A 55,963-nucleotide genomic window follows, 5' to 3' on the forward strand; every position below is an offset into this window, starting at 1 on the left:
GCGACGAGCTGACCACATGCCGGCCATGCGCACTGAACAGGCCGGCAAACGGCGCCGGATTGGCGCGTCGCAGCTGCGCGTACAGCGCCTGCGGACTGACCGCCGTGGCGAACTGCGCGCTCCAGCGCCGCGACAGGTTCACCTGGAACACATCGCCGGCGCGCAGGTACTCGATCACCCGGCGCACGCCATCGGTGAAGCGCTGCGGCTCGTCTTCGCTGACCGATTGCGGCGGTTGCCAGCCCTGCCCGGCCTGCGGCAGTTCGCCGGCCACCAAGGCGACCAGCGTGTCCAGCAGCGCCTGCTCGCCCGCTTCGGCAATGAGGAAGCTGGTGTCGGTCTGGTGGTCATGCAGCACGGCGGCCGGGCAGCGCAGGGCGAGCGCGGTCGGGTGACCGTCATCGCGCGCGCGCGCCGGCAGCACCGGTTCGACCTGGCTGGCCACTTCGTAGTCCAGCATCAGCGCCCAGCCACCCCGGAACGGCAGCGCGTGGCCGCCGTCGTGCGGCAGCCGCTGCGCCTGCCATGCGCGGTCCAGCGCTTGCAGGAAACTGCCGGGCTGCACCGCACCGTGCTGGTCGCGCACCTGGCCATCGGCGTCCAGCTGCAGGGTGTCACCCTGCGCGGCCAGCAGCAGGCTCCAGCGGCCCTGGGCGGTACCCGAGGCGGTGGACTCCATCAGCAGCGGGAAACGCGCCGGGTCGCGCTGCTGCAGGGCCAGCAGGTCGATCGGGTGTGGCAGCGGATGGATCAGCGGGGCGTGGGTCATGGCGGCCAGTTCGGGAGACGGATACACGGAAGCCGCCTTGCGGCGGCCTCGTGGTTGGCGGAGTCGAGCCTGGCTCGACGCTGCCGGTGCGATCAGACGCGCTTGAAGATCAGCGTGCCGTTGGTGCCGCCGAAGCCGAAGCCATTGGACATCACCACGTCGACCTTGGCCTGGCGTGCTTCGTTGGGCACGTAGTCCAGATCGCAGCCTTCGCCCGGCTGCTGCAGGTTGATGGTCGGCGGAATCACGTTGTCGCGCATTGCCAGCACCGAGAAGATCGCTTCCACGCCGCCGGCAGCGCCGAGCAGGTGGCCGGTCATCGACTTGGTGGAGCTGACCATCATCTTGTAGGCGTGGTCGCCGAAGGCGGTCTTCATCGCCATGGTCTCGCCGAGGTCGCCCAGCGGGGTCGAGGTGCCATGTGCGTTGAGGTAGCCGACCTGCTCCGGGGTGACACCCGCATCCTTCATGGCCATGGCCATGCAGCGCGCAGCGCCTTCGCCGTTCTCGCTCGGCGCGGTCATGTGGTACGCGTCGGAGCTGGCGCCGAAACCGGCCAGCTCGCAGTAGATCTTCGCGCCACGGGCCTTGGCGTGCTCGTACTCTTCCAGGATCAGGATGCCGGCGCCGTCGCCCAGCACGAAGCCGTCACGGTCCTTGTCCCACGGGCGCGAGGCCTGTTCCGGGGCGTCGTTGCGGGTGCTCATCGCCTTCATCGCGCAGAAGCCGCCCAGCGCCGTCGGCGAGGAACCGCGTTCGGCACCGCCGGCCACCATCACGTCCGCATCGCCGTACTGGATCATGCGCATGGCGGTGCCGATGGAATGGTTGGAGGTGGCGCACGCCGAGACCGCCGAGAACGACGGGCCCTTCAGGCCGCTGATGATGCTCAGCTGGCCCGGCAGCATGTTGATGATGGTCTTGGGCACGTAGAAGGGAGAGATCTTCTTCCCCTCGTGGAACTCGATGGTCTGCTCTTCGATGCCGAGCAGGCCGCCGATGCCGGCGCCAACGATGGCGCCAATGCGGTCGGCGTTGGCGTCGGTGATCTCCAGGCCCGAATCATGCAGGGCCATGAAGGCGGCACCGAGGCCGTAATGGATGAACGGGTCCATCTTCTTGGCATCCTTGCCGCTGACCCGGTACTTGCCGAACAGTTCGTTGTCGGCGGTGATGTCAAAGCCTTTGACCTCACCTGCGATCTTGGTGGTAAACCGTTCCAGGTAGGCATCAGAAACGTTGGTCAGCGGACCGATGCCCGAACGACCGTGGGTGATGCCTTCCCAGCTGCTGGCCAGATCATTGCCCAACGGCGAGACCATACCCAGGCCGGTTACGACGACGCGACGCTTCATTGCTGATTCTCCTGACCCGAACGTTCTTTGCGGGTAACGCGGTTTACTTCGGTGTGGTACGCAAACACACGGGGCCGCAAACAGCGGCCCCATGGGGTGTCGTGCGCGGCGAGCTCGACGCCCGCGCGCGCACTGACGTCCTGCATCAGGCCTTGACGTGGGCCGTGATGTAGGTGATCGCAGCCTGCACGGTGCTGATCTTCTCGGCTTCTTCGTCCGGGATCTCGCACTCGAATTCTTCTTCCAGCGCCATCACCAGCTCGACGGTGTCCAGCGAGTCAGCGCCCAGGTCATCGACGAACGATGCGCTGTTGGTGACTTCTTCTTCCTTGACGCCAAGCTGTTCGATGACGATTTTCTTGACGCGTTCTTCGATGGTGCTCATGGGATATCGCTCCAGATGGAGTAGTGGTTCAAAAGTGGTCGCCATCAAAGGCGATGGCCGTGGGATAGTGTAGTGGAAACCGGCGTGACCTTGCATTGCAGCAAAAATCCTCGCAGATCAACCACTTGCGGCGCGATCCCTGCGCCCCTTGCTTACGGCATGTACATGCCGCCGTTCACATGGAGAGTTTCGCCGGTGATGTAGCCGGCAGCCGGGCTGGCCAGGAAGGCCACCGCGTGGGCGATGTCCTCCGGAGAACCCAGGCGTTCGAGGGCGATGTCGCCGATCAGCGCGGTACGCGCCTCTTCCGGCAGTGCCTTGGTCATGTCGGTGTCGATGAAGCCCGGCGCGACCACATTGACGGTGACGCCGCGCGAGCCGATTTCCTTGGCCAGCGACTTGGAGAAACCGATGATGCCGGCCTTGGCGGCGGCGTAGTTGGCCTGGCCGGCGTTGCCGGTCACGCCCACCACCGAGGCGATGTTGATGATGCGGCCCTTGCGCGCCTTCATCATGCCGCGCATGACCGCCTTGCTGGTGCGGAACACGCTGGTCAGGTTGGTGTCGATGATCGACGCCCAATCGTCTTCCTTCATGCGCATCAGCAGGTTGTCGCGGGTGATGCCGGCGTTGTTGACCAGGATCGAGATCGGGCCGAATTCCTTGGCGATGCCGTCAAGCACGGCGTCGAGCGCGGCAGCGTCGGTGACGTTCAGCGCACGGCCGTGACCGCCGTGGGCGGCCAGGCGCTCGCCGATCGCGGCGGCGCCGGAATCGGTGGTGGCGGTGCCGATGACGGTGGCGCCCTGGGCGGCCAGCAGATCGGCGATGGCGGCACCAATGCCACGGCTGGCACCGGTAACCAGTGCGATTTCACCCTGCAGGGGCTTGCTCATGATGTTTTCCTCAGGCTGGGGCGGCCGCCGCACCCGTGCCGCTTGCAGCGGCCACCGGCGCGGTCGGCAGGAACAGGGGCAATCAGGCCGACCACGTCTCGCGGGCGGTTTCGAAGTCGCCCGGGGTGGCCAGGGAACGGCCGTCGATGGCCTTGTCGATGCGCTTGACCAGGCCGGTCAGCACCTTGCCCGGACCGCACTCGGCGATCTGGGTGACGCCACGGGCGGCCAGGGCCTGCACGCAGCCGGTCCACTGCACGGGCTGGTACAGCTGCTGCACCAGCGCGGCGCGGATCGCGTCCACGCCGTCGTGCACCTTGGCGTCGACGTTCTGCACCACCGGCAGCTGCGGCAGCTGCCAGGACAGGCCGGCCATCACTTCGGCCAGGCGGTTGGCGGCTTCGCGCATCAGCGGGGTGTGCGAGGGCACGCTGACGGCCAGCTTGACCGCCTTGCGCACGCCCTTCTCGGCCAGCAGCGCCAGCGCACGGTCGACCGCGGCAGCGTCGCCGCCGATCACGATCTGGCCCGGCGAGTTGAAGTTGGCCGGAACCACCACCTGGCTGCCGGCGGCTTCCGCGCAGACGTCCAGCACCAGCTGGTCTTCGGCGCCGAGCACGGCGGCCATGGCGCCGACACCGGCCGGAGCGGCGTCCTGCATCAGCTGGCCGCGCAGGCGCACCAGGTGCGCACCGTCGTGCAGGCTGAGGGCGCCAGCGGCGACCAGGGCGGTGTACTCGCCCAGGCTGTGGCCAGCCAGAACCGACGGACGCGGACCGCCTACGGCGTTCCAGGCGCGCCACGCGCCGATGCTGGCGGCCAGCAGGGCCGGCTGGGTGTATTCGGTACGGTTGAGCATTTCCTCCGGGCCACCCTGGGACAACGCCCACAGGTCGACGCCGGCACCATCGGATGCCTCGGTGAAGGCCTCACGCACCTGCGGGTGCAGTTCGGCCAGCTCGGCCAGCATGCCCACAGACTGCGAGCCCTGACCGGGGAAGACAAAAGCGAGGGTGGATAGGGTCACGCGGTCATCCGCTTGTTGCAATCGAAGCGGGCCATGATAAGGGGGAACATGCCGTGTCGTCTGTACGTGCGCGTATGCACGGCGTATGGATCATGGGCGGGGTTGGCTCCCTTTTCCTGCGGAAAAGGGCTCCGACCCCTGTCCGCAATCAGCAGAGCAGCTGCAGGATGTCCAGCTCGCCGTCGGCAAACCAGTCCATGCACAGGCCGACCACCATCAGCAGGCCCAGCGTGGTGGCGCCGTGGGTGATGAAAATGGAGTGGGCCAGCGCACGCGCCGAGCGCCCCAGCTTCATGCACACCCGCGCCAGGCGCTGCAGGCGGCCACTGACGGCGTGTACGTGCGCACGCACCGGTGCCTGCACCCCGTTCATCGCCTCGGCCATCATCGCCTGCAGGCTTTCGGGGCGGTCGGCGTAGTACTTGGCCACGCCGTAACCGAACATCAGCCAGTCACGCGCCTGTGCCTCGGCCAGGTCCATGACTTCCAGCGGATCTTCTTCGAAGTCGATGAAACCGACGTTCTTGCCATCCCAGGTGAGGTTGCGCGGCAGCGGCTGGCCAAAATAGGCGCCACGCGCGTGCGCTTCGGCAATGGCCTGCATCGCTGCAGCCACGAGGCGATCGCGGCCGGCATCGTCGGCCTCGCGCAGGCAGGTGTTGAACGAGCTGCCGTTGTCGCCGATCACCAGCGCGGCATGGCCACTGCCGATCACCGCGGGAACATTCACCCCCTGCGCCTGCAGTTCGGCCAGCCGGCGGGCTTCGGTTTCGCGCGCGGCGTCGCCACCGCGGTGCGGCGGCGGGCGCAGGGCATCGAGATGGAACCGGCGGGCAACAAAATTGAGCAGGCCCAGGGCCACTGCTCGGCTTCCTTCGCCGTACTGCTTCAGCCAGGCGCGTTGCCCTTCGATGACGATGGGCTCAACCATGACAGTCTCCTTTAACGCATTACGGCCCCAGAGGGGCCGTAACGACGGTTTCACGTTGTCGTAACTCGCACTATCAATAGCGCAGCAGTGCCGAACCCCACGTGAAGCCACCACCGAATGCTTCCAGCAACAGCAGCTGGCCGCGCTCGACCCTGCCGGAACGCACAGCCGCATCCAGCGCCAGCGGCACCGAGGCGGACGAGGTATTGCCGTGCTTGTCGACAGTGACCACGACCTGGTCCATCGACATGTCCAGCCGCTTGGCGGTGGCCTCGATGATGCGCAGGTTGGCCTGGTGCGGGATCAGCCAGTCCAGGTCGGACTTGGTCAGACCGTTGGCGTCCAGGGTTTCGTCCACGACCGAGTCCAGCGCCTTGACGGCGTACTTGAACACGTCGTTGCCCTTCATGTTGATGGTGCCGCCACCGTTGTTGCCTTCACCGAAACCGACCGAGACGCCGACCGGGTTCCACAGCAGCTCTTTCTTGCTGCCATCCGAATGCAGGTGGGTGCTGAGGATGCCGGTTTCTTCGTCGGCCTTGAGCACGACGGCGCCCGCGCCATCACCGAACAGCACGCAGGTGGTGCGGTCTCCCCAGTCGACGATGCGGGTCAGGGTTTCCGCGCCGATCACCAGCACATGGCGGGCATCACCGGAACGGATGAATTTGTCAGCCACGCTGAGCGCGAACACGAAGCCCGAGCAGGCCGCGTTGACGTCGAAAGCGGGGCAGCCGCTCACACCGAGCTTGGCCTGGATCAGGCACGCGGTGGAGGGGAAGATCAGATCAGGAGTGGTCGTGCCGACCACGATCATGTCGAGCTGCGACGCGTCGATACCGGCCGCTTCGATCGCACGCAGCGCGGCCTGGTAGCCGAGATCGCTGGTGGTTTCGCCTTCGGCAGCGATGTGCCGTTCACGGATACCGGTGCGCGTCTGGATCCACTCGTCCGAGGTCTCGACCATTTTTTCCAGGTCGGCGTTGGTCAGGACTTTTTCCGGCAAATAGCTACCGGTGCCCGCGATCCTCGAGTAGATCCGCTTGCTCATCATGTTTCCTGTTGCACGAGCCGCCGTTCACCGGCGTGCCCGGGAAAGAAGGCGAAGGCCGCTGCCCAGCGGGCAGCGACCTTCCGGCACATCAGTCTTCCTGGACAGCGGAAGACTTGGTCTGGATGACCTTCTTGCCGCGGTAGAAACCGTCAGCAGTGATGTGGTGACGCAGATGCACTTCGCCGGTGGTCGGGTCGGTCGACAGCTGCTTGGCGCTCAGGGCGTCATGCGAACGACGCTGGCCACGACGGGACGGGGTAACACGGGATTTCTGGACAGCCATGGGATTGCTCCAAACTCGGTTCGTTTTGCTTCGTCGTTTCGTCGCACAGGACGCCAGCGTCCAGCACACTTTTCACTTTCGCCGCAGCCGCCGACGACAACCGGCTGCTATTGTTTCTTCAATGCCGCCAACGCCGCAAACGGGTTGGCCTTTTCAATTTCTTCTTCGGTCGGTGCCCAGTCCTTGTCGACTGCCTCACCATCCGGCGACAGGGGTACCACCGGTACCGCCAGCACCAGTTCGTCCTCGACCAGGTCCAACGGACGCAGCTGGCCATCTTCCGGCACGAGCAACGCCTCGTATTCCTCCGGCAAGGACGATTCCTCGTCTTCGTCGCGGATCAGGCCAAGCCTCTGGGTCATCTTCACCGGCAGCAGGAAGCGCTGCATGCTGCGCTGACAGGTCAGCGGCAACGCGGTATCGATGCTGAGTTCCACATAGGATACCCGCAAGATCTCGTCGCGACCGAATTCGAGCGAGTAATTACACTCGCCTTCGGTATCTGCGACAAGCCCCTGCAGGCGAGTCAATTCAGCCAGGGAGACCTGACCGTCGAAGCGCCTTCGCGCCACGACCATCCGCCAGGCATCCAGCGTTTCGGGTACGTTCGCGGACATAAGCCGCCGAATATTAAGGATCGGCAGGTCGCGTGTCAAATGACTGCCATGGAAGGCTTGCTGTGGCTGGCTGTGCCGGGCCAGACTGCCGCGCCCCGCTCCCGGAATTCCCGCATGCCTGCCCTGGTCCTGGCCTCCACCTCCCGCTACCGCCGCGACCTGCTGGAACGGCTGGGGTTGCCCTTCGACTGCGCACGCCCGCAGGTGGATGAGACCCCGCACGCCAACGAGGCCCCGCTGGCGCTGGCGGCACGCCTAGCCAGCGCCAAGGCGGCCGAGGTGGCCGTCCGCCATCCCGGCAGCTGGGTGATCGGCTCGGACCAGGTGGCGGACCTGAACGGTCAGCCGCTGGGCAAGCCGGGCACGGTCGAGGCGGCGTGCGCGCAGCTGGCGGCAATGTCCGGGCAGACGGTGCGCTTCCACACGGCCATCAGTCTCACCCGCGACGGAGAATCCTTCACGGCAATGGACTTGACCCAGGTGCGCTTCCGCGCGCTGCAGGCGCCGGAGATCGCCCGCTACGTGGCCATCGAGCAGCCGCTGGACTGCGCCGGCAGCTTCAAGTGCGAAGGCCTGGGCATCAGCCTGTTCGAGGCCATCGACAACCGCGACCCGACGGCGCTGATCGGGCTGCCGTTGATCGCATTGTGCGGATTGCTGCGCCAGGCCGGATTCCCGGTGCCGTAACCCGGCCCGCTACACGAGGCACGATGCCTCAGCGTTTTTCCACCACGAACGGCTGCTCCTGCCACGGCTCCACACTGCCGTCGCGACCATGCAGGCGCAGGCCCAGCCAGTGCTTTCCCGGCGCCAGCGTCGTGGTATCGAGCGTTGCATCGAAGCCGACAGCCGGATGTTGCGGATCGGTGCTGTGCGGCCAGGCATGGCGGATATCGAACACCCGCCCGTAGGTGGCATCGCCGATCGAGCGACCATCCACCAGCACTTCCACCCGCGACAGGCCGACACCTTCCTTGAACGCCCAGCCCTTGATCGCCAGCGTGCCGCTCACCACGTCGCCATTGGAAGGGGCGTCCAGCCAGGCCAGTGCGGGTGCCACGCATGGACCCTGCGCGCGCTGCACCGGCAGGCGGAACAACAGGAAACGCTGGAATCCGTGGTCGTTGCTGACCACGCGCGGTGGCGGCAGCGGCCCGACCTGTTCGCAGATCGCGTGATAGCGGGTGAGCAGATCGCGGAAACGCTGATCACTGGGCGACAGCACCAGCAGCATCGGCACGTCGCGCTCGCCCTCATGCACCAGGTTCCATTGCGCCAGCTGCGCGGTACGGCCGTGTTTGTCATTGAGCGGATGCGGCAGCACGTCGATGTCACCGCGGCCCAGCTGGAAGCCCAGTTCGGCGCCCACCTTGAAGTTGCCGGCCAGCACGCGGCTGCCTTCAGGCATCTGCTGCAGTTCTTCGCGGACCGCAGCCGCCAGCGGCTGCCAGCCGGCGAAGTTGCGCGGGTAGTACTTGTCGCCGGCCAACTGCTCGCGCAGCGATGACGAGGACGCCATCAGGTAATAGCCGAAGGCCAGCACCATGCCCAGCCCGGCCAGCCACCAGCCGGTACGCCGCAACCAGCGCGGCCAGCCGTTGAGGATCACCGGCACCGCCACCAGCAGGGCCAGGTAGCCCGGCAGCGGCCAATGGAAGCTGATGCGCTCGACGTCGGTGAAGAAGCCCAGTGCGAAGATGCCCAGCGTCGACACACCACCGACCAGGCCGAAATAGCGCCACTGCACGCGCGCACCGCCGCCACTGCGGGTACCGGCCAGCGCCACCTTCCACATCGCGATGCACAGGATGGGCGTGACCAGCATCGGCTGGATCACCAGGAACCACAGGCCGCGCCACTCGAACGCCCACGGATGACGCTCGACCACCTGGAACTTCAGACCGGCATCGTGATTGTCGGCATTCCAGGCCAGCAGCGGCAGCCATGCCAGTACGCCAACAGCCAGGGCCACCCAGACGCGCGGATCGGTCAGCATGCGCCGGCCCTGCGGCAGCGCCAGCAGGGCAATGAAGCCGACGCCGATCACACCGATGAAGCGATAGTGGCTGAGCGCGCCGATCAGCAGACCCAACGCCAGTTTCACCGCGGAAGACGCGTCGACGTTGCGCAGCAGGCGTGCGCCTGCGTCCAGGCACAGCACGGCTGCCAGCGCCATCGGCACATCAGGTACGGCCAGCAGGCCCAGCGTTGCCGACAACGGCATCAGCAGCGTCAAGCTGCCGGCCTGCCACCCCGCAACATTGCCGAACCAGCGCGCCGCAATGCGCGATACCAGCAGCGGCAGCACTGCGCCAATGGCCAGGAACGGCAGGCGCAGCGCAAGCACATGCTGGCCGCCAAGCTCCACACCCAACCGGGTCAACCAGGCCGTCAGCCCCGGCAGATCCGAATAGGCTGCAGCCAGATGCTGGCCTTCCTGCCAGTAGAACGCCTCATCGACGAACAACGGCAGGCGTGCGGCCACGACCAGCTTGGCCGCTGTGACGAGCGTCCATAACCAGAGAAAAATCGTACGTGCGCGCTGTTCGCCCTGCATTGCTCTATGGATAGAATCGACCGGTTACCGAACTTGAGACGACCATGACAGCTTCGTCCCCCATGCCCAGCATGCTAACCGATCAACTGCGTCAGTCCCTGCGCAATGCGCAGGACCAGGTCAATGCACTGGTGCTAGGCAAGGTGCAGGAGGTTCGACTGGCGTTTGTGGCCCTGCTGTCTGGCGGTCACCTGCTGATCGAAGACCTGCCCGGCCTCGGCAAGACCACGCTGGCCCATGCCCTGGCCAGCAGCCTGGGGCTGAGCTTCCAGCGCGTGCAGTTCACCTCCGACCTGCTGCCGGCCGACGTACTCGGCGTATCGGTGTATGACGCCGGCAGCCGCCAGTTCCAGTTCCATCCCGGGCCGGTCTTCACCCACGTGCTGCTGGCCGACGAGATCAACCGGGCGCCGCCGCGCACGCAGAGCGCGCTGCTGGAAGCGATGGCCGAGCAGCAGGTCACCCTCGACGGTCAAACTCATGTCCTGCCTGATCCGTTCTTCGTGATCGCCACGCAGAACCCGGTGGATCTGTCGGGCACGTTCCCACTGCCCGATTCGCAGCTGGATCGTTTCCTGCTGCGGCTGGCGATGGGCTATCCCAGCGCACAGGCGGAACGTGAGCTGCTGCGCGGCAGTGATCGCCGCGACCTGATCGCCCGCGCGCTGCCGCAGCTGGATGACACCCAGGTACGTGCACTGCGTGAGGCGGTCGGCCAGGTGCATGTCAGCGACGCGCTGGTGGACTACGTGCAGGCCCTGCTGACCCGCAGCCGCCAGCATGCCGGCGTACGCGTGGGATTGTCGCCGCGCGCCGGCCTGGCTCTGCTGCGCGCGGCCAAGGCACATGCGCTGCTGCTCGGCCGTGGCCACGTGGTACCCGAAGACGTGCAGACGCTGTTCGTAGCGGTGGCTGGCCATCGCCTGGTGGGTGAAGCCGAGTCGAGCTCGGGGCCGACGCTGGCACGCGCGATCCTGCAGACCGTCGCGGTCGATTGAAGATGGCATCGCATGTCCGGCGACTGTTGCAGCTGGCACGCCCGCGCATGCCGGAGTCGTTGCCGCAACGGCTGGACCGACGGCGCATCTACGTGCTGCCGACCCGCTTCGGCCTGTTTGTGGCCTGCCTGCTGGTGGCGATGCTGCTGGGCGCGCTGAACTACAACAACAACCCTGCGCTGTTGCTGGCGCTGCTGTTGGCAGCGGCCGCGATCGCCAGCGCCATCGCCGCGCACCTGCAGTTGTCGGGCGTGCAGATCGACGCGATCTCCGCCGAACCGCTGCCGGCCGGGCAACCGCTGCGCCTGCGCGTGGACCTGTCGCTGCGCGACCCGCGAGCGCGCCATGGGCTGCACCTGCAACTGGGCGACAGCGAGGCGTGGCTCGACCTGGCCGCACACGGCCGCGGTGAAGCCGAGCTGGAAGTGCCCAGCGAACGCCGTGGCTGGCTGGAACTGCCGCGCATCCGCCTGTCCACCACCCAACCGCTGGGCCTGGTCAGGGCGTGGTCATGGGTGTGGCCGGAAGAACCCCTGCTGGTCTACCCGCTGGCCGAAGCGAAGGCGCCGCCGTTGCCGCAGCAGGGCAGCGATCCCCTGCACACCCGCGCCCATGCCAATGGCGAGGAACTGCATCAGCTGCGTCCGTATCGCGCGGGAGATCCACCGCGCAGCATTGCCTGGAAACACTCCGCGCGCCGCGACACGCTGCTGGTACGCGAATACGAGAAGCCGATAGGCATCGAAGTGGTGCTGGACTGGCGCGCGCTGGCCCCCTTGGGCCAGGAGGCCCGCATCGCGCGGCTGGCACGCTGGGTGGACAGCGCCGAGCGCGAAGGCCGTCGCTACACGCTGCTGCTGCCGATGCAGCCGCCGATCGGCCCCGGCCAGGGCGCCAGCCACCACCATCTGTGCCTGCGCGCGCTGGCGTTGCTTCCCCATGACTGAGCCTGCCCTGCTGCTGGACCGCAACACCCGCACGTGGACGCTGGCCAGCGCCGCACTGGCCCTGTTGCCACTGCTGCTGCAGCTGCCCACCACATTGGCCGCGTTGATCGCCATGGCAGCGGTCGGCACTGCAGCACTGTCGCAGCGCGGCGTGCTGCCGATGCCGGTGCGCGTGCTGCTGGTGCTGGGCATGCTGGCCGCCATCGTCTGGCAGATGGGAGCGGTGCGCCCGGGCCGGGATACCGGCTGCGCGTTGTTGGCGGCGATGCTGGCGATCAAGTCCAGCGAGCTGCGCACCCTGCGCGATGCACGCAGCCTGCTCGGCTTTGCCCTGTTTTCACCGTTTGCGGCCTTCCTGCTCGACCAGGGGCCGCTGACCACCGTGCTCGCCATGCTCGCCGGCGTCAGCGCCCTGATTGCGCTGCAGCGGCTGGCGCAGGGTGAAGGCCGCAGTACGCCACCGCCGCTGTCCGCGCAGTTGCGTGGCGTCGGTCGCCTGCTGCTGATCGGCCTGCCGCTGGCGTTGGCCAGCTTCTGGCTGTTCCCACGATTGGCCACGCCGCTGTGGGGCATACCCGAACGCGCCGTCGGTACGCCGGGGCTGTCGGACACTATGCAGCCGGACCAGTGGCTGGATCTGATGGCCGACGACACCCCGGCTCTGCGGGCGCAGTTCTTCGGCGCGGTTCCAGCGCCGGCGCAGCGCTACTGGCGCGGGCCGGTACTGACGCAGTTCGACGGGCATGTCTGGCGACGCGACCGCCGTACCGACCGTTTGCCACCTGCCGTCGTGGAACACGGCACGGAGGGCTGGGACTACCAGATCGATTACGAGCCCACCGACCGTCGCCAGCTGGTCGCGCTGGATCTGCCCAGCGCCGCACCGGAAGGCAGCCGGCTTGATGCCGACCTGAGCCTGAGCAGCGACCGCCCGTTGTCCGCGTTGAGCCGCTGGCGCCTGCACTCGGCCCCACCGCAGCGCTTCGATGCCACGCTGTCGACGTACCAGCGCCGCGCTGCGCTGCAGCTGCCGGAAGGCTTCAACCCGCGCACGGCAACCCTGGCCCGCCAGTGGCGGCAGGACGCGGGAAGCGATGATGCAGCAGTGGTCCGTCGCGCCCTGGCGTGGATCACCGCGGATTTTTCGTACACGCTGGCGACACCGGCTCCCGGGCGTGATCCTGTCGATGCCTTCCTGTTCGACTACAAGGCCGGCTACTGCCAGCATTTCAGCTCTGCCTTCGTGGTGCTGATGCGCAATGCCGGCATTCCGGCGCGGGTGGTCACCGGGTTCGCCGGCGGCACGCGCAACCGGATCGGCGACTACTGGGTGCTGCGGCGGATGGACGCCCACGCCTGGGCCGAAGTGTGGCTGCCGCAACGCGGCTGGGTGCGCATCGACCCGACAGCGGCCGTGGCACCCGAGCGCATCCTGGACACGCTCGACGACCGCCTGCAGGCCGGCGCCGATACCGGGCTGCAGCAGCGCTGGCTGCAGCTGGGCCAGGTCGGCGACTGGATGCGCAGGGGCTGGAACGAACTGGTGCTGTCCTTCGACGCGCGCCGCCAGCAGCAGCTGCTGCAACCATTCGGGCTGGACGACCTGCAGCCGGGACAGCTGCTGGCCGGCTTCGTGATGGCGGTGTCGCTGGCGCTGGGGTGGATGGCGTGGCTGCTGGCCCGTGGCGAACGCGAGCGCGATCCGCTGCTGCGCGCCTGGCACCGGCTGGGGCAGCGCTATGCGCGGCTGGGGCTGGGCCGCGAACCGCACGAGCCCGCCCTGCACTGGGCGCGGCGGGTCCACGCGCAGCGCCCCGACCCGGCCCTCATCACACTCAGCCAGCGTTTCGCTGATGCACGCTACGCTGGCACTTGTACCGAGCTCGCCCCATTATTGCGGGACCTGCGCAGGCATCGCCCGACTTCCGGAGCCTCCCCATGAATACCAAGTTCCTCCTCACCGCCGTGGCCGCCCTGGCCCTGTCGGCCTGCGCCACGGCCCCCAAGCCGCTGCAGGGACAATTCAGCCTGGTTTCCCCGCGCGACTCGGTTGCCACCCAGCAGGTCGGCACGCCGGTGCGCTGGGGTGGCCGCATCATCGAAACCAAGCCCGGCCAGGGCGAGACCTGCTTCCAGATCATCTCGCGCCCGCTCAACGGCAGTGGCCGCCCGAACACCACCTCCTCCGATGCCAGTGACGGCCGCTTCATCGCCTGCCGCGCCGGCTTCTACGACCCGGCCGTGTTCGAAGCCGGCCGCGACGTGACCTTCATCGGCAAGATCGATGGCTACGCCAACACCCGCATCGGTGATTACGACTACCGCCTGCCGAAGCTGGCGGCCGACGTGATCTACCTGTGGCCGGAGCAGCGCCAGGTCGATGTGGTGCCCTACCCTTATGGACCGTGGGGCCCGGGTCCCTATGGCCCGTACTGGGGCGGTTACCGCGGCTGGGGCTGGTGGTAGTCCAGGCCCGCTACGCATGATGCAGAAGGCCGCCCCATGGGGCGGCCTTTTTTCATCCATGCATGGTGCGGGTCTGCTCGGGGCGATGTTGCATTGCGACGATTTTTATCCACGCATGGCGTGGATCTACTTTATCCACGCCATGCGTGGACGGCTGCGTCAACGCCCCGGTGCGCCGAAGTGACCCAGCGGCGCGCCCGCCAGCAGATGCATGTGGATATGGAACACGGTCTGCCCGGCATCTTCGCGGCAGTTCATCACGATGCGGTAGCCGTCCTGCGCGAAGCCTTCCTGCCGCGCGTACTCGGCGGCGGCCAGGGCCAGCTTGCCGATCAGGTGCGCCTGCGACGGCTGCAGGTCATCCAGGGTCGGGATGATCTCGTTCTTCGGAATGAACAGCACGTGCACCGGCGCCTGCGGTGCGATGTCCTTGAACGCCAGCACGTCCTCGTCTTCATAGACGATGGTGGCCGGGATCTCGCGACGGATGATCTTGCTGAAGAGGGTTTCGCTGCTCATGGTCGGCCTCGGCGGGGGTTTTTCCGCATTGTAGGCCGGTAACGCCGGGGCATGCCCGGCATCGACTCAATCGCGCACTTCGCTGCGGGTACCGAACGCGTGCGACAGCGTGCCGCGATCGACGTACTCCAGCTCACCACCGAGAGGCAGGCCCTGGGCCAGTCGACTCGGCCGCACCTGGCGGGCGCGCGCCAGCTGCGCGAGGTAGTGCGCGGTGGCTTCGCCTTCGACGGTGGCGCTGGTGGCGATGATCAGCTCCTGCACTTCCGCTTCGGCCAGACGCTGTTCCAGCTGCTCCAGACCCAGCTCGCGCGGCCCGATGCCATCCAGCGGCGACAGCCGCCCCTGCAGCACGAAGTAGACGCCGCGATAGCCGGTGGCGTTCTCGATCGCCAAGCGGTCAGCCGGCGATTCCACCACGCACAACTGGCTGCGCTCGCGGCTGCCGTTGGCGCAGGTCGGGCACAGCTCGGTTTCGCTGAAGTCGCGGCACTGCGCACAGTGACCGATGCGTTCGACCGCCTCTGCCAGCGTCTCGGCAAGGCGTTTGCCACCTTCGCGCTCGCGTTCGAGCAGGTGGTAGGCCATGCGTTGTGCCGTCTTCTGGCCTACGCCAGGCAGCACCCGCAGTGCATCGATCAGTTGTTCAAGCAGCGGTGCGGACACGGCGGTGTGTTCTGTAGAGCCGAGCGCGCTCGACTGGAAATTGCGGACAGTCGAGCACGCTCGACGCTGCACGGTGGGTGGCACCCGGCGGTGCGGGTGCCACGCAGGACATCAGAACGGCATCTTCATGCCCGGCGGCAGCTGCATGCCGGCGGTGGCCGAACCCATCTTCGACTTCGACTCGGCGTCGATCTTGTTGGACGCATCGTTGAAGGCGGCGGCGATCAGGTCTTCCAGCATTTCCGGATCGCTGGCCAGCGACGGATCGATGCGCACCTTGCGGCACTCCTTGGCACCGGTCAGGGTGACGCTGACCATGCCGCCACCGGCGCTGCCGGTCACTTCGATCTTGGCGATTTCTTCCTGGGCCTTCTGCAGGTTTTCCTGCATCTTCTGGGCCTGCTGCATCAGTTGGGCGATATTGCCGCGCATGTCGTCTTACTCGTCAAAAGAACGGATGGAATCGGAAACAACCCGGGCGCCGTGCTGCTGGATCAGCAGCTGGACTTCCGGATCGTCCATGAAAATGGCCTCGGCAGCCTGCTGCCGCTCGCCACGCTGGCGGTCGGCGCGCTGGTGCAGGGTCTCGGCCGGGACCTGCTCGGTTTCCACGGTTTCGACCACGATCTTCAACGCGTGGCCGAGGGACCTTTCCAGCACCTCGCCCAGCGCTGCCAGCGCGCGCTCGGAACGCAGGTACTCAAATCCGGGCGAAAGGCCCAGTTTCAAGACCCCCTGCTGGCAACTGATGAAGGCCGCATTGGCTGCAAGCTGTCGCGATGGACCGCTCAGGCCACTGTTGGCAACCAGGTCGAGCCAGTCCTCGGCACAGGCAAGCTCGCTGATGCTGCCCGCCGCAGCGCGGTCGGAAGCGACAACCTCGACGGCCGGGGCGATCGGGATGCCTTCGGCACGGAACGGACGCTCCGGCACGGCAGCAGCCTCTGCAACCGGCTGCGGCGCCGGCACTGGCGGCTCGTGCCACGGGGCGACCATGGCCGCGTCGGGCGTCGCCATCTCGGCCGCCAGCGCTTCATCGCGCGCGCCAGCCTCGTCGGTCGCCCACGGCGGCAGGTCGTCCGCCTCGGCGGGTGCCTTGGGCGTGGCCGCCTCTGGAGCCGGCTGCGTCTTCATCGGCAGGGGTGACCCGGGTTCTTCGACCGGAACCGGTTCAGGTTCAGGAGTCGGATCCGGCTCCGGGGTCGGCTCGGGTTCCGGCTCGGGTTCGCGCTGTGGTGCCGGGGTCGGCGTCTGTGCGATGGCCTCTGCCAGCACCGGTGCCGAGGCCTGGGCGACGGCTGCGGCTTCTGGCGCCGCAGCAGCCGCCGTGGCAGCGCCTTCGTGGCTGCCAGCAACGCTGCCCCCGGTCTGGCCCGTACCGGTCGGTGCGCTGCCACCGGAGGATTCCGGAGTGCGCGGCACCGACGGCACCGCAGCCGCTGGGCGGAACGCCAGCATGCGCAGCACGGCCATTTCAAAGCCGGCGCGCGGGCTGGGCGCCAATGGCAGATCGCGACGACCGTTCAGGGCCATCTGATACCAGAGCTGGACCACTTCCGGGCGCAGGCGCTCGGCAAACACGCTGGCATCCAGTCCTTCGGCAGCGGCGGACGCGCCCGGCACCAGTTGCTGCACCTGGATGCGGTGCAGGCCCTCGGCCAGCGCATCAAGCACGCCGCTCCAGTCCGGCGAGAACTCGGCCAGCGCCGCTACCACCTGCAGCAGGCGCGGGCCATCGCCTTCGGCCAAGGCATCGAGCATGGCCGCCACCTGGGTACGGTCGACCGTGCCCAGCATGGTGCGCACCACGTCCTCGCGCAGCGCACCGCCGGCGTAGGCAATGGCCTGGTCGAGCAGCGACAGGCCGTCACGCAGGCTGCCGTCGGCGGCCTTGGCCAGCTGCACGATGGCGGTCGGGTCCGACTCGATCTCCTCGGCGGTGAGGATGCGGGTCATCTGCCCCTGGATCTGATCTTCATCCAGGCGCTTGAGGTTGAACTGCAGGCAGCGGCTGAGCACGGTGACCGGCAGCTTCTGCGGGTCGGTGGTGGCCAGCAGGAACTTCACATGCTCCGGCGGCTCTTCCAGCGTCTTCAGCAGCGCATTGAACGCGGCCTTGGACAGCATGTGCACTTCGTCGATCAGGTACACCTTGTACTTGCCACGCGAGGGCATGTACTGGGCGTTCTCGATCACCTCGCGCACATCGTCCACGCCGGTATTGGACGCGGCATCGATTTCCAGCAGGTCGATGTAGCGACCGGCGTCGATGTCCAGGCAGGCCGCACACTGGCCGCAGGGATCGGCACTGGTGCCCTGCTCGCAGTTCAGCGATTTGGCGAAGATGCGCGCGATCGTGGTCTTGCCCACGCCGCGGGTACCGGTAAACAGGAACGCATGGTGGACCCGGCCGCTGTCCAGCGCATTGCTGAGCGCACGGACCACGTGTTCCTGGCCCACCAGCTCGGCAAAACGCTTCGGACGCCACTTGCGGGCAAGGACGAGATAGGACATCAGGCCACCGTCTTCCATCGGATGTTCCATTGTGCCACGCCTGTCCAGCCCTCTCGCCCTGCAAACCAGTGCTTGTGTCCTGCCGCTGCGCCCGCTAGAATCTGCGCCCCTGCTGAGGCGTTTGCCGATGGCAGGGATCCGGAGAGGTGTCCGAGTGGTTGAAGGAGCACGCCTGGAAAGTGTGTAAGCGTCTAAACCGCGCTTCGGGGGTTCGAATCCCCCTCTCTCCGCCAGATAACTGAAAAAGGCTGCCCGAAAGGGCAGCCTTTTTCAGTTATCTGGCGCGGGACGCGAAGTGCGCTGCGCGCGCTTCGCCCCAGACGTTGCTGCGCAACGTCCGGGCCCCTCCCTTTGCCTGCCTCTCCCCGCCCCTGTCGGGGCAGCCCCTCAACAGAGGGGCTTGCTCCTCCAGATGCATCAGTAGATCCACGCCATGCGTGGATGCCTCGGCCCGGTCGAGGCGACTACCCGCCCATGCCCAGCCTCCCGCTGCCCCCGTCCCCAGCGCCCTCACCTTTCGCTGAACAGCTGGTTCAAGGCCGCATACCCCGGCGCCCCCTCCGGCATCGCCATCGCGTCGCCGAGAAAATCCGTGGTCGCCGCGGCCATCGCCGCCCATGCATGCATGAACAACGCCGGCCCTGCGCTCAGCCGCCGTACGCCGGCCTGCGACAGTGCAGCAAACGATGCCATCCCCGGCAGCCACATCAGGTTGAGAGGCAGCGGCACGGCGCCGGCAATCGCCGCCGCCTCGTCCAGCGCGCGCAGTCCCGGCACGAAGCCGCCGTCGGCACCGGCACGTGCATAGGCCTGCAGCCGATCGATGCTCATCCCGACGGCCTCCTCACCTTCGGCGAGGCCGCGCAGATAAACGTCAGTGCGCGCATTGATGAACAGTGGTCGCCCGCCCAGCGCAGAACGGATGGCGCTGATCTTGGCCACCAGCGCCGCAGGGCTGCCGGCGCCGTCTTCGATGTTGATCCCGACCACACCCGCATCGACCAGGCGCAGCACCCTCGCAGCGACCACGTCGGGCGCATCGCTGTAGCCATCCTCGATATCGACCGTGACCGGCAGCGAGGTCACACCCACAATTTCGGAAATCCGCTGCAGCAGCGCAGTATCAGGCAGCGCACCGCCATCGGCATGACCGCAGGACCACGCCATCGCAGCACTCGATGTTCCCACCGCGAGCGCCCCCTGCTGCTGGACCAGGCGGGCGCCACCGGCATCCCATACGTTGGGCAGCACGTAAAGATCGGCGCCTTGGTGGAGTTTTACGAAACTGGCATGAGCATTCGACATGGAACCTCCTGATGACGGGGACCTGCAGTCTGCGCCCGAACCGGTTTCCGGGCTCGCCATGTTCGGACATCAATGGCACGGACCTCGCGCACAATGTGCCCGCCACCACGATGACGTTCCTTCATGACACCCCGCCCCTACCACTGCAGCGACATCACCGCCTGCCTGTCGATCTTCGACAGCAACGTGCCCACCTACTTCGCCCCCCAGGAGCGAGGAGACTTCGAGCGCTTCCTGCACGAACATGCCGCACAGTGCGCATTCCAGGTGATCGAGGTCGATGGCCAGGTGGTGGCCTGTGGTGGTCTCTGGAACTGCGGCGAAGGCAGCACCAGCTTCTGCTGGGGCATGGTTGAACGAAGTCGCCACAGACAGGGGCTGGGACGCACGCTGGCAGTGGCCCGGCTGCATCAGGCTGACACAGACCCGTCGATCCAGCGCATCACGCTCAGTACCAGCCAGCACACGCAGGGCTTCTATGCCGGCCTCGGCTTCCAGGTGGTACGCGTGGTGGCCGACGGCCACGGCGCCGGGATCGACGCCGTGGAGATGGAGCGGGTGCTGTAGCTTCCCGCTCCCGACGGATCCACGCAGGGCGTGGATCTACCGTTGGCATGCGTCAGCTCAGAAGCCGACGCGCAGGTTCAACTGGCCACCAACATCGTTGCGACCGTCGCCATGCTGGCCCTGCACGAACAGCGACAACTGGCTGCTGCGTCCCAGGCCCACGGCTACGCCGACCTGGCTGACCAGCGCATTGCGCGCCATCACGGCACTGTAGGCGTCGAACGCATTGCCACCGACGGCGAAGCTCTGCCGGCTGGCTACGTCGGTGTCACCGGACGCGTGCTGCCAGCCCAGCCCGACCGTCAGCTGTGCCGGATAGCGATCGCCGCTGCCCACATCCCAGCGGCCGCGAACGCCGACGGTGCTGACATTGAGCGTGTCCTTGCCGCCCTCCAGTACCAGCGCCGCGCTACCGCCCTGCTCCACCGCCCGATCGCTGTCCACCCAGTGCTTGGTGAACTGCACGTACGGCTGCAGCTGCGTCCGGCCATGGGTCCAGGTCCAGCTGCCTTCGATCTGGGCGATGGTGACATCCGAGTCCTGGCGGCTGTGCAGGGTCTGTGCCAGCAGCGGCACTTCACGCGTGGTGCGCGTGCGGTAATCGCCGCGCGACACGCTGCCACCGACCGCAAACCCGTTGTTCCACTCGCCCTGCGCATACAGCCCATAGGTATTGCCGCGCAGGCGTGCACGCGACTGGCGATCGTACAGCCGCGTATCCAGCCGCTCGCTGCCCGCCGCCGCACCCAGCACCACATGCTCGCCGAGCTTCCAGTCGACGCCGGCCATCAGTGCATTGCGGTTGGCACGGATCTCGTCACCGTTGCCATCGCCGTCCTGCTTGAACACCTTGCCGCTACCGGCCAGCCATGCCGAAGCACGCTCGCCCCGCACCGTCGGCAGCTCGCTGCCCAGACGCTGGCGGATGCCCTCTTCCAGGTAGTTGTCGTACAGCAGCACTGCACGGCTGGCCGCATGCACTTCACCGGAGAGCTGGTTGAACGCGTTGCGCGCGGTGGCGGTGTCGTAGGCCAGCAGCGTGTTGTACAGGCCCAGCGCCGCGCCGGTCTGCGGCAGGCTGTCCAGCGCCGATGCCACGCCCAGCTGGTTGCGGGTCTGCGCCGCCGTGACGAAGGCCGCTGTCTGCTTCACATCGATCTTCAGCTGCGCGGCATTCGGTGTATACACCGGGCTCAGCGAGAGGAAGGCCGAGGTGGTGGTGGGCGGCACGAACTGCCCGCTGACACCGCCGCCTGCGTTGATGATCGTGTACTGCTGGCCTTGCTGGTAGCTGGTGTTCGGGTTGATGGCATTGACCACCACCGATGCACCGCCGATGTTCGCGCTGCCACCCACCTGCACCACGTCGCTGCCGGTAGCGCCCAGGTCGACCGACAGCGTGCTGCCCGGTGCCAGGGTCAGGTTGCCACCCACGGTGATCGTGCCCGCACCGTTGCCGCCACTGCTGCCATTGCCCGGGCCGTTGCCCGGCGACAGCACACCGCCGCTGCTTACGGTGACGCCGCCAGCGCTGCCGCCGATGGTGCCGGTACCCGACAACGTGGTGCCGCTGCCGATGGTCCATTGGCCACCGATGGTGCCGGTGACATTCAGGCCACCGCCGGTGACTTGGCCAGTACCGGTGAATCCGCCACTGTTGCCGCCCAGGTTGAGCGGGCCCGGGCCGGCCTGCACGATGCTGCCAGTGCCACTGATGCTGCCACCCAGTGTCGTGGTGCCGCCGGTGTTGACCACCAGGCCACCATTGTTGGTGATGTTGCCGGTGATCGCGCCGCTGGCGCCGCCGTTGCCGATCTGCACGGTACCGCCAGCGTTGATCGTGGTGCCGCCGGTATAGGTGTTGTTGCCGGTCAGGGTCAGCGTGCCGCTGCCGGCCTGGGTCAACCCGCCGCTGCCACTGACCACGCCGCCAAGCGTGGTGTTGCCGCCGACATTGAACACCAGGCTGCCGTTGTTGCTGACGTTGCCGGCGATCGCACCGCTGGCACCGCCATTGCCGACCTGCAGCGTAGCGCCGGTGTTGATGGTGGTACCGCCGGTGTAGGTGTTGTTGCCGGTCAAGGTCAGCGTGCCGGCACCGGCCTGGGTCAGTCCGCCGCTGCCACTGACCACACCACCCAGCGTGGTGTTGCCACCGACGTTGAACACCAGGCTGCCGTTGTTGCCGACGTCGCCGATGATCGCCCCCGTGGCGCCACCATTGCCCACCTGCAGGGTGCCACCGCTGTTGATGGTGGTGCCGCCGGTATAGGTGTTGTTGCCGGTCAGGGTCAGCGTGCCGCTGCCGGCCTGGGTCAGGCCACCGCTGCCGCTGACAGTCCCACCGAGTGTCGTGTTGGCCGACAGGTTGACCACCAGCGCGCCGTTGTTGGTCACGTCGCCGACGATTGCACCGGTCGCGCCGCCATTGCCGATCTGCAGCGTGCTGCCCCCGTTGATGGTGGTGCCACCGGTGTAGGTGTTGTTGCCGGTCAGGGTCAACGTGCCGCTGCCGGTCTGCACCAGCCCACCGCTTCCACCGATGGTGCCGCCGAAGGTCGTGTTGGCATTGCTGCCGCCGGTGGTCAGGGTGGAACCGCCCAGCACCACGTTGCCGCTGGCAACACCGGCCAGGCCACCGATGCTCTGGTTGCCGGCCGCACTGATGTCCAGCGTTCCGGCGCCGGCCAGATTCACCGTGCTGGCCGAGGACAGGCTGCCACCGGCCGCGACCACCAGGGTGCCGCTGTTGATCGTCGTGGTACCGGTGTAGCTGCTGGCACCACCCAGGGTCACCGTCGCTGCGCCATCCTTCAGCAGGTTGCCGGCGCCGGCGATGTCGCCGTCCAGCGTCAGCGGCGTGCCGCCCAGCAGGGTCAGCGTGCCGCTTGCCAGCTGCACGTTGTTGCCCAGGGTCAGCGGCACAGTGCCGTCCAACGTGGCATCGCCGCCCACGGTCAGCGCGCCGGTACCCAAGGCACCATTGCTGCCCAGCGACAGACCACCGGCATTGAGCGCCACTCCCCCACCGAAGGTGTTGCTGCCGGTCAGGCCGAGCACGCCCGCACCGTTCTTGACCAGTCCACCGGTACCGCTGATGTCGCCGGCAAACGTGCTGTTGCCCGCTGCGTTGGTGGTCAGCGTGTTGCCGCCAAGGCTGATCGTGCTGCCGGCAACGCCGGACAGCGTACCGATGGCCTGGTTGCCACCGCTGGAGATGTCAAAACCGGTACCGGCGTTGGCCAGGTTCAACGCGCCGGTTGCGGCCAGGCTGCCACCGGCACCGATCGCCAGCGTGCCGGCGTTGATGGTGGTGCCGCCAGTGAAGGTGTTGGTGCCGGTCAATGTCTCGGTACCCGTGCCTGCCTTGATCAGGCCACCGGTGCCGCCGATCGAACCACTGAACACGCCGTTGGTGGAATCACCGATGGTCAACGTGTTCGCACCGAGGTTGACCGTACCGTTGCCGATCAGCGTGCCGAACACCTGCGTGCCACTGCCCGCTGAAAGATCGAAGGTGGCACCGGTGGCGAGATTGACGATGCCACCTGCACTGAGGCTGGCACCGGCCCCCAGAGCGAGCGTGCCCGCATTGATGTTGGTCCCGCCGGTGTAGGTATTGGTGCCGTTCAAGGTGAGGGTAGCCACGCCGTCCTTGGTCAGGCTGCCGGTGCCCGACAGGTTGCCGTTGAGCGTGAGATCGTTGCTGCCCAGTACGGTCAGGCCAGCGTTGAGCACCATGTTGTTGGCCAAGGTCACCGCGCTGCTGGAATCAAGCGTGGAAGCGCCGCCGACCGTCAGCGTGCCCGTACCCAGCGCCGTGTTGTTGCCCACCACCAGGCCGCCGGCATTGAGGGTGACGCCGCCACCGAAGGTGCTGGCACCGTTGAGCGTCTGCACGCCGCTGCCATTCTTGACCAGCCCACCGCTGCCGGTCAGGGCGCCGTTGAACGTCGCGTCGGTGGTGCCTCCCAGAGTCAGGTTGTTGCCGCCCAGCGACACCGTGCTGCCGGCCACGCCCGCCAGCGAACCGATGCCCTGGTTGCCACCGGCGGAGATGTCGAACGTGCCAGTACCGGCCAGGTTCACCGCACCGGTCGGCGACAGGCTTCCGCCCGCGCCGATCGCCAGCGTGCCGCTGTTGATGACCGTACCGCCGGTGAAGGTGTTGCTGCCGGTCAGGGTCACCGTTGCCGCGCCGTTCTTGATCAGGCCACCGTCGCCGGTGACTGCCCCGCCCAACGTCAATGCATTGCTGCCGAGCAGATTGAGCGTCGCACCAGCCAGCAGGCCGATATCGTTGCCGAGAGTCGCGGCGATGCTGCTGTCCAACGACGCGTTGGCGCCCACGGTCAGCGCGCCGGTACCCAGCGCGGCATTGTTGCCGACCACCAGGCCGCCACCGTTGAGTGCAACCCCACCACCGAAGAGGTTGGCAGCGCCCAGCGTCTGGATGCCCGTGCCGTTCTTGACCAGCCCGCCGGTACCACCGATCACACCATCAAAGGTGCCGTTGTCGGTGCCGCCAAAGGTCAGCGTGTTGCTACCCAGCGCCACGGCGCTGCCGGCGACGCCGTTGAGCGCGCCGATCGCCTGGTTGCCCGCGGCCGAGATATCGAAGCCGGTGCCCGGTGCGGACAGCGTAACCGCGCCTGTTGCCGCCAGGCTGCCGCCGGCACCGATCGCCAGCGTGCCCGCATTGATCAGCGTGCCACCGGTGAAGGTGTTGGTACCGGTCAGCGTTTCAGTGCCGGTCCCCTCCTTGATCAGGCCACCGGTGCCGGCGATGGAGCCGCTGAAGACACCGTTGGTCGGTCCGCCGACGGTGATCGAGTTCGCCCCCAGGTTGACCGTGCCATTGCCGGTCAGGGTGCCGAAGGTCTGGGCACCACTGCCCGCAGAGAGATCCAGGATGGCGCCGGTGGCCAGGTTGACGATGCCGCTGGCGGCCAGGCTTGCACCTGCGCCCAGCGCGAGCGTGCCGGCATTGACGTTGGTGCCGCCGGTATAGGTGTTCACGCCGTTCAAGGTGAGCGTGGCAGCGCCGTTCTTGGTCAGGCCGCCGGTGCCGGAGATCACCCCGTTGAGCGTCAGCGCATTGCTGCCCAGCACCGTCAAGCCGGCGTTGAGCGTGATGTTGTTGACCAGCGTCGCTGCCAGGCTGGTGTCGAGCGTCGCCGCACCGCCCACGGTCAGCACACCGCTGCCCAGCGCCGCGTCATTGCCGAGCACCAGGCCACCGGCATTGAGGCTGACGCCGCCGCCGAAGGTGTTGGCAGCGGACAGGGTCTGCACGCCTGCGCCCACCTTGACCAGCCCCCCGCCTCCGCTGATCACGCCGTCGAACACCGCATTGGCTGCCGTACCGAAGGTCAGAGAATTTCCGCCCAGCGAAAGGCTGCTGCCGGTCACGCCCGCGAGCGCACCGATGGCCTGGTTGCCACCGGCACCGGAGATATCCAGACCTGCGCCGAGGCCGCCGAGCGTCACGTTGCCGCCCGCGGCAAGACTGCCCCCCGCCCCCAGTGCCAGCGTGCCCGCATTGACCAGAGTGCCGCCGGTATAGGTATTGGCACCGCTCAGAGTAAGCGTGGCCGTTCCGTTCTTGGTCAGCGCGCCGGCGCCGGACAGCAGCCCCGCCAGGGTCAGCGCGTTGCTGCCCTGTATCGCCAGCGTGGCGCCCGATGCCAACCCGATGTTGTTGCCGAGGGCGAGCGCGGCACCAGCGTCCAACGATGCATTGCCCCCCACACTCAGCGAGCCGGTACCCAGCGCCCCTGCATTGCCCAGCGTCAGGCTGCCCGCATTGAGCGCCAGTCCACCGCTGAAGGTATTGGCGCTGTTGAGCGTCAGTGCACCGGCGCCGTTCTTGACCAGACCGCCGGTACCGGACACCACACCACCGAGCGTCAGTGCGTTGCTGCCGATCAGCGTCAGTGCCGAGCCTGCGCCAAGGTTGACCGCATTGGTCAGATCAAGCGCAACGCTGCCGTCCAGGCTGGCGTTCGCAGCAACGTTCAGCGCGCCGGTTCCAAGCGCTCCACTGTTGCCCAGCAGCAGGCCGCCGCCGGCCAGGCTCAGGCCGCCACCGAAGGTATTGGCACCATTGAGCGTCAACACCGTGGCGCCGTTCTTCACCAGGCCACCGTCGCCGGACACCACGCCGCCCAGGGTGACGTTCTGGCTGCCGGGGAGCGTAAGGATCGCACCGGTAGCCAATGCAACGTTGTTGGTCAGGTTCAGTGCGGTCGATCCGTCCAGCGACACGTTGCCGCCGATGTTCAGCGCGCCGGTGCCGGCCGCTGCACTGTTGCCCAGCAGCACGCTGCCCGCATTGAGATTCAAGCCACCACTGAACCCGTTGGTACCGTTCAAGGTCAGCTGCGAGGCACCGTTCTTGGTCAGGCTGCCGACACCGGAGATGTCGCCGGTCAGGGTGATGTTGTTGCTGCCGCCCAGTGTCAGCGCGGCACCAAGATTGACCGCGTTGCCCAGATTTAGCGCGGTGGTTCCCTCCAGCGTCGCGGCACCGTTGATGCTCAGCGCACCGGTTCCCAGCGCACCGCTGTTGCCCAGCAACAGACCGCCGGCATTGAGCGCGACGCCGCCGGTGAAGGTGTTTGCACCGGTCAATGTCTGTACGCCGCTGCCGTTCTTTACCAGGCCGCCGCCAACGCCACTGATCACACCGGCGAACGTCTGGTCGGTCGCACTACCAAAGCTGAGCGTGTTGGCGCCCAATGCCACGGTGGTACCTGCCACGCCGGACAGTGCGCCGATGGTCTGGTTGCCAGCTAGGGAAAGATCCAACGCCGCGCCAGCACCGGACAGGCTGACCGCGCCGGTCGCGGCCAGGCTGCCGCCACTGCCCAGCGCCACCGTGCCGGCGGCAACGTTCAAGCCGCCGGTGAAGGTATTGGCGCCGGTCAGCGTCAGCGTCGAAGTGCCGCTCTTTATCAGGCCGCCGTTGCCACCCAGGGCACCTCCCAGCGTCAGCGGCTGGCCACCCAGCACGTTGAGCGAGCCACCCGCGGCAAGATTGATGTTGTTGCCCACGTTCAACGCCGCGCTTGCATCCAGCGTGGCGGCATTGTTGATGTCCAGCAGGCCGGTACCCAGTGCCGTGTTGTTGCCCAGCAGCAGGTTGCCGCCATTGACGACGACACCGCCACCGAATGTATTGGCGCCATTCAACGTCAGCAGTGCGGCGCCGTTCTTGACCAGGCTGCCGTTGCCGGAAATCACACCGTTGAACACCAACGGCTGCCCGCCCTGCAGCGCCAGCGAACCCCCGGTGCCAAGCGAGACGTTGTTGCCCAGCGAAAGCGCCGTTGTGCCATCGAGGGTGACCTGAGCACCGACGCTCAACGTACCTGTACCCAGCGCGTTGCTGTTGCCCAGCAGCAGCCCGCCGCCGTTGAGGGCCACGCCGCCGGTAAGCGCGTTGCTGCCCAACAGGGTCTGTATGCCGGTACCCACCTTGATCAAGCCGCCGGTGGTGCCGGTGAAGTTGCCGGCGAAGCTGGTATTGCCGAGCCCGCCGAGGGTCAATGTGCGGGTGTCCAAGTTGACCGTGCCGCCGAGCCCGGCCAGCGATCCCACGGTCTGGTTGGCTGCAGCGGTGAGGTCCAGCGTCGTACCGGTGGCCAGCGTCAACGCACCGGTGGGCGACAGACTGCCACCCGCACCGAGCGCCAGCGCCCCCCCGGTGATCGAGAAACCACCGGTCAGCAAATTCGCGCCGCCCAGGGTCAGCGTGCCCGCACCGCTCTTGATCAGGTTGCCCGCACCCGACAGTGAACCATTGAGGGTGACCGCATTGCTGCCGAGCAGATTGAGGTTGCCCCCGCTGTTGACGACGATGTTGTTGGCGAGGTTGAAGGCCCCGCTGGTATCCAGCGATGCGCTGCCGCCTACCGTCAGGCTGCCGCCGCCAAGTGCACCGGCATTGCCAAGCAGCAAGCCACCGGCGTTGAGGTTGACGCCACCGGAGAACAGATTGGCGCCGCCCAGCGTGACCACGCCGGTGTTGCTGACGGTAAGGCCGCCGGCACCGGTAAGCACCCCACTCAAACCAAAGGCGTTGGTGCCGCCCAGCGTCAGCCTGCCCGTGTTGAGCGCGAAGGGATTTGCAAGCGTGAGCCCGGCCGTCGATGCTGCGATGGCACCGCCATTCACGTTGAAGATGCCGGTACCGAATGACGCCGCGTTGTTGAAATTGACCAGGCCATCGTTGAGCGTGGTGCCGGTTCCGGCCCAGGCACCTTGCAGGTTCCAGGTGCCACTGTTGACGGTCAGCTTCTGGAAGTTGAGGTACTGGTTCCAGCCCAGCGTGGTCACTGCTCCCCCGGTACCGGATCCCGGGCCGGCGGCATCGTTCTGCAACACCAATGTGTTGCTGGCTGCCCCGGCGCCCACACCGGCGTTGACCGTACCGGCTGCCGCCAGCGAGACCGAGATGCCGCCCAGCACATCAATTCCCGCCGAGGCCCCGGCGCCGGTCGCCACACTGGATCCGGAAACGGCAGTAAAAGTATTTCCCAGCGTCGAATCGCCGAGGTGGACGCTGCCGGTGATCGTGCCACTGTTGGTGACTGAATTGCCTGCCGCTGATCCAGCCAATCCGACACGCCCGGTAATTCCCCCGGTATTGCGCAGAACCGTCTGCGCGCCGCCGTAGCTGACAATGGCCGGCGCATCGGCCGTACCAAGCCCGCCCAGCAGGAAATTCATGTTGACGGTGCCGGCGTTGTTGATCGTGGTGACACCGCTTGCGCCATTCTGCACAGACAGCGCGCGACCGCTCGCGCCCAGTAGTGAACCGATATCGATGAAGCCCTGCAGCGTGCCGGTAGCGGTGTTGTCGACGGTAATCGTCTGGCCACTCGCGTTGCCGAGCACCGCACCGGAGGCGGCAAAAATACCGACATTGGTACCGATCGTGCCGTTGTTGGTGAGCTGGATGCCGTTACCGCTCAACGTCATCGAGTTGCCCAGGCCAGCGGTGCTCCCGACATTCGCTCCGGCTGCTACGGTTACCTGCACACCATTGGTGGCGTCCACGAAATTGTTGGTGGTCCCGGTGCAGGTAATTGCCGGGCCCGGCGTGGAGCACGCCGCGAACGCCGAACCACTGGCCAGCGTGGCAGCCAATGCAACGGCCAGCTGATGCATTCTCAATCGCGGCACCCGCACCGTGGCACCCTCATTTCCACCTGGATTCTGGGCGACCTCCGAAGCCACCTGCATCACGCCAAGAGCACGATTGAAAACCAGACGGTAAATGCGGTTCATCGGTAAATCTCCATGAAATGACCGGTGGCACAGCAGGCAGGTTTTTTTGAGGTGATGTCGTCCCGCCCTGCTCCACACCGGGAACAAGACCTGCGGTATCAACCTTGGAAAACAATCACACGTTCACGTCAGAGCGCGGCAGGAACGGCGTGCCCCTGCACGTCCGTCATCACGAAAACTCCCCGATTTCGCTTGACGAATGGCCGCACTGTGCGACCGCCACCGCCAGCACCACGTGAATCCGGCACGCTATTTTCATGATGGCCGTCAAATAATCACTGCAGTCGTCACGACTTTGCCGAAAATGCATATTCTCTTGTTTTGGCAAAACGGGAATATCCCTATTCCCGTCGTACCCGTTACCGGCCTCAGCTGCTGGAGAGTTTCATCAGCACCAGGCCGGCGACGATCAATACCGCTGCGCCAATCCGCATCGGGCTGACCTGCTCGCCCAGGAATACGATGCCGACCACGAAGGCACCGACCGCGCCGATGCCGGTCCAGATCGTATAGGCGGTGCCCAGCGGCAGGCTGCGCATGGCGACGGCCAGCAGCCAGAAGCTGGCGATCATGCCGATGATGGTGATGATGCTGGGGGTGAGTTTGGTGAAGCCTTCAGACTGCTTCATCGACACGGCCCAGACGATTTCCAGCAGGCCGGCAAACAACAGATAGATCCAGGCCATGACAGCCCTCCGATGGTAGGGCCAGGCCGTCCTGGTCATTGAATCCCGATGTGGGGGAGGTCGTTCCTCCTGCGGCCGGATTCTAGCAACGGCGGCAGCCCCGGGCCGATGCCGCGACCAACGGGTTACATCGGATTCAGCGCGTGAAGCTGGCGTCAGCACCCATCCCTGCGCTAGAATGCGCGTCTGCCATCGGTCAACTGATGCGCAGTCCGGCTGTGGTCTCCGGCGCTCGATGCGCTGCTTCCCCTGATCCGTGAATCGGCCGCCTCCGGGCGGCCAACGTCTCTATGGTGGCCCCGTCGGCCCCTCGCGACGCTAGGTCGAAAACTCCGCCAGGGCCGGAAGGCAGCAACGGTATCGATCGACGCGGGCGCCGAGGTCAGCCGGCGGGGCCACCGCCTTTTCAGGCGATACCCCGCCCCTGATGGATGCCAACCCTGGTTGCCGCCCTTCGCGGCATGGCCCGGCGCTACCGTGCCTCGGGCGTGCCCTGATGGAACGCCATCCGCCAGCCTGTTGCATGCAGACGCCACAGCGAGCTGCGCAGCACCCAGCGCTGTGGTTGGCCATCGACGTGATAGCGACTGCGGTAACGCGCCTGGGCCAGGCCCGCTGCCAGCATCCACACGGCGTACTGGTCCGACTCGATCAGCACCTGCGCACGCTCCAGCGGGATCTCTTCCAGCGCCTCACGGCCGTAGCACTGGCCGGAGCTGCCGATCTCGCTGAAATCCTCATCCAGCAATGCCGCCAGACGCTGATGATCTGCGCGCACCTGCGGGGAGTGCAGTGCGCGTTCCAGCCCCTCCAGCTCGGCAGCCAGCGCCGGCGTTGCGGCGCGGCCAGCACTGCTCACGGCGGATCCTGCGACAGAACGTGCGGGGCGGTCGGCGGGGCCAGCACAACGCACTGGCCCGGCTGTGCCACCCGGTGCCCACGCGCGGACAGGGCCTGGCCATCGGCCACGCTGGCGTAGTGGTACAGCATCATCCGTGCCTGCAGCTCGGCGCTGTACTCGCGCTCCAGGTCATCCACGCCGGTGTGCGAAGGATTGCCATGCAACCCGCAATCGTGGGCGATCAGCTCATTGTCATTGGCAAAGCGCGCCAGCATTTCCGGAATCGGCCGGGTATCGCCGCTCCAGGTCAGCGCGCCCTGCAGCCGCAGGCCATAGGCCGTCTCCGGCCAGTGGTGGCGCACCGGGAACACCTCCAGGCGCACGCCCTCATGCCAGAACGCATCGCCCACCACGATCAGCTGGAAGGCATCCCAGAAGTTGGCGCCGCCCTCGGCCAGCACGTTCGGGTAATCGCCGATGCGCTTGTGCAGCAGCGGCACCACCGTGGCCGGCACGTACAGGCGCACCTTGCCGCGCCGCTGCGCGCTGAAGAAGGTGTCCACGAACAACCGCTCGAAACCCGCCACGTGGTCCAGGTGTACATGGGTGACGAACAGCGCCTGCGGCATATGCCCGTAGTGCGCCTTGAAGGCAGTCAGGCCTTCACCACCACAGTCGATGGTCAGCCAGGGCCGGCCATCACGCTCGATCACCGACATCGGCGAACCCAGCTCGACCGCCGACGCATTGCCGACGCCGAGGAAACGCAACGACCAGTCCATCAGGTGCCCCGGTTCCAGGCCATGTCATAGGCGCGACGCAGGCGCGCGTAGTCTTTTTCCACGTCTTCCACACTGCGCTCGCCGCGCAGTTTGATCAGCGAACGCAGCAGGCGCTTGAGATTGCGCTCGCGCCAGGCGGTGGCCGGAATGCGGATCACCCCGCGATCGAAGTCGATCAGCCAGCCATGGCCGTTGCCGTCGAACAGGATGTTGTGCGCATTGAGATCGGCATGGTCCAGCCCGGCACGGTGGAAGCGCGCGATCATCCGCCCGGTTTCCTCCCACGGCGCACCGCGCCCGGCCACCAGCGCGCGGTCGGCCAGCGAGCGCACCCCTTCGATCCGTTCCATCAGGATCGCGGCGCGGTAGCGCAGGCCTTCACGCATGTAGAAGGCGGCAATCGGCCTGGGCACCGGCAGTTTCTTCTCGCGCAGCGCGCGCATCAGCCGGAATTCGGCAAAACTGCGGGTCCGGTCCGCCCCCCGCCAGATGTACTGGTCGTGGCTGATCCGGGCCGCCAGCCCTCCGCGCAGGTAGTGCCGCAGCACGCTGGGACCGAACGGCGCATCCACGAACCAGGCACTGCCGCGGCCACCCTCACCCACCGGCCGGGCCTTGCCGGCCCAGTGCTGTGGCGAGAACAGACCGATGTCGGCTTGCCGCAGCCGCTCGCGGTCGAACAGAATGGCCCCGATGCCGCGACCCTCGCGGCATGGCGTCAGCGCTTCATTGGCGTCGAATGCGACCATTCCTTTGAGTCTAACAACACATGGCATCAGCGTCCTCCTCCTTGTGTCTTCTGCGCCTGTCCGCTCTGGGCGATGTGACCCACGTAGTGCCGCTGGTGCGCACCCTGCAGGCCGCGCGCCCGGATACGCCGATCCACTGGATCATCGACAAGGTCGGGCAGAAGCTGCTTGATGGCCTGCCGGGCGTCACCTTCCACGCCTACGACAAGAAGACCGGCATGGCCGGGGTGAAGGAACTGCGCAAGCAGCTGCCGCCCGGGCGTTTCGAGGCGCTGCTGCAGATGCAGGTGGCGTTCCGCGCCAACGTGCTGTCCGCCTTCATTCCCGCCGAGCGCCGCATCGGTTATGACCGCAGCCGCTCCAAGGACCTGCACGGCCTCTTCATCAACGAGCGCATCGCTGATCGCCCGGGCATCCATGTGCTCGATGCCATCGGCAGCTTCTGCGAGCCGCTGGGCCTGCGCCAGACCGATGTCAGCTGGGACCTGGCCGTGCCGCAGGCGGCCTATGACTGGGCCGCCGCGCAATGGCAGGACGATGGCCGCCCGGTGCTGATGATCTCGCCCTGCTCCAGCCACGTGCGCCGCAACTGGTACGCCGACCGCTATGCCGAGGTCGCCAACCATGCCGTCACGCGCGGCTGGCGGATCGTGCTGTGCGGTGGTCGCAGCGAACTGGAGCGCAGCATGGCCGACGCCATCCTGGCCCAGCTGGATGTTCCGGCGCTGGACCTGGTCGGCAAGGACACGCTCAAGCAGTTGCCGGCATTGCTGGCCCGCGCCAACCTGGTGATGACGCCGGACTCGGGCCCGATGCATATCGCCAATGCGATGGGCACCAAAGTGCTGGGCCTGCATGCGGCCAGCAACCCGAACCGCAGCGGCCCGTACTCGGACCGCCGCTACTGCGCGGACCGCTACGACGACGCAGCGCGCAAGTACCTGGGCAAGCAGGCAGCCGACCTCAAGTGGGGCACCAAGATCGAATTCGACGACGTGATGGAACTGATCACCGTCGAGGACGGCATTGCCGCGTTCGAGCGCTACGTGGCCGACCACCTGGGGTGAGCGACGGGCCAAGCGGCTGAGCGGTGTCGGGTATGTGCGGCCCCTGGTCCGCACCGTCCCGCAGCCCGGTGGCACCATCCACGCATGGCGTGGATCCATTGCATCGGGCTGCCCGGGATTACGCGCGCTGCGTGTAGTCCTGGTAGGACTTCTCTTCCACATAGGCCGAGCCCAGCGCCAGGTTGATCGCCTTCTTGATCCGCGCGCGCTCATCGTTGCGCAGGTACACGCTGCGCGCCAGGTCGATGAACCCTTGATCGAAGGCCTGCGCCTTGTCCTTCAGGCGGATGTCGTCCTCGATCTCCCACAGCTGCTCGTTGACCGCCTTCAGCTCGGCGCGCAGCTTGGCGATGTCTTTCACGGCCGCCGGGTGCGCCATCCACGTGGTTTCCAGCGCGGACAGCTCCTTGCGTACGTTGGCCAGCTTGCCTTCGTCACTGATGCGCTCGGACTTGATCTGCAGGATCGAGATCTTGTCCAACAGCTCGCCGAATGAAACGGGGACGAGGATTTCAGCGGTCATCGAGAGAGCTCCAGCAGGTGATGGGATACATGGTAACCCGCCGCATGCGAACGGCATCCACGCATGGCGTGGATCTACTGGAGCATCCGCGGGGAGAGGCCGGCAAAGGGAGGGGCCCGAACGTTGCATCGCAACGCTTGGGGCGAAGCGCGCAGCATCGTCGCATCCCAGCGCCAGATGATCCCACTTGCCCACCGCATCCGTTGATGCAGATCCACCTGGAGGAACAAGCCCCTCTGTTGAGGGGCTGCCCCGACAGGGGCGGGGAGAGGCCGGCAAAGGGAGGGGCCCATTCGTTGCGCAGCAACGTATGGGGCGAAGCGCGCAAAGCGCGCATCGCGTCCCCAGCCAGATTAGAAAAGAAGGGCTGCCTTTCGGCAGCCCTTCTTTTCTAATCTGGCGGAGAGGGGGGGATTGCGGGGTGCATCCATGCACCCCGCCCTTGCGCGCTGCGCGCTCCAGGGCCAGCCTGCGGCTGTCCGGTTCTGCTCCTGCAGAACCGTCGAACCCCGTCGGGGCTTCTCCTCCCCCCGCAGGGTCGGCGCAGATCGTTGCTGCATGCGCGTGCACTGCTCGAACGCGGGCCATGAAAAAAGCCGCCCCATGGGACGGCTTTTTTCTTTATCTGGCGGAGAGGGGGGGATTCGAACCCCCGAGGCGCTATAAACGCCTGCCTGATTTCGAGTCAGGTACATTCAACCGCTCTGCCACCTCTCCAGATGTTCCCCGGCGAACCGGGGACGCGCATCATACGAGGAAGCGCGGCTGACGACAAGTCATTGTGCCCAATGAAGTGAAATTTTCCTGACTGCATGGCTTGCCGGATGTCCGCTTGGCCGTGATGATGCCGTTCTCCCCGGCATTACCCCGCTCCCAGCACCCACCATGATCGAATTCGGACATCTCACCCACCCCGGCCTGCGCCGCGAGCTCAACGAGGACACCTATTACGGTGACGGCGAGCTGGCCCTGTGGCTGGTGGCCGACGGCATGGGCGGGCACGCCTGCGGCGAGGTGGCCAGCGCACTGGCGCGCGAGACCATCGTCCGCGAGATCCGCCGTGGCGCGCCGTTGGCGCAGGCGATCCGCACGGCCGACGAAGAGATCATCCGCGCCTCGCGCCGGCGCAACGACAGCCTGCCGATGGGCACCACCGTGGTCGCTGCACGGGTGCAGGGCAACCGCTACGAAGTGGCCTGGGTTGGTGACAGCCGCGCCTACCTGTGGCGCGACGGCCAGCTTGCCCAGCTCAGCCAGGATCACAGCGTGGTGCAGGAACTGGTCGCGCAGGGCAACCTGACCGCCGAGCAGGCGCGCGCCCACCCCCACCGCAACGTGGTCACCCAGGCACTGGGCGTCACCGACCCGGCACACCTGAACGTGGCGACCACCAGCGGCGAGCTGCGACCGGGCATGCAGTTGCTGCTGTGCAGTGATGGCCTGACCGAGGAAGTGGATGACCGCGGCATCGCCCGCACCCTCGCCTTCGACGATGCCAGCGCGCAGGAATGCGTGGACAGCCTGGTCGCCACCGCCCTCGACGGCGGCGGCTCGGACAACATCACCGTGATCCTTGTGCGCTGCCACTGAAGCCGGCTGCAGAGAAGCCCCCTGAGTCAGGGGGCGGCCGCGAAGCGGCGGGGGTATGGATGCTGGTGAGACGGGGCCCACGATTTGCAGCGCAAATTGTGGGGCGGCAGCGCGATTGCGCTGGCGCGTCATCGGACAACATCACCGTGATCCTGGTGCGCTGCCACTGAGCAACGGCATCCACGCATGGCGTGGATCTACCGTAGAGCCACGCCATGCGTGGCTGCATTTCATCCGTATCACCACGCCATGCGTGGCTGCCGCGGTCGCTTACGCGCTCGCAGCTTCTTCCACCTTCGGGCCGTCCCACAATGCGTGGCCGGCCTTCTTGCGCAGCCGCTCCAGGCGCGCCGCATGCGCTTCCTGTTCCGACGGCGTGGCCACCACGCGCGGGCGCGGCAGCAGCTTGGATGCATCGAACGCCTGCAACGCCGCAGCGCCACCGGCATCATCATCGCCCAGCCCGAAGCCGATTTCCTCCTGGCCCGAGGTCAGTGCGATGTACACATCGCCGAGGATCTGCGCATCCAGCAGACCGCCATGCAGGGCGCGGTGCGAGTTGTCCACGCCCAGCCGCTTGCACAGCGCATCGAGCGAGTTGCGTTGGCCCGGGAAACGCTCGCGCGCCAGCGCCAGGGTATCGATCACCGTGCAGCGATCGGTGATCTTGCCGTACTGCTCGCCGAGCAGGGACAACTCATTGTCGAGGAAGCCCAGATCGAACGCGGCGTTGTGGATGATCAGCTCGGCGCCATCGATGAAGGCCAGGAACTCCTCCACGACCTGCGCGAACTCCGGCTTGTCGGCCAGGAACTCCAGGGTCAGGCCGGTGACTTCCTGCGCGCCCTGTTCGAATTCGCAGTCGGGCTTCAGGTACTGGTGATAGGTGTTGCCGGTCGGGCGGCGCTTGAACAACTCGACGCAGCCAATTTCGACGACGCGGTTGCCCTTCTTCCACTCCAGGCCGGTGGTTTCGGTATCAAGGATGATCTGACGCATGGGCTCAGTTTACCGGGCTGCCGTCGCGGATCTGGATCGCGGCGTTGCGGGCCAGGGTATCCACGCGCTCATTGTCCGGATCGCCAGAGTGGCCTTTCACCCAGCGCCAGTCGATCTGGTGCCGCAGCGTGGCGGCCTGCAGGCGCTCCCACAGTTCACGGTTCTTCACCGGGTCACCGCCGGCGGTCTTCCAGTTCTTGCGGATCCATCCCGGCAGCCACTGGGTCAGGCCCTGCCGTACGTACTGCGAATCGGTGTAGAGAACGATCTCGCAGGGCTCGGTCAGCGACTCCAGGCCGGAAATGGCCGCCATCAGCTCCATCCGATTGTTGGTGGTATGCGCTTCACCACCGCTCAGTTCGCGCTCGTGCCCCTTGTAGCGCAGCAGCGCCGCCCAGCCGCCGGGGCCGGGATTGCCGAGGCAGGAACCGTCGGTGTGGATTTCGATGGTTTTCAATACAACTCCAGATCAGGTAGCAACGGTGCCGTGCCAGCGCACGGGCAACGGGGTCGGCCCAGGCAGGGCCAGCGTGCGTTTTTCGGCGTGGAACAGGCAGGCCGCGCGCAGGGGGGCCCAGCCGCTGCGACGGCGGCTGCCGGCACCCTGCCACATCGGCCCCAGGTAACGCACGTCCTCGCATTCCAACCCATGGCGCTCGAGCAGCTGGCGGATCCGCTGCGGCGTGCGCACCACCAGCCCGTGCTGGCGCCAGCGCGTGCGGAACGGGCTGAACGGATTGAGGCTGGTCAGCCACAGATGGCCGCCAGGCATCAACACGCGCTCGCATTCGTCCAGCAGATGGTCGGCATCACCGACGGTCACATGCTGCAGCACGATGGCGTTGACGCTCTCGTTGGGCAGCGGCAACGGCAGCGCGCAGCGGGTATCGCCAGCGTAGCCATTGCCCTGCCGGTGCAGGCGCAGGCCACGCCCGCCCAGCTGCGCATCCGCCAGCCAAGCGGCGCTGGGGGCGATCCACAACCAGGGCCGGGTCGGCAGCAGCGACAGTTGTGGCAGCAGCAGTTGCCGTTCGAGCACGCGCAAGGCCTCCGCCGGTTCGCTGTCGAACCACGGGGCCTGGCTCGCTTGACGGGTGCTCTGCAGCGCGGGCATGGTCCAATTCTATGCGACTGACTGCCCTGCCCGCATTTGCGGACAATTACATCTGGATGCTGATCGCCGACGACGGTGCTGCCGTGGTCGTCGATCCCGGCGACGCTGCGCCGGTACTGGCGCTGGCCGACCAAGGCGTGCGCGTGGACACCATCCTGCTCACCCATCACCACGACGACCATATCGACGGGGTACCGGCGCTGCAGGCACGTTTCCCCGGCGTGCGCGTGGTTGCACCGGTCGAAGAACGCATCCCGATGGCCACCGAGCGGGTCGGCGAAGGTGAACGTGTTCAGGCACTGGGCCGGATGTTCCACGTACTATCCGTCCCCGGGCACACCCGCAGCCACATCGCGTTTCACACCGCTGAACAGCTTTTCAGCGGAGATTCGTTGTTCAGCCTGGGCTGTGGACGCCTGTTCGAAGGTACGCCGTCCCAGCTGCTGGCATCGATGCGCAAGCTGGGTGCCCTGCCCGCGCAACTGCTGCTGTGTTGCGCTCACGAGTACACCGTGTCAAATGCCGTCTTCGCGCGGCATGTCGACCCCGCCAACGCTGCCTTGTTGCAGCGCCAAGAGGAGGCTTTGGCCATGCGCCGCGATGACCGTTCCACCCTGCCAGTATCCCTGGCCGATGAAATTGCCTGTAATCCGTTCCTGCGTACCCACACGGCGCCCATCCGCGCGGCCGTGTCGGCGCACCTGGGGCGCGAGGTCGTGGATGACGTCGACGTCATGGCCGGTCTCCGGCACTGGAAAGACGGCTTCCGCGCATGAGTCGCCGAAGTCTGCCGCTGGCCCTGGGTTTAGTCCTGGGGTTGGCCGGAACTGCCGGCGCACAATCGCTGGGCGCCGGCATCAGCCAGAACCTGACCGCCGCCTCGGCCCTGCCGCTGGATCCGTCGACGCTGCCGGCTGCATCGGTACGCAACGGCCAGGAGATCTTCTCCAGCTTCCGCGACGGCCTGGCCGAACCGACCTGTGACGCCGAGGCCACCAGCCCGCGCTGGCAGAAGCAGTTCGCCCACGCCCCTTCGCGGCTGGCCAATCAGGATGATGACGCGCTGGTGCTGTTCGGCTATGTGGTCGAAGAGCTGCGCAAAGCCAACCTGCCGACCGAATTCGCCCTGATTCCCTTCGTCGAAAGCGGCTACCGGCCCAATGCCCGCAACGGCAGCGGCCCGACCGGCCTGTGGCAGTTCATCGCCACCACCGCACGCAACCATCGCGTGCCGATGAGCAACAACTACGACGGCCGGCTGTCGGCAGTGGAGTCCACCCAGGCCGCCGTGCGCTACCTGAAGACCCTGCATGGCATGTTCGGCGGTGACTGGCGTCTGGCCACCATGGCCTACAACGCCGGCGAGTACCGCGTGCTGCAGTCCATGCGCAAGGCCGGCATGAATGCGCAGAACGCCAAGCCGGCCGGCCTGCCCGGGCTGTCGCCGGTCACCCATGCCTACGTCGAGAAGCTGCATGCCCTGGCCTGCGTGCTGGAAGACGTGGAAGACCAGCCGGGCGTGATGGCCTCGCTGGACCGCACTGTCCCGGTGCTGAAGGACCACACCCTGCCGGCAGGCACCAGCGTCCAGCAGTGGGCCGCCCAGCGTGCCCTGGACCCGGCGAAGATCGCCCGCTTGAATCCGGCACTGGCTGCCGGCAACCGCCCGGCGGGCACCGCACGCGTACTGGCCCCGGTTTCGGCGTCCAACGCGGACGTTGCCGACATCGCCAGCACGGCCGTGGCCACCGCACTGGCCAGCACCGCCAGCGCTGCGCCGAGCCCGCAGGTGGCCAAGGTAGTCGCGTCGGCTGCTGATCGCCCGCGCAACCGCCGCCACACCGTGCGCAACGGCGAATCGGCATGGACCATCGCCCGCCGCTACGGCATGCCGGTGAAGGCGCTGTTGTCGCTGAATGGCTTGAGCGGCAGCAGCGTGCTGAAGCCAGGCGCGGTACTGCGCGTCGAAGACTGAGGGACAGGCCAAGCGCCTCCCCGTGTAGAGCCGAGCCTGTGCTCGGCTTTTTCTTGCCTGCGACCTGTCGGGGTTCATGACAAGCCGAGCATAGGCTCGGCTCTACAGTTCAATCTCCAGCAGCGCTCTCGCACAAAAAAGGCCCGGCAATGCCGGGCCTTTTCGTTCCTGCTCGTCAGAGGCTTACAGGTTCGCTTCGGTGGTCTGCACCAGGAAGCGCTTGCGCATGGCGTCGATGTAAGCCTTGGCAGCAGCCATGCCGTCGATCTGGCTCAGCTGGTCCTTCAGCTGCTTCTGCTGCTCGGCGGTCACTTCCTTGATGTCACCCGGGTTGACCTTGTTCACTGCAAAGACCAGTGCATGACCGTTGACGTCGACCTTGCCGTAGCTCGGCTTGCCTTCGGCAGGCAGCGGCGCACTGAAGATCGCGCGGTTGATCTCCGGGGTCGGCACCGGCTGGCTGCGCGGCAGGCCCGGCATCGGGCTCAGCTGCAGCTTCTCGCTGGCGGCCAGCGACTGCAGGGTCGCGCCCGCCTTCAGCTTGGCCAGCAGGGCATCCGCGGCCTTGTCACCGGCCTGGCGCTGGCGGTCGGCACGGATCGCGGCGATCACCTGCTCACGCGCCTTGTCCAGCGGCAGCGCCTGCTCCGGGGTGTGCGAGGCAACACGGATCACCACGCTGTGGTTGCTGCTGCCACCCAGGGCGATCGGATCGCTGGCGGTACCGTCCTGCACCAGGACGTCTGAGAAGGCGGCACGCAGCACGGCCGGATCAGCGGCAATGCCGGTGGCGGTCGTGCGCGTGATCGGGCCCAGCGTCTGCATCGACAGGCCGACCGCCTTGGCGGCTGCAGCCAGGTCGCTCGGACTCTTGTTGATGGCGTCGACCAGGCGGCCGGCCAGATCGTTGAAGCCGCGCTCGCCATCAGCCTTCAGCTGCTCGGCAGCCAAGGTGTCACGCACGTCTTCGAACGACTTGCCCTCGCCACCACGAACCGCAGCGACCTTGATGATGTGGAAGCCGAAGTCGGTCTTGACCGGGCCGATCACTTCACCGGCCTTGGCGGCAAACAGTGCGTCTTCAAACGGCTTGACCATCGCGCCGCGTTCCACCCAACCCAGGTCACCGCCCTGCGCCTTGGAACCGGGATCTTCCGAGTTCGCCTTGGCCAGCGCGGCAAAGTCGGCACCTGCCGCCTTTGCTTCGACAGCCAACTTGGCGGCCTTGGCTTCAGCACCGTCGCCGGTGATCAGGATATGCGCCGCCTGGCGCTGTTCCGGCGTGGTGAACTTGGCCTTCTCGTCTTCATAGCGCTTGCGCAGGGTCGCCTCGTCGGCCGCGGTCGGCGCCGGCAGGTTCGCACCATTGAGCTCGACATATTCCAGCGACACCGATTCGGCCTGGCGGAAATCCTTGCCATGGCTGTCGTACCACTGCTTGATCTGCGCGTCGGTCACCGGCGCGGTATCAACCGGAACTTCCGGCAGCGCGGCCAGTTCCACATCGCGGGTTTCGCCCAGCAGCTTCAACAGACGCTCGGTCTCGGCCTGGGTGACAAAGCCGGAGTTCTGCAGGCCCGACGGGATCACCGACTGCTGCAGGCTCTCACGCACCAGTTCCTGGAACTGGGTCGGCGTGCGCGGCGGATTGCCACCGGCCAGGGCCAGACGGTAATTGCTCTCGCTGAACTTGCCATCGGCGCCCAGGAAGCCCGGAATGGCGGTGATGTATTCGCGCACAGCGCCGTCGCCAATAACGACACCGGCCTGCTCACCGACCAGACGCACGACCTGCTCGTCGATCAACTGGTCAAGCACGGCCAGCTTGTTCTCGGTGCTTTCGAACGCGCGCGGGTCGAAGTTCTCGCCCTGCTGCTGGCGTTCGCGCATGCGTTCCTGCTCGAAACGGGTGCGGAAGTCCTGCGCACTGATCTCATGGTGCTGCCACATCATGCGCACCGGCCACCAGGACGGTGCCGAGCGCCACCAGGTCGGCGGTGCCGAAACCTTGGCGACGTTCTGTGCGCCGACGCCACCGAGGTAGCTGTTGTCGATGACGAACAGGAACGGAATCATCAGCAGCCCCAGGATCACGGTAACGATCCAGCCTGAGGTCTTGTCGCGGAGTTTCTGCAGCATGGTGAGGAATCACAAGGCTTGATTGGCGAGCCCGGCAGTGTAACCCGCTTCGCGGCGTGGACCAAAAGCAGTGCCGGCGGGGTCTGGCGCCCCCCTGCCCCGGCGATCGACACGATCGCGCCCATCAAAAGATGAAAACGACACAAAGAAAAAGCCCCCGACTTGCGTCGAGGGCTCTTAGAGTTGGCGGAGCGGACGGGACTCGAACCCGCGACCTCCGGCGTGACAGGCCAGCATTCTAACCAGCTGAACTACCGCTCCGCGCTTGAAACTTTGCAGGCGCTCAGTATATCCGAAGACTTCCTGAAAACCTACCCCGCTGAACACTTTTTTCAAAGTTTTTTCACGAGGATTTAAGAGTTTTGCAATGGCGGAGCGGACGGGACTCGAACCCGCGACCTCCGGCGTGACAGGCCAGCATTCTAACCAGCTGAACTACCGCTCCGTATTGCAGACCTCTTTGTTTTCTCTGCAACCGGGTGGTTGGAGAGAAAACAAGGCCCCCAGCTTTTCGGCCGGGGGCCTCGTTGAAAATGGCGGAGCGGACGGGACTCGAACCCGCGACCTCCGGCGTGACAGGCCAGCATTCTAACCAGCTGAACTACCGCTCCACATTTCAAACTTACCGCGGTGCTGTGGTGGGTGCTGAGGGTTTCGAACCCCCGACCCTCTCCGTGTAAAGGAGACGCTCTACCGCTGAGCTAAGCACCCCAGCGAGCCGCTTAGTTTACAGCATCCTTCAGGGCCTTACCAGCCTTGAACGACGGATTCTTCGAAGCAGCGATCTTGATGGTGTCGCCGGTCTTCGGGTTGCGGCCGGTGCGGGCAGCACGGTCGCGGACCTGGAAGGTACCGAAGCCAACCAGGGTGACCGCATCGCCGTCCTTCAGCGCCTTGGTGACGGCAGCAACGACGGCATCGACAGCGCGGCTGGACTCGGCCTTGGTCAGGTCTGCAGCTTCAGCAACGGCATCGATCAATTCGGTCTTGTTCATTCTTTACAACTCCTTTGGCGGTGGGTTCCGCGTATTCGACAGGGAAGCAACCGCACGACGTCTGCATGCGGTTGCCATGTGGAAACGGTTCGCCGAATTCAGTGAGCGCTGACTGCGATCACTCATTCGCGAGTGCTGCTTTTATACCAGCGGCCCTACCCCCACGCAAGCTGGAAAGCCAGCAACGACGCGGGTTTCAAGCATTTCGACAGGACGCATCAATGCTTGACGCGGGCGTTTCCACTCGGTTTGGCCTTGCTGCGCACCGTGACGCGCTGCGCACTCTTGCGCGTCTTCTTCGGCGCCAGCGGACGTTCCAGCGCCAGATCAAGCACTTCCTCGATGTACTTCACCGGCACGATCTCCAGATCGCGGGTGACGTTGGCCGGAATGTCGGCAAGATCCTTGCGGTTCTCATCGGGGATGATCACCGTGCGGATTCCGCCGCGCAGTGCCGCCAGCAACTTCTCCTTCAGGCCGCCGATCGCGGTGACGCGACCACGCAGGGTGATTTCGCCGGTCATCGCCACATCGGCGCGCACGGCCACCTTGGTCAGCATCGACACCAGCGAGGTGACCATTGCCGCACCGGCACTGGGGCCGTCCTTCGGCGTCGCACCATCGGGTACGTGCAGATGCACGTCGTGCTTCTGCAGGAACTCCGGATCGATACCGAAGCCGACCGCACGCGAACGCACCACCGACAACGCCGCCGACGCCGATTCCTTCATCACGTTGCCGAGCTGGCCGGTCAGGATCAGCTGGCCCTTGCCCGGTACCAGCGTCGATTCGATCTGCAGCAGATCGCCACCGACTTCGGTCCACGCCAGGCCCGTGACCAGGCCGATCTCGTTCTCTTCTTCGGCACGGCCGAAGTCGAAGCGACGCACGCCCAGGTACTTGTCCAGGTTCTTGCTCGACACGCTCACCAGCGCCTTGGACTTGCGCGCGCCCTTCTTCGCCTTCGCCACCGGCTGCGGCCCACCCAGCGCGATCTCCTTCACCACCTTGCGGCAGATCTTGGCGATCTCGCGTTCCAGGTTGCGCACGCCGGATTCGCGCGTGTAGTAGCGCACGATGTCCTGGATCGCATCGCTGCCGATCTCCAGCTCTTCCGGCTTCAGGCCATTGGCCTTGATCTGCTTGGGAGCCAGGTAACGGGTGGCGATGTTGAGCTTCTCATCCTCGGTGTAACCGGGGATGCGGATCACTTCCATGCGGTCCAGCAGCGGGCCCGGGATGTTGAGCGAGTTGGAGGTCGCCACGAACATCACTTCGGACAGGTCCAGGTCCACTTCCAGGTAGTGGTCGTTGAACGCGTTGTTCTGCTCGGGGTCGAGCACTTCCAGCAGCGCCGAAGACGGATCGCCGCGGAAGTCCATCGACATCTTGTCGATCTCGTCCAGCACGAACAGCGGGTTCTTGCTGCCGACCTTGTTGAGGTTCTGCACGATGCGGCCCGGCATCGAACCGACATAGGTACGACGGTGGCCACGGATCTCGGCTTCGTCGCGCACGCCGCCCAGCGACATGCGCACGAACTTGCGGTTGGTGGCCTTGGCGATGGACTGGCCCAGCGAGGTCTTGCCCACGCCCGGCGGCCCGACCAGGCACAGGATCGGGCCCTTCATCTGCTTCACCCGCGACTGCACCGCCAGGTATTCAAGGATGCGTTCCTTGACCTTCTCCAGGCCGTAGTGATCGGCATCGAGGGTGTCCTGCGCGGCCTTCAGGTCCTTGCGCACCTTGCTGCGCTTCTTCCACGGCACGCCCAGCAGCCACTCCAGGTAATTGCGCACGACCGCCGCTTCGGCGGACATCGGCGACATCTGCTTGAGCTTGTTGAGCTCGTTGCGCGCCTTGGTTTCCACCGGCTTGGGCATGCCCGCTTCGGCGATCTTGCGGGCCAGCTCTTCCAGTTCGCCCGGCGCGTCGTCGAGGTCACCCAGTTCCTTCTGGATGGCCTTCATCTGTTCGTTGAGGTAGTACTCGCGCTGGCTCTTTTCCATCTGCGACTTCACGCGGCCGCGGATGCGCTTTTCCATCTGCTGCACGTCGATCTCGCCATCGACCAGACCGACCAGCATCTCCAGGCGTTCGCCCACGGCCAGCGTTTCCAGCAGGCGCTGCTTGTCCGACAAGCGCACGCTGATGTGCGCGGCGATGGTGTCGGCCAGGCGCGTCGGCTCATCGATGCCGGCCAGGGTCTGCAGCAGCTCCGGCGGCAGCTTGCGGTTGGTCTTGACGTACTGCTCGAACAGCGACATCAGCGAGCGGGCGATGGCCTCGATCTCGCGCGGCTCGCGTGCGTCGGTGGCCTCGATTTCGACGGCCTGGCCGTGCAGCGAGCCATCACGTTCGCTGACGCTGGTCACCTGCACGCGCGACAGGCCTTCGACCAGCACCTTGATGGTGCCGTCGGGCAGCTTCAGCAGCTGCAGCACCTGCGCCAGGGTGCCGACCTGGTAGAGGTCAGCGGCCTGCGGGTCATCGGTTTCGGCCGACTTCTGCGCCAGCAGCAGGATGCGCTTGTCCGCTTCCATTGCCTGTTCCAGCGCATGCATGGACTTGTCGCGGCCGACGAACAGCGGGATGACCATGTGCGGGAATACCACTACGTCGCGCAGCGGCAGGACCGGCAGGTCGAGGGTCTCACTTGGGGAACGGGCCATGGGGGCTCCAGGGAAGGGGAAAACCGTCTCCGGAAGGGCATCTTCCGGAGACAAAAAAAGCCGATGGCCCCGTTATGGGGCCATCGGCTTTCAGATGCAAGACGTTCCGAGAAAATTCTTTCTATTCAACAAGTTGAAAGAATCATTCGGCGCCAGCGGCCTTCTGTTCAGGGGCCGGTGGGGTCTGGTAGATCAGGTACGGCTCGGACTTGTGCTCGATCACCGATTCATCCACGACAACCTTGCTGACGTTTTCCTGCGACGGCAGGTCGTACATGGTGTCCAGCAGGACCGATTCGACGATGGTACGCAGGCCACGAGCGCCGGTCTTGCGCTTGAGCGCCTTCTTGGCGATGGCCGACAACGCGTCCGGACGGAACTCCAGTTCCACGTTTTCCATCTCGAACAGCTTCTTGAACTGCTTGGTGATGGCGTTTTTCGGCTCGGTCAGGATGCGGATCAGAGCCGGCTCGTCCAGCTCCTCCAGGGTCGCGACCACCGGCAGGCGGCCCACGAACTCGGGAATCAGGCCGAACTTGATCAGGTCTTCCGGCTCGACTTCGGCCAGCACCTTGCCCACTTCCTGCTTGCGCTCGCTGCTCTTCACCTTGGCGCCGAAACCGATGCCGCCGGCGTCGTTGGAACGCTGCTGGATCACCTTGTCCAGGCCAGCGAACGCGCCGCCGCAGATGAACAAGATGTTCTTGGTGTCCACCTGCAGGAATTCCTGCTGCGGATGCTTGCGCCCACCCTGCGGCGGAACGCTGGCCACGGTGCCTTCGATCAGCTTCAACAGGGCCTGCTGCACGCCTTCGCCGGACACATCGCGGGTGATCGACGGGTTCTCGCTCTTGCGCGAGATCTTGTCGATTTCATCGATGTAGACGATGCCCTGCTGTGCCTTCTCGACGTCGTAGTCGCACTTCTGCAGCAGCTTCTGGATGATGTTCTCCACGTCTTCGCCCACGTAACCGGCTTCGGTCAGCGTGGTGGCGTCGGCCATGGTGAACGGCACGTTGAGCAGGCGGGCCAGGGTCTCGGCCAGCAGGGTCTTGCCCGAACCGGTCGGACCGACCAGCAGGATGTTCGACTTCGCCAGCTCGACTTCGTCGTTCTTCTGGCGGCTCTCGATGCGCTTGTAGTGGTTGTACACGGCCACGGCCAACGTCCGCTTCGCGCGGTTCTGGCCGATCACGTACTGGTCGAGCACCTCGAGGATCTCGCGCGGCTTGGGCAGCGAACTGCGTGCCGACTGCGCTTTTTCCTCAAGCTCCTCACGGATGATGTCGTTGCACAGCTCCACGCACTCATCGCAGATGAACACGCTCGGACCGGCAATCAGCTTGCGCACTTCATGCTGGCTCTTGCCGCAGAAAGAGCAGTAGAGGATCTTGCCGGTGTCCGTGGAACGACCTTGGCGGTCTTCGCTCATGCTTCGCTTACCCAGTTACGCCACCCGCTGAACGGGGGTTCGATTCGAGAATAACACAGGGCCGGAAGGACATCAGTCCACCCGACCCTGCAGGAACGGGGCCTGCCATGGCCCCGTGAGTGCCGGTCAGCCGGCCTGGATCGACTCTTCCGGACGACGCTCCAGGACCTGGTCGACCAGGCCGTAGGCGACCGCGTCGACCGCGCTCTTGAAGTTGTCGCGCTCGGTATCGCGCGCGATGGTCTCCAGCGACTGGCCGGTGTGCTTGGCCAGCACTTCGTTCAGGCGCGCACGCAGGGTCAGGATCTCGCGAGCGTGGATGTCGATGTCGGTGGCCTGGCCCTGGAAGCCACCCAGCGGCTGGTGGATCATCACCCGCGAGTTCGGCAGCGCATAGCGCTTGCCCGCGGCACCGGAAGCCAGCAGCAGCGCGCCCATCGAGGCGGCCTGGCCGACGCAGATGGTGCTCACGTCCGGCTTGATGTACTGCATGGTGTCGTAGATCGCCATGCCGGCGGTGACCACGCCACCCGGCGAGTTGATGTAGATGCTGATGTCCTTTTCCGGGTTTTCCGCTTCCAGGAACAACAGCTGCGCCACCACCACGTTGGCCATGTGATCGTCGATCGGGCCAACCAGGAAGATCAGGCGCTCCTTCAACAGGCGCGAATAGATGTCGTAGGCACGCTCGCCGCGGCTGGTCTGCTCGACCACCATGGGAACCATGTTCAGGGCTTTGGTTCGGTTGTCCATTTCGTGAGGTACCTATCTTGGGGGGAAACAACCCCGCGCCAGGGCTGGCGCGGGGTATCCGGCAATCGGCCAGGGATTACTGGCGGATCGCGTCCTGGAACGACAGCTTTTCTTCAGTGTGCTGGGCGCGCTCGGCGATCCAGTCGATCACCTGCTCTTCCATCACGCGATTCTGCAGGCCAGACATCAGCTGGGGGTCGTTGCGGTACATCTCAATGACCTGCTCCGGCTCTTCGTAGGTCGAAGCGATCAGACGCATCGTTTCATTCAGACGCTTCGGCTCCAGGCGCAGGTCGTTGCTGCGGGCCACTTCGCCGACCACCAGGCCGACCAGCACGCGCTTGGCAGCAGCGTCCTTGAAGCCTTCGTGGGCGTCGGCCGGGATCTCGCCCGGGTTGCGGCCGCTGCGGCGGATCTGCTCGACCTGCTGGGCCAGCATGGCGCGGGCTTCGTTCTCGACCAGGCGCGGCGGCATTTCCACCGAAGCGTAGGCCGCGATCAGCTGCTCGCCGACTTCACGACGCAGGCGATTCATCAATGCGCCCTTCAGCTCGCGCTCGAGGTTGGCACGGATGTCGCTGCGGAACTGCTCGACGTCGCCGCCCTTCACGCCGAAGCTCTTGATGAAGGCTTCATCGACCGCCGGCACGACCGGCTCGGAGATGTCGGTGACCTTGACGGTGACCTGCACGGTCTTGCCCGCCAGCGCCGGCACGCGCCAGTCAGCCGGGAACTCGACGTCCAGGGTCTTCTCTTCGTCCTTGGTCATGCCGACCAGGCCCTGCTCGATGGTCTCGAACATCATGCCCTGACCGAGCACGATGCTGCCCTTCTCGGTGCCTTCCGCAGGCAGGCGCTCGTCACCGGCCTGCGACCAGGTTTCCAGTGCGACCAGGTCGCCGTCCTGCGCGGCACGGGTGACCGGCGACCAGCTGCGACGCTGGGTCTGCAGGTTCTCGATCATCTGGTCGATGTCGGCATCGGTGATCTCGGCGGTGTGGCGCACCACGGTCAGCTTGCTGACGTCGATGTCACCGAAGTCCGGCACCACTTCGACGGTGGCCACGAAGGAGAACTCGCCCTCGTCACCCTTGTCGATGCGCGGGCTGCCGACGATGCGCAGGTCGTGCTCGCGCACGGCGGCGTCGAAGGTCTCGCGCAGCAGGCCGTCCAGCGCCTCGCCACGGACCTGCGCGCCGAAGCGCTGCTCGATCACCTTGGCCGGCACTTTGCCCGGACGGAAACCCTTGATGCGGGTGGTGCGGGCGATTTCGCCCAGGCGGCCGTTGATGTGGCTCTGCAGACGGTCTTCCGGCAGCGAGAAGCTCAGGCGGCGTTCCAGGTTGCCGATGGTTTCGATCGAAGCTTGCATGTTGACTCCTGCCACCGGTGGCGCCCTGGCCCCCGGCTCGATGATGGATGAAACGGTTGTAAGGACACGACGTCGATGACGCGCCTGCTTGCCGCAGCCCTTTAGTTTCGCCCAATTCGGGCGGCGCCGCCAGCATGGCGGGGCGCAGGGGTTGACGCGGAATGCCCGACTGGGCGGGGGACGGGCCGGCCTGGTGCGAAAGGGGGGACTCGAACCCCCACGCCTTGCGGCACTGGAACCTAAATCCAGGGCGTCTACCAATTCCGCCACTTTCGCGTGGCCGGCTCAGGTGTTCATTGTTGCAGGCGGGGGCGGAAAGCGGAAGGCTTCCACAAAACTGAATACGCCATTTGATGGAGAAAGCGGCCCGGGCGGCGGGTGCCGAGCCGGGCCACCGGATCAATGCGCGGGCTGCACCTGCCCCGACGCCGCACCGTCGCTGCCCACCGCAGCATCGCGCTGGCGGGCCTCAAGCGTCGCGCCGTCTTCAGAGTGCTTCATTTCAGCCGCATCCGCAGACACCCCCTCCTCCGCCGCCTGGGCCGGACGCATCGCCATCGCGGCGTCGACCGGTTTCGCGGGAACATGCTCGACATCCGCAGCACGCTCCACCGTCTGCGCGTGATCCGGTGCGGCCCCGGCAGTGGCGGCGTCGTCCGCCCTGCAGCCCGACAGGGCGATCACCGCCACGCTGGACAGCATCAGACCCACAGCTCTGTTAATGGCCATCAAAGCACTCCTCATGCATGCGCCTTCGGCGCGGAACACCTATTGGGAGCGATGCCGACGGCAACCGGTGAGAAGCAGCTCACAGCATTGAACATGCTGATGACGTATTTGACGCTGATTTCAGCCGTGCTTCAGTAGATCCACGCCATGCGTGGATGAATCCACCAATGCGCGCGGCATCCACCCATGACGCGGATCCACAGACGCTGCCGAAAGCAAGAAAAAAGCCACTTGGCGGACCAAGTGGCTTTCGTCTGGTGGGCTGTCAAGGATTCGAACCTTGGACCTATTGATTAAGAGTCAACTGCTCTACCAACTGAGCTAACAGCCCGAAATCGGGGGCGAATTATGACCCGATCCGCGGGGGCGTTGCAAGCACTTTCTTCAACTTCGTTGAAACAAGCACTGCAACCGGCGATCCATCGCGAAGGGTTACATCTGAAGAAAAAAGCCACCGGGTGGACCCGATGGCTTCTGTCTTGGTGGGCTGTCAAGGATTCGAACCTTGGACCTATTGATTAAGAGTCAACTGCTCTACCAACTGAGCTAACAGCCCTTGAAACTCAGGCGCACATTGTAGCGTGCACTCTGTTTATTGCAATACCGTTTCGGCGCTGCCGATGCGGTTGAATCAGTGGGGTGGCTGAGGGGATTCGAACCCCCGACCACCGGAATCACAATCCGGTACTCTAACCAACTGAGCTACAGCCACCACTGAAACTTTCGCTTCACCGTCGATGCTGCCGACGTTGACGCTTGATACGTTGCCCGAGGACTGTCACCGAAGTTCAGGTCCGCCGAAGCGAGTCCGACATTCTGGTGGAGTCGACAGGCTTTTGCAAGCACTTCTTCACATCCGCCAGCTACGTTCCGGTGTCGCACCAACCAATGGCGCGCCCGACAGGAATCGAACCTGTAACCGCCGGCTTAGAAGGCCGGTGCTCTATCCAGTTGAGCTACGGGCGCCCGAACCGGAACGGCGTCCAATCCGACGTGACGTGGATTGGTCGGGGTAGAGGGATTCGAACCCCCGACATCCTGCTCCCAAAGCAGGCGCGCTACCAGACTGCGCTATACCCCGGTGTTGCAATCCCCTCGGGCGTGGACCCGGGGAGCTGACCATTGTGGCCAAGCGTCGTGCGAACTGTCAACGCGCAATCCCCGCCCTGCCCGGCCATGACCGCAGATTGCGCAGCCATCGGCTATGCTCGCAGCCATCGGCCGGATGGCCGAATCGCCCCCTTTTTCGCACGGAGACCTCGCATGCGCAGCGGCAACCCGGCTCTTTCCGAGTCGACCTTCCTCGATCTGGCCAGTGGCTCGGTGGTAACCAGCCCCGGCCAGGTAATGACCCTCAATGGCACCGTCAACAAGACCGGCTTCCTGCTGCTGCTGACCGTGCTGACGGCAGCGTTCGCCTGGAACCAGACCGTGGACGACTACGGCCAGGTGATGGCCGGCGCCAAGCTGTACGCCATGGGCGGCGCGATCGGCGGCCTGGTGCTGGCCCTGATCACCGTCTTCAAGAAGGAGTGGTCGCCGGTCACCGCGCCGCTGTATGCGCTGGTGGAGGGCCTGTTCCTGGGCGCCATCTCGGCCGTGTTCAACATGAAGTTCCCCGGCATCGTGTTCCAGGCGGTGCTGCTGACCTTCGGCACCTTGTTCGCACTGCTGTTCGCCTACCGCAGCGGCCTGATCAAGGCCACCGAAAACTTCAAGCTCGGCGTGGTCGCCGCCACCGGCGGCATCGCCCTGCTGTACCTGGCGTCGTTCGTGCTTGGCTTCTTCAACATCAACGTGCCGGTGATCCATGACGCCAGCTGGCTGGGCATCGCCTTCAGTCTGTTCGTGGTGGTCGTTGCCGCGCTGAACCTGGTGCTGGATTTCGACTTCATCGAAACCGGCGTGGCCCAGCGCGCGCCGAAGTACATGGAATGGTATGGCGCATTCGGCCTGATGGTGACCCTGGTCTGGCTGTATGTGGAGTTCCTGCGCCTGCTGTCGAAGATCCAGCAGCGCTGATCCAATCCATGCCGTAAACGACAAGGCCGCAGTCCGTCGGGATCGCGGCCTTTTTTGTAGCGTCGAGCGCGCTCGACTTCCGCGGAACCACACCCATGGCAGATACCTCCCCTCCCCGCTTCCACAGCTATCGCCCGGCCGACGGCCATCGCCTGCCGCACGATCCGTTCAACGCCATCATCGGCCCGCGCCCCATCGGCTGGATCTCCAGTCGTGATGCCGACAGCAATGTGAACCTGGCGCCCTACAGCTTCTTCAACGCCTTCAACTACACGCCGCCGATCATTGGTTTCAGCAGCCAGGGGCGCAAGGACTCGCTGCGCAACATCGAAGCCACCGGCGAGTTCGTCTGGAACCTCGCCACATTCGATCTGGCCCAGGCAATGAACGAAAGCTGCCGCGCAGTCGCGCCCGAAGTGGACGAGTTCGCATTGGCGGGGCTGACACCCCTGGCCTCGGAGCAGGTTGCACCGCCGCGCGTGGCGCAGAGCCCGGTCAGCATGGAGTGCCGCTGCACGCAGATCGTACGCCTGCGCGACGCGGCCGGTAACGACACCAATGGCTGGCTGGTACTGGGAGAAGTGGTCGCCGTGCATATCGATACGCGGCTGCTCGTCGACGGCATCTACGACACTGCCGCGAGCGACACCATCCTGCGTGGCGGCGGACCGGCCGACTATTTCCGGATCACCGCCGAGCAACGTTTCCGCATGCAGCGGCCCGCCTGAGCCCTCATCCCGCCGCCCCACGGGACAGCAGCAACGGCAACGACGAGGCCAGCATGGCAACGCCGGAAGCCGTCAACAGCCCCAGCACGATCTGCCGGAAACGCGCTTCACTGATGCCGACATACAGCTTCGCCCCCAGCAGCGTTGGCACCAGCATTGCCGGCGCGACGATGGCGAAGTACGGCAGCATCTGCCGGGTCACCATGCCGGTACCGACATAGGTGGCCATGGTCACCGCCAGCATCGCCAGGTTGAAGTTCTGGATGACCGCGCGCTGCTCGTCCTTGCCGAAGCCACGCAGCGTGCTCCACAGCGTCGGCACCGGTCCGGCGAAGCCGCCGATGCCACTGAGCACACCGCCGGCCATGCCGGCCAGCGCGTCGCCAAACCTGCCGCCAACGGTGACCGGTGGCAACGAACGCGCCATCAGCATCACCGGGCACCACAGCGCCAGGAATCCTCCCAGCAGCGCCTTGAACCAGACCATGTCCAGCTGCGGCAGCACCAGCACGCCCAGCGGAATGCCCGCCAACCCGCCGAGCACGAACGGCAGCAGCAGGCGCAGGTTGAAGCCTCGGCGCACGGTGAACACCGCCAGCAACTGGCCGACCAGCGCGCCGAACACCGACAGCGTCGCCGCAAGCCGGGGATCCAGCCCCCACGCCCAGAACGACATCGCGACCATGCCGAACGCGAAACCCGACAGGCCCTGCACGAACCCCGCGACGATCGCACCCAGCGCGACCAGCAGATACACCGACTCCATCCCCACTCCTCACCGCTGCCGCGCGACTACCCTGCCGCACCCGACGCTGCAGCGTAATGCGCGGCCAGGTGATCGACCAGCGCACGCACCTTCGGCGCCAGTGCACGCGCATGCGGATACAGCGCGAAATAGCAGCGCGTGCCACCGTGCCAGCTGGGCAGCACGCGGATCAACCGACCGGCGCGCAGGTCTTCCTGCACCGTGAGCGCGGTGAACAGACTGATGCCCATGCCGGCCAGCACAGCCGCATACAGTGCCGGTGTGGCGTCCACGCGCAGTCGTTGACCGGCTTCCACGTTGACGATGGCAGCGCGCGGCCCGTGCAGCTGCCACGGCGTCATCGCCGCAACCGGGTTGAATGCCAACAGCGTGTGGTTCTGCAGATCGGCCACCTCTCGAGGCAGTCCGTGCCGGGCGAGGTAGGCCGGTGCCGCAACCAGGATGCGCGGGCATCGCGCCAGTTCACGGGCGACCAGTTGGCTGTCAGGCAAGGACGGTGCGATGCGCAGGGCGAGATCAAAGCCACCGCCGACCACATCGACCAGCTGATCGTCGGCCGACAGTTCCAGTGCCACCTGCGGATAGCGCGCCAGGAAGCCAGGCAACCAATGCGGCAACTCCTGGCTGGCGACCACCTGCGGCACGCTGACCCGCACACGCCCGCTGGGCTGGGCCTGGCCGGCCCGCGCGCGGTCATCGGCGGCCTCCAGCCGGTCAAGCAGCGCCACCGCCTCGCGGTAGTAGTCGCGCCCGGCCTCGGTCAGCGACAACCGCCGGCTGTTGCGATCCAGCAGCCGCACCTGCAGGTGCTCTTCAAGTTGACGCAACTGCCGCGACATCGCCGAATGGGTGGTATCCAGCCGCTCGGCGGCAGCAGTGAAACTGCCTGCATCGACGATCGCGCGCAAGGCTCGCAGGGCGGCGAAATGATCCATCGGGAGGTGACTCCAGTCGGCGGGGCCCGCTGGCTGCGGACCCCGCCAGCTTATCAAGCGTCGTCGCCGGCCTTGCGCACCGGCAGGGCCAGGATCGCCGAGGTGGTCATGACATCGCCAAAGGCATCCTCGATCTGTGCCAGCGACGCTTCATGCAATGCGCGATGGCCGATGCTCCCGCCATTGGCCAGATCCAGATCACGGCTGGCAGAGGCATCGGAGGCGACGATCACCCGATAGCCGCGCGGCGCTGCAGCGGCATCGCGTGCAGCACCGGCAACGCAGGCATGGGTCTGCAGGCCGGTGACGATCAGGGTGTCGATACCGGCATCCTTCAGCGCCTTGTCCAATACCGCTGCCGAGGCACCGGCGAACACGCTGACGTTGTCCTTCTGCACCACGGTCTCGCCCTTGCGCGGCTGCATGTCACGGTGGAAGGCGGCGTTGACGCTGCCCTCTGCGAACAGCGGCGCGCCGGCCGGCAACACGTGCTGCACATGGATCACGCGGATGCCGTTGGCATCGGCAAAGTCGACCACGCGGCGCGTCTGCCGCAGGGCCGCCACGCCATCGGGAATGACCATGCGACCACCGGCGAAACCAACGGCGGCGCTGGCATCGAAATACTCGTTCTGGAAATCGATCACCAGCACGGCCGTCTTCGCTGCGTCGAGCGAGGTGGCAGCCGGGGCGCCGGCCATATGGCGGATGGTGGGATGGGACGACTCGGCGGCGGCCGCCGGGGTGGCGGCGGCCATGCCGATCAGGCTGGCCAGGCCGAAAGCAGCGAGGTTCATGGTCAAGCTCCTGTGCGAGGGAAAGTCGGCACAGGATGCGGAGCATTGAACGCACGAACCAGCCACATCGGAGCACATGATCTGTGCGAAATGTGCACAGATAGATTTCTGTGGAAGCGGTGAAACGCAACGGGGCGCCCGAAGGCGCCCCGCTGTGGGATCCGACCGGGGGTCGAGCCGCTGCTTACAGGCGGCTGGCGATCGCCTTGGCGAAGCCCATCGTGTTGCCGGTGCCGCCGAGGTCGCCGGTCAGCGAATCCTTGGCTTCCAGCGTGGCCACGATGGCCTTGCGCAGGCGCTCGGCATTTTCCGGCTGGCCGACATGGTCCAGCATCTGTGCCGCTGCCAGCAGCAGCGCGCACGGATTGGCCTTGCCCTGGCCGGCGATGTCCGGCGCGGTGCCGTGCACGGCTTCGAAGATCGCCGCGTCCTTGCCGATGTTGGCGCCCGGAGCCAGGCCCAGGCCACCGACCAGACCAGCGCACAGGTCGGAAATGATGTCGCCGAACAGGTTGGTGGTGACGATGATGTCGAACTGTTCCGGACGCATCACCAGCTGCATGCAGGCGTTGTCGACGATCATTTCCTGGAACTCGATGTCCGGGTACTGCGCGGCGACTTCACGGGCCACGGCCAGGAACAGGCCCGAGGTCGACTTGATGATGTTGGCCTTGTGCACGGCGGTGACCTTCTTGCGGCCGGTGCTCTTGGCCAGCTCGAAGGCGTAACGCACGATACGCTCGGAGCCCTTGCGGGTGATGCGGGTGCCGGAGAAGGCGGTCTCGCCGTCGGCCGACACTTCCTGGCCTTCGGCCAGGTACGCACCTTCGGTGTTCTCACGAACGGTGATCAGGTCGACGTTCTCGAAACGCGACTTGGTGTTCGGGAAGGTGTGGGCCGGACGCACGTTGGCGTACAGGTCGAAGTGGCGGCGCAGGCTGACGTTGATCGAGGTGAAGCCGCCACCGACCGGCGTGGTCAGCGGGCTCTTCAGCGCGACCTTGTTGCGCGCGATCGATTCCAGGGTCACCGCCGGCATCAGATCGCCGTGCTTTTCCAGGGCCACCAGGCCGGCGTCGGCGTCCTCGTACTCCAGGCCAGTCTTGAGCTGGTCGAGTACGAACAGGGTGGCGTCCATGATTTCCGG

General features: G+C 66.0%; 47 protein-coding genes, 12 tRNA genes and 1 other RNA gene (2 of these 60 only partly in view). 14 read left to right on the plus strand and 46 right to left on the minus strand.

Features of this window, described 5'->3' with window-relative positions; translation table 11 throughout:
- The 9 genes from ACFX4F_RS04810 to ACFX4F_RS04850 all read right to left on the minus strand — a co-directional run.
- Positions 1–769 carry the 5' portion of an aminodeoxychorismate synthase component I gene (locus tag ACFX4F_RS04810; RefSeq protein WP_099819203.1) on the minus strand. Its footprint begins 596 nt before the window's first position, so the window shows 769 of its 1,365 coding nt (coding positions 1–769); it begins with the start codon at positions 767–769; its stop codon lies beyond the left edge, outside the window.
- Positions 770–861: 92 nt separating this feature from the next.
- The gene (fabF, locus tag ACFX4F_RS04815; protein WP_099819202.1) at positions 862–2,124 is read right to left on the minus strand and encodes a beta-ketoacyl-ACP synthase II; all 1,263 of its coding nucleotides are present in this window, start codon (positions 2,122–2,124) and stop codon (positions 862–864) included.
- A gap of 145 nt (positions 2,125–2,269) precedes the next feature.
- On the minus strand, positions 2,270–2,509 hold the full coding sequence (gene acpP / locus ACFX4F_RS04820; RefSeq protein WP_025874077.1) for an acyl carrier protein: 240 nt from the start codon (positions 2,507–2,509) through the stop codon (positions 2,270–2,272).
- 152 nt (positions 2,510–2,661) lie between these two features.
- Entirely contained in the window at positions 2,662–3,405 is a 744-nt protein-coding gene (gene fabG / locus ACFX4F_RS04825; RefSeq protein ID WP_025874078.1) for a 3-oxoacyl-ACP reductase FabG, read from the minus strand.
- 82 nt (positions 3,406–3,487) lie between these two features.
- Entirely contained in the window at positions 3,488–4,432 is a 945-nt protein-coding gene (gene fabD / locus ACFX4F_RS04830) for an ACP S-malonyltransferase (protein ID WP_099819201.1), read from the minus strand.
- 148 nt (positions 4,433–4,580) lie between these two features.
- Positions 4,581–5,363: a serine/threonine protein phosphatase gene (locus ACFX4F_RS04835; RefSeq protein WP_380652812.1), complete on the minus strand. Its 783-nt coding sequence runs from the start codon at positions 5,361–5,363 to the stop codon at positions 4,581–4,583.
- Between the two features lie 73 nt (positions 5,364–5,436).
- The gene (locus tag ACFX4F_RS04840) at positions 5,437–6,414 is read right to left on the minus strand and encodes a beta-ketoacyl-ACP synthase III (RefSeq protein ID WP_380652815.1); all 978 of its coding nucleotides are present in this window, start codon (positions 6,412–6,414) and stop codon (positions 5,437–5,439) included.
- Between the two features lie 91 nt (positions 6,415–6,505).
- Entirely contained in the window at positions 6,506–6,700 is a 195-nt protein-coding gene (gene rpmF, locus ACFX4F_RS04845; RefSeq protein WP_025879386.1) for a 50S ribosomal protein L32, read from the minus strand.
- Positions 6,701–6,807: 107 nt separating this feature from the next.
- Complete coding sequence (locus tag ACFX4F_RS04850) at positions 6,808–7,317, minus strand: YceD family protein (protein WP_099819199.1); 510 nt, start codon at positions 7,315–7,317, stop codon at positions 6,808–6,810.
- Between the two features lie 114 nt (positions 7,318–7,431).
- Between ACFX4F_RS04850 and ACFX4F_RS04855 the strand changes: the two genes are divergently transcribed.
- Positions 7,432–8,004, plus strand: a complete 573-nt coding sequence (locus ACFX4F_RS04855; RefSeq protein ID WP_380652818.1) for a Maf family protein — start codon at positions 7,432–7,434, stop codon at positions 8,002–8,004.
- 28 nt (positions 8,005–8,032) lie between these two features.
- Here the strand turns inward: ACFX4F_RS04855 and ACFX4F_RS04860 are convergent, their stop codons facing one another.
- Positions 8,033–9,874 (minus strand): glycosyltransferase family 39 protein, encoded by a 1,842-nt coding sequence (locus tag ACFX4F_RS04860; RefSeq protein ID WP_099819198.1) that lies wholly within the window; start codon positions 9,872–9,874, stop codon positions 8,033–8,035.
- A gap of 44 nt (positions 9,875–9,918) precedes the next feature.
- Between ACFX4F_RS04860 and ACFX4F_RS04865 the strand changes: the two genes are divergently transcribed.
- The 4 genes from ACFX4F_RS04865 to ACFX4F_RS04880 are packed head-to-tail and all read left to right on the plus strand — an operon-like array spanning position 9,919 to position 14,285.
- Complete coding sequence (locus tag ACFX4F_RS04865; protein ID WP_099819197.1) at positions 9,919–10,872, plus strand: MoxR family ATPase; 954 nt, start codon at positions 9,919–9,921, stop codon at positions 10,870–10,872.
- Positions 10,873–10,874: 2 nt separating this feature from the next.
- Positions 10,875–11,819, plus strand: coding sequence for a DUF58 domain-containing protein (locus tag ACFX4F_RS04870; protein WP_099819196.1), 945 nt, complete (start codon positions 10,875–10,877; stop codon positions 11,817–11,819).
- Positions 11,812–13,761: a DUF3488 and transglutaminase-like domain-containing protein gene (locus ACFX4F_RS04875; RefSeq protein ID WP_099819195.1), complete on the plus strand. Its 1,950-nt coding sequence runs from the start codon at positions 11,812–11,814 to the stop codon at positions 13,759–13,761. The genes ACFX4F_RS04870 and ACFX4F_RS04875 overlap by 8 nt, the downstream gene beginning before the upstream one ends.
- Positions 13,758–14,285: a Slp family lipoprotein gene (locus ACFX4F_RS04880; RefSeq protein WP_089239146.1), complete on the plus strand. Its 528-nt coding sequence runs from the start codon at positions 13,758–13,760 to the stop codon at positions 14,283–14,285. Before ACFX4F_RS04875 ends, ACFX4F_RS04880 begins: the two co-directional genes overlap by 4 nt.
- 159 nt (positions 14,286–14,444) lie before the next feature.
- Here the strand turns inward: ACFX4F_RS04880 and ACFX4F_RS04885 are convergent, their stop codons facing one another.
- The 4 genes from ACFX4F_RS04885 to dnaX all read right to left on the minus strand — a co-directional run bounded on the left by ACFX4F_RS04885 (position 14,445) and on the right by dnaX (position 18,002).
- Complete coding sequence (locus ACFX4F_RS04885; protein ID WP_380652825.1) at positions 14,445–14,804, minus strand: histidine triad nucleotide-binding protein; 360 nt, start codon at positions 14,802–14,804, stop codon at positions 14,445–14,447.
- A gap of 66 nt (positions 14,805–14,870) precedes the next feature.
- Positions 14,871–15,470 (minus strand): recombination mediator RecR, encoded by a 600-nt coding sequence (recR, locus tag ACFX4F_RS04890; RefSeq protein WP_380652828.1) that lies wholly within the window; start codon positions 15,468–15,470, stop codon positions 14,871–14,873.
- 111 nt (positions 15,471–15,581) lie between these two features.
- Positions 15,582–15,902, minus strand: coding sequence for a YbaB/EbfC family nucleoid-associated protein (locus ACFX4F_RS04895; RefSeq protein ID WP_025879376.1), 321 nt, complete (start codon positions 15,900–15,902; stop codon positions 15,582–15,584).
- A 6-nt stretch (positions 15,903–15,908) separates the two neighbouring features.
- Positions 15,909–18,002 (minus strand): DNA polymerase III subunit gamma/tau, encoded by a 2,094-nt coding sequence (dnaX, locus tag ACFX4F_RS04900; protein ID WP_380652880.1) that lies wholly within the window; start codon positions 18,000–18,002, stop codon positions 15,909–15,911.
- 122 nt (positions 18,003–18,124) lie between these two features.
- Here dnaX and ACFX4F_RS04905 point away from each other — a divergent pair.
- Positions 18,125–18,217 (plus strand) — tRNA-Ser (locus tag ACFX4F_RS04905).
- Between the two features lie 277 nt (positions 18,218–18,494).
- Here the strand turns inward: ACFX4F_RS04905 and ACFX4F_RS04910 are convergent.
- On the minus strand, positions 18,495–19,289 hold the full coding sequence (locus tag ACFX4F_RS04910) for an isocitrate lyase/phosphoenolpyruvate mutase family protein (RefSeq protein ID WP_207761016.1): 795 nt from the start codon (positions 19,287–19,289) through the stop codon (positions 18,495–18,497).
- Between the two features lie 123 nt (positions 19,290–19,412).
- On the opposite strand from ACFX4F_RS04910, the gene ACFX4F_RS04915 reads away from it, so the two are divergent.
- Complete coding sequence (locus ACFX4F_RS04915) at positions 19,413–19,856, plus strand: GNAT family N-acetyltransferase (protein ID WP_099819191.1); 444 nt, start codon at positions 19,413–19,415, stop codon at positions 19,854–19,856.
- Between the two features lie 57 nt (positions 19,857–19,913).
- On the opposite strand, the gene ACFX4F_RS04920 is transcribed toward ACFX4F_RS04915, so the two are convergent.
- Together ACFX4F_RS04920 and sugE are read right to left on the minus strand one after the other, a co-directional pair.
- The gene (locus tag ACFX4F_RS04920; RefSeq protein ID WP_380652834.1) at positions 19,914–29,150 is read right to left on the minus strand and encodes an autotransporter-associated beta strand repeat-containing protein; all 9,237 of its coding nucleotides are present in this window, start codon (positions 29,148–29,150) and stop codon (positions 19,914–19,916) included.
- Positions 29,151–29,518: 368 nt separating this feature from the next.
- On the minus strand, positions 29,519–29,836 hold the full coding sequence (sugE, locus tag ACFX4F_RS04925; RefSeq protein ID WP_099819189.1) for a quaternary ammonium compound efflux SMR transporter SugE: 318 nt from the start codon (positions 29,834–29,836) through the stop codon (positions 29,519–29,521).
- 299 nt (positions 29,837–30,135) lie between these two features.
- Between sugE and ffs the strand changes: the two genes are divergently transcribed.
- Positions 30,136–30,232, plus strand: an RNA gene (ffs, locus tag ACFX4F_RS04930) — signal recognition particle sRNA small type.
- A gap of 76 nt (positions 30,233–30,308) precedes the next feature.
- Here ffs and ACFX4F_RS04935 read toward each other — a convergent pair.
- Genes ACFX4F_RS04935 through ACFX4F_RS04945 form a run of 3 tightly spaced genes read right to left on the minus strand, consistent with a single transcriptional unit; the run spans position 30,309 to position 32,208 of the window.
- On the minus strand, positions 30,309–30,695 hold the full coding sequence (locus ACFX4F_RS04935; RefSeq protein WP_380652837.1) for a DUF4440 domain-containing protein: 387 nt from the start codon (positions 30,693–30,695) through the stop codon (positions 30,309–30,311).
- Positions 30,692–31,459 (minus strand): MBL fold metallo-hydrolase, encoded by a 768-nt coding sequence (locus ACFX4F_RS04940; protein WP_380652840.1) that lies wholly within the window; start codon positions 31,457–31,459, stop codon positions 30,692–30,694. The genes ACFX4F_RS04935 and ACFX4F_RS04940 overlap by 4 nt, the downstream gene beginning before the upstream one ends.
- Entirely contained in the window at positions 31,459–32,208 is a 750-nt protein-coding gene (locus ACFX4F_RS04945; RefSeq protein ID WP_089239126.1) for a 3-deoxy-D-manno-octulosonic acid kinase, read from the minus strand. The genes ACFX4F_RS04940 and ACFX4F_RS04945 overlap by 1 nt, the downstream gene beginning before the upstream one ends.
- A gap of 20 nt (positions 32,209–32,228) precedes the next feature.
- Between ACFX4F_RS04945 and ACFX4F_RS04950 the strand changes: the two genes are divergently transcribed.
- Entirely contained in the window at positions 32,229–33,275 is a 1,047-nt protein-coding gene (locus tag ACFX4F_RS04950) for a glycosyltransferase family 9 protein (protein ID WP_099819185.1), read from the plus strand.
- A 118-nt stretch (positions 33,276–33,393) separates the two neighbouring features.
- Here the strand turns inward: ACFX4F_RS04950 and ACFX4F_RS04955 are convergent, their stop codons facing one another.
- Both ACFX4F_RS04955 and ACFX4F_RS04960 read right to left on the minus strand, forming a co-directional pair.
- The gene (locus ACFX4F_RS04955) at positions 33,394–33,798 is read right to left on the minus strand and encodes a DUF6165 family protein (RefSeq protein ID WP_032977378.1); all 405 of its coding nucleotides are present in this window, start codon (positions 33,796–33,798) and stop codon (positions 33,394–33,396) included.
- Positions 33,799–34,424: 626 nt separating this feature from the next.
- Positions 34,425–34,515 (minus strand) — tRNA-Ser (locus tag ACFX4F_RS04960).
- Positions 34,516–34,683: 168 nt separating this feature from the next.
- Here ACFX4F_RS04960 and ACFX4F_RS04965 point away from each other — a divergent pair.
- A complete protein-coding gene (locus ACFX4F_RS04965) occupies positions 34,684–35,388 on the plus strand; it encodes a PP2C family serine/threonine-protein phosphatase (protein ID WP_099819184.1) in 705 nt (234 codons plus the stop codon).
- 270 nt (positions 35,389–35,658) lie between these two features.
- On the opposite strand, the gene dnaQ is transcribed toward ACFX4F_RS04965, so the two are convergent.
- From dnaQ to ACFX4F_RS04980, 3 genes are read right to left on the minus strand one after another with little or no spacing between them, the layout of a single operon-like run.
- Positions 35,659–36,387 (minus strand): DNA polymerase III subunit epsilon, encoded by a 729-nt coding sequence (gene dnaQ, locus ACFX4F_RS04970; protein ID WP_025878156.1) that lies wholly within the window; start codon positions 36,385–36,387, stop codon positions 35,659–35,661.
- Positions 36,388–36,391: 4 nt separating this feature from the next.
- Positions 36,392–36,844, minus strand: a complete 453-nt coding sequence (gene rnhA / locus ACFX4F_RS04975) for a ribonuclease HI (protein WP_025878155.1) — start codon at positions 36,842–36,844, stop codon at positions 36,392–36,394.
- Between the two features lie 12 nt (positions 36,845–36,856).
- On the minus strand, positions 36,857–37,501 hold the full coding sequence (locus tag ACFX4F_RS04980; protein ID WP_380652846.1) for a hypothetical protein: 645 nt from the start codon (positions 37,499–37,501) through the stop codon (positions 36,857–36,859).
- Between the two features lie 11 nt (positions 37,502–37,512).
- Here ACFX4F_RS04980 and gloB point away from each other — a divergent pair, with 11 nt between their 5' ends.
- Complete coding sequence (gene gloB / locus ACFX4F_RS04985) at positions 37,513–38,277, plus strand: hydroxyacylglutathione hydrolase (protein WP_380652849.1); 765 nt, start codon at positions 37,513–37,515, stop codon at positions 38,275–38,277.
- Positions 38,274–39,476: a transglycosylase SLT domain-containing protein gene (locus ACFX4F_RS04990; RefSeq protein WP_380652852.1), complete on the plus strand. Its 1,203-nt coding sequence runs from the start codon at positions 38,274–38,276 to the stop codon at positions 39,474–39,476. Before gloB ends, ACFX4F_RS04990 begins: the two co-directional genes overlap by 4 nt.
- A gap of 183 nt (positions 39,477–39,659) precedes the next feature.
- On the opposite strand, the gene ACFX4F_RS04995 is transcribed toward ACFX4F_RS04990, so the two are convergent.
- The 17 genes from ACFX4F_RS04995 to ACFX4F_RS05075 all read right to left on the minus strand — a co-directional run bounded on the left by ACFX4F_RS04995 (position 39,660) and on the right by ACFX4F_RS05075 (position 50,649).
- On the minus strand, positions 39,660–41,615 hold the full coding sequence (locus ACFX4F_RS04995; protein ID WP_380652855.1) for a peptidyl-prolyl cis-trans isomerase: 1,956 nt from the start codon (positions 41,613–41,615) through the stop codon (positions 39,660–39,662).
- A 184-nt stretch (positions 41,616–41,799) separates the two neighbouring features.
- Positions 41,800–41,876 (minus strand) — tRNA-Asp (locus ACFX4F_RS05000).
- A 107-nt stretch (positions 41,877–41,983) separates the two neighbouring features.
- Positions 41,984–42,060: transfer RNA gene (locus ACFX4F_RS05005), tRNA-Asp, on the minus strand.
- A gap of 89 nt (positions 42,061–42,149) precedes the next feature.
- Positions 42,150–42,226 (minus strand) — tRNA-Asp (locus ACFX4F_RS05010).
- Between the two features lie 25 nt (positions 42,227–42,251).
- Positions 42,252–42,326, minus strand: a tRNA-Val gene (locus ACFX4F_RS05015).
- Positions 42,327–42,337: 11 nt separating this feature from the next.
- Positions 42,338–42,610 carry an HU family DNA-binding protein gene (locus ACFX4F_RS05020; protein ID WP_004146343.1) on the minus strand — a complete coding sequence of 91 codons (273 nt, stop codon included), beginning with the start codon at positions 42,608–42,610 and terminating at the stop codon, positions 42,338–42,340.
- A 218-nt stretch (positions 42,611–42,828) separates the two neighbouring features.
- Positions 42,829–45,282 (minus strand): endopeptidase La, encoded by a 2,454-nt coding sequence (lon, locus tag ACFX4F_RS05025; protein WP_099819178.1) that lies wholly within the window; start codon positions 45,280–45,282, stop codon positions 42,829–42,831.
- A gap of 142 nt (positions 45,283–45,424) precedes the next feature.
- Complete coding sequence (gene clpX / locus ACFX4F_RS05030; RefSeq protein WP_099819177.1) at positions 45,425–46,714, minus strand: ATP-dependent Clp protease ATP-binding subunit ClpX; 1,290 nt, start codon at positions 46,712–46,714, stop codon at positions 45,425–45,427.
- A 126-nt stretch (positions 46,715–46,840) separates the two neighbouring features.
- Positions 46,841–47,467: an ATP-dependent Clp endopeptidase proteolytic subunit ClpP gene (gene clpP / locus ACFX4F_RS05035; protein ID WP_025878142.1), complete on the minus strand. Its 627-nt coding sequence runs from the start codon at positions 47,465–47,467 to the stop codon at positions 46,841–46,843.
- Between the two features lie 76 nt (positions 47,468–47,543).
- Complete coding sequence (tig, locus tag ACFX4F_RS05040) at positions 47,544–48,839, minus strand: trigger factor (protein WP_100551677.1); 1,296 nt, start codon at positions 48,837–48,839, stop codon at positions 47,544–47,546.
- A gap of 191 nt (positions 48,840–49,030) precedes the next feature.
- Positions 49,031–49,115 (minus strand) — tRNA-Leu (locus tag ACFX4F_RS05045).
- Positions 49,116–49,238: 123 nt separating this feature from the next.
- Positions 49,239–49,568, minus strand: coding sequence for a hypothetical protein (locus tag ACFX4F_RS05050; protein WP_380652861.1), 330 nt, complete (start codon positions 49,566–49,568; stop codon positions 49,239–49,241).
- Positions 49,569–49,823: 255 nt separating this feature from the next.
- Positions 49,824–49,899: transfer RNA gene (locus tag ACFX4F_RS05055), tRNA-Lys, on the minus strand.
- Positions 49,900–50,048: 149 nt separating this feature from the next.
- Positions 50,049–50,124: transfer RNA gene (locus ACFX4F_RS05060), tRNA-Lys, on the minus strand.
- A 79-nt stretch (positions 50,125–50,203) separates the two neighbouring features.
- A tRNA-His gene (locus ACFX4F_RS05065) sits at positions 50,204–50,280 on the minus strand.
- A 177-nt stretch (positions 50,281–50,457) separates the two neighbouring features.
- Positions 50,458–50,534, minus strand: a tRNA-Arg gene (locus ACFX4F_RS05070).
- Between the two features lie 38 nt (positions 50,535–50,572).
- A tRNA-Pro gene (locus tag ACFX4F_RS05075) sits at positions 50,573–50,649 on the minus strand.
- Between the two features lie 182 nt (positions 50,650–50,831).
- Between ACFX4F_RS05075 and ACFX4F_RS05080 the strand changes: the two genes are divergently transcribed.
- Both ACFX4F_RS05080 and ACFX4F_RS05085 read left to right on the plus strand, forming a co-directional pair.
- Positions 50,832–51,590, plus strand: coding sequence for a Bax inhibitor-1/YccA family protein (locus tag ACFX4F_RS05080; RefSeq protein WP_176021619.1), 759 nt, complete (start codon positions 50,832–50,834; stop codon positions 51,588–51,590).
- 95 nt (positions 51,591–51,685) lie between these two features.
- A complete protein-coding gene (locus ACFX4F_RS05085; protein WP_380652865.1) occupies positions 51,686–52,318 on the plus strand; it encodes a flavin reductase family protein in 633 nt (210 codons plus the stop codon).
- 4 nt (positions 52,319–52,322) lie between these two features.
- On the opposite strand, the gene ACFX4F_RS05090 is transcribed toward ACFX4F_RS05085, so the two are convergent.
- The 4 genes from ACFX4F_RS05090 to ACFX4F_RS05105 form a co-directional block, all read right to left on the minus strand.
- A complete protein-coding gene (locus ACFX4F_RS05090; protein ID WP_180163726.1) occupies positions 52,323–53,084 on the minus strand; it encodes a sulfite exporter TauE/SafE family protein in 762 nt (253 codons plus the stop codon).
- 26 nt (positions 53,085–53,110) lie between these two features.
- Positions 53,111–54,019, minus strand: a complete 909-nt coding sequence (locus ACFX4F_RS05095) for a LysR family transcriptional regulator (protein ID WP_380652869.1) — start codon at positions 54,017–54,019, stop codon at positions 53,111–53,113.
- A 53-nt stretch (positions 54,020–54,072) separates the two neighbouring features.
- Positions 54,073–54,816, minus strand: a complete 744-nt coding sequence (locus tag ACFX4F_RS05100) for a cysteine hydrolase family protein (protein WP_380652872.1) — start codon at positions 54,814–54,816, stop codon at positions 54,073–54,075.
- A 184-nt stretch (positions 54,817–55,000) separates the two neighbouring features.
- Positions 55,001–55,963 carry the 3' portion of an isocitrate dehydrogenase gene (locus ACFX4F_RS05105; protein ID WP_099819170.1) on the minus strand. 42 nt of this gene lie beyond the right edge of the window, so 963 of the gene's 1,005 nt are visible here — the last part of the coding sequence; its start codon lies beyond the right edge, outside the window — the gene reads right to left on this strand; it ends in the stop codon at positions 55,001–55,003.

Origin of the sequence: Stenotrophomonas sp. YIM B13575 (assembly GCF_042787595.1) — a bacterium.
Lineage (GTDB): Bacteria > Pseudomonadota > Gammaproteobacteria > Xanthomonadales > Xanthomonadaceae > Stenotrophomonas > Stenotrophomonas lactitubi_B.

Bases quoted from the DNA above. Each gene is read 5' to 3' on its own strand.
- fabG (WP_025874078.1), bottom strand. From the start codon at position 3,405: ATGAGCAAGCCCCTGCAGGGTGAAATCGCACTGGTTACCGGTGCCAGC.
- dnaX (WP_380652880.1), bottom strand. From the start codon at position 18,002: ATGGAAGACGGTGGCCTGATGTCCTATCTCGTCCTTGCCCGCAAGTGG.
- ACFX4F_RS04875 (WP_099819195.1), top strand. From the start codon at position 11,812: ATGACTGAGCCTGCCCTGCTGCTGGACCGCAACACCCGCACGTGGACG.
- ACFX4F_RS04885 (WP_380652825.1), bottom strand. From the start codon at position 14,804: ATGAGCAGCGAAACCCTCTTCAGCAAGATCATCCGTCGCGAGATCCCG.
- clpX (WP_099819177.1), bottom strand. From the start codon at position 46,714: ATGAGCGAAGACCGCCAAGGTCGTTCCACGGACACCGGCAAGATCCTC.
- gloB (WP_380652849.1), top strand. From the start codon at position 37,513: ATGCGACTGACTGCCCTGCCCGCATTTGCGGACAATTACATCTGGATG.
- ACFX4F_RS05020 (WP_004146343.1), bottom strand. From the start codon at position 42,610: ATGAACAAGACCGAATTGATCGATGCCGTTGCTGAAGCTGCAGACCTG.
- dnaQ (WP_025878156.1), bottom strand. From the start codon at position 36,387: ATGCGTCAGATCATCCTTGATACCGAAACCACCGGCCTGGAGTGGAAG.
- ACFX4F_RS04895 (WP_025879376.1), bottom strand. From the start codon at position 15,902: ATGCGCGGCAATATCGCCCAACTGATGCAGCAGGCCCAGAAGATGCAG.
- ACFX4F_RS04995 (WP_380652855.1), bottom strand. From the start codon at position 41,615: ATGCTGCAGAAACTCCGCGACAAGACCTCAGGCTGGATCGTTACCGTG.
- clpP (WP_025878142.1), bottom strand. From the start codon at position 47,467: ATGGACAACCGAACCAAAGCCCTGAACATGGTTCCCATGGTGGTCGAG.
- ACFX4F_RS04835 (WP_380652812.1), bottom strand. From the start codon at position 5,363: ATGGTTGAGCCCATCGTCATCGAAGGGCAACGCGCCTGGCTGAAGCAG.
- ACFX4F_RS05085 (WP_380652865.1), top strand. From the start codon at position 51,686: ATGGCAGATACCTCCCCTCCCCGCTTCCACAGCTATCGCCCGGCCGAC.
- ACFX4F_RS05080 (WP_176021619.1), top strand. From the start codon at position 50,832: ATGCGCAGCGGCAACCCGGCTCTTTCCGAGTCGACCTTCCTCGATCTG.
- ACFX4F_RS04860 (WP_099819198.1), bottom strand. From the start codon at position 9,874: ATGCAGGGCGAACAGCGCGCACGTACGATTTTTCTCTGGTTATGGACG.
- acpP (WP_025874077.1), bottom strand. From the start codon at position 2,509: ATGAGCACCATCGAAGAACGCGTCAAGAAAATCGTCATCGAACAGCTT.
- ACFX4F_RS04950 (WP_099819185.1), top strand. From the start codon at position 32,229: ATGGCATCAGCGTCCTCCTCCTTGTGTCTTCTGCGCCTGTCCGCTCTG.
- ACFX4F_RS04910 (WP_207761016.1), bottom strand. From the start codon at position 19,289: ATGTCGAATGCTCATGCCAGTTTCGTAAAACTCCACCAAGGCGCCGAT.
- ACFX4F_RS04880 (WP_089239146.1), top strand. From the start codon at position 13,758: ATGAATACCAAGTTCCTCCTCACCGCCGTGGCCGCCCTGGCCCTGTCG.
- ACFX4F_RS04945 (WP_089239126.1), bottom strand. From the start codon at position 32,208: ATGGTCGCATTCGACGCCAATGAAGCGCTGACGCCATGCCGCGAGGGT.
- ACFX4F_RS05095 (WP_380652869.1), bottom strand. From the start codon at position 54,019: ATGGATCATTTCGCCGCCCTGCGAGCCTTGCGCGCGATCGTCGATGCA.
- ACFX4F_RS04980 (WP_380652846.1), bottom strand. From the start codon at position 37,501: ATGCCCGCGCTGCAGAGCACCCGTCAAGCGAGCCAGGCCCCGTGGTTC.
- rpmF (WP_025879386.1), bottom strand. From the start codon at position 6,700: ATGGCTGTCCAGAAATCCCGTGTTACCCCGTCCCGTCGTGGCCAGCGT.
- ACFX4F_RS04850 (WP_099819199.1), bottom strand. From the start codon at position 7,317: ATGTCCGCGAACGTACCCGAAACGCTGGATGCCTGGCGGATGGTCGTG.
- ACFX4F_RS04840 (WP_380652815.1), bottom strand. From the start codon at position 6,414: ATGAGCAAGCGGATCTACTCGAGGATCGCGGGCACCGGTAGCTATTTG.
- ACFX4F_RS04940 (WP_380652840.1), bottom strand. From the start codon at position 31,459: ATGGACTGGTCGTTGCGTTTCCTCGGCGTCGGCAATGCGTCGGCGGTC.
- ACFX4F_RS05050 (WP_380652861.1), bottom strand. From the start codon at position 49,568: ATGGCCATTAACAGAGCTGTGGGTCTGATGCTGTCCAGCGTGGCGGTG.
- fabF (WP_099819202.1), bottom strand. From the start codon at position 2,124: ATGAAGCGTCGCGTCGTCGTAACCGGCCTGGGTATGGTCTCGCCGTTG.
- ACFX4F_RS04915 (WP_099819191.1), top strand. From the start codon at position 19,413: ATGACACCCCGCCCCTACCACTGCAGCGACATCACCGCCTGCCTGTCG.
- lon (WP_099819178.1), bottom strand. From the start codon at position 45,282: ATGGCCCGTTCCCCAAGTGAGACCCTCGACCTGCCGGTCCTGCCGCTG.
- ACFX4F_RS04990 (WP_380652852.1), top strand. From the start codon at position 38,274: ATGAGTCGCCGAAGTCTGCCGCTGGCCCTGGGTTTAGTCCTGGGGTTG.
- ACFX4F_RS04855 (WP_380652818.1), top strand. From the start codon at position 7,432: ATGCCTGCCCTGGTCCTGGCCTCCACCTCCCGCTACCGCCGCGACCTG.
- sugE (WP_099819189.1), bottom strand. From the start codon at position 29,836: ATGGCCTGGATCTATCTGTTGTTTGCCGGCCTGCTGGAAATCGTCTGG.
- ACFX4F_RS05100 (WP_380652872.1), bottom strand. From the start codon at position 54,816: ATGAACCTCGCTGCTTTCGGCCTGGCCAGCCTGATCGGCATGGCCGCC.
- ACFX4F_RS04870 (WP_099819196.1), top strand. From the start codon at position 10,875: ATGGCATCGCATGTCCGGCGACTGTTGCAGCTGGCACGCCCGCGCATG.
- ACFX4F_RS04865 (WP_099819197.1), top strand. From the start codon at position 9,919: ATGACAGCTTCGTCCCCCATGCCCAGCATGCTAACCGATCAACTGCGT.
- tig (WP_100551677.1), bottom strand. From the start codon at position 48,839: ATGCAAGCTTCGATCGAAACCATCGGCAACCTGGAACGCCGCCTGAGC.
- ACFX4F_RS04920 (WP_380652834.1), bottom strand. From the start codon at position 29,150: ATGAACCGCATTTACCGTCTGGTTTTCAATCGTGCTCTTGGCGTGATG.
- ACFX4F_RS04955 (WP_032977378.1), bottom strand. From the start codon at position 33,798: ATGACCGCTGAAATCCTCGTCCCCGTTTCATTCGGCGAGCTGTTGGAC.
- ACFX4F_RS04965 (WP_099819184.1), top strand. From the start codon at position 34,684: ATGATCGAATTCGGACATCTCACCCACCCCGGCCTGCGCCGCGAGCTC.
- ACFX4F_RS05090 (WP_180163726.1), bottom strand. From the start codon at position 53,084: ATGGAGTCGGTGTATCTGCTGGTCGCGCTGGGTGCGATCGTCGCGGGG.